Here is a 55,984-nt window from a genome sequence, read left to right as displayed (position 1 = left end):
GGCGCCGGTCCGCTCGTGGGTGACCTCCCAGCCCAGCTCGCCCTTGCCGCCGCCGATCGGGCGCAGGTCGACGACCTCGCGGCGGGCCTCGATCCGGGCGCCGCGCTTCTTGGCGAACCAGAGGTAGTTCTTGGTCGTCGAGTTCTTCGAGCCGTGCTGGCAGCCGAGCATGCAGCGGCCCTCGCGGACGCAGCCCTTGCGGTCCGGTCCCTCGCCGCCGAAGTAGGGATCGGCGACCGTCTGGCCCGGCGTGTCGAGGTAGGTCCCGACGCGGGTCTTGCGGTAGGTCGCACCGACGCCGGTCTCCTCGCCGTACTCCCTCAGCCACTGGTCGGCGCGGTCGTCCTCCTCGACGTCGGTCACGCCGAGCATCCGCTGCGCGGTCTCGTAGTGCGGGGCGAGCTCGGTCCGCCAGTCGCCCAGATCCCGCCACTGCGGGTCCTCGAAGAAGGCCTTCGGCGGCACGTAGAGCGTCATCGCGTAGACCAGGCTGCCGCCGCCGACGCCGGCCCCGGAGGCCACGAAGACGTCGCGGAAGACCGTCAGCTTGAAGAGCCCGCGGAGCCCGAGCTTGGGGGCGTAGAAGTAGCGCCGGAGGTCGAAGCTGGACTTCGGCATCGTGCCGTCGTCGAAGTGCTCGCCGCGCTCCAGCACGAGCACCGAGTAGCCCTTCTCGGCCAGGCGCAGCGCGCTGACGCTGCCGCCGAAGCCCGATCCGACGACGACCCAGTCGACGTCGAACTGCCCATCACCGTTGCTGAGGCTCATGCTCTTCTCCGCTCCGTCCACCGGCGCCCGCACAAACGTGACGCCTGCGTCACCTTAGCGGGTCGCCGGGTGCCCCGTGCGGGCCGGGCGCCGGCTCAGTCCTTCAGCAGCCGCGACAGCCGGCGGTCCTTGTAGGGCTTGCCGCCGGTCTGGCAGGTCGGGCAGTAGGTCATCTCGTCGTCCTCGTAGTGGACGGCGAGCAGCGTGGTGCCGTCGCGCGGGCAGGGATCGCCGGTCCGGCGGTGGACCTGGAGCGGCAGCGGCAGCTTGTCGGGCAGCGGCAGCCGCAGCGGCTTGCGGTCCTTGCCGTCGGGCCCGGGACCGCCCTCCTCGTAGAGCCGCAGGGCGCCGCCGAGGACGTCGATCATCGCCTGCCGCAGCCGCGCCCGCTCCTCGTCGTCGAGGTCGCCGCAGCGGCGCAGCGGGGCCAGCCGGGCGGTCCAGAGGATCTCGTCCGACCAGGTGCGGCCGATCCCGGCGATCACCCGCTGGTCGCGGATCGCGCCGCGCAGCGTCCGCCGCGGCGGCAGGTCGCTCAGGTCCGGCGGGTCGGGCCACGCCTCCGGCCCCAGGTGCGCGACGGTCTCGTCCTCGTCGACCTGCTCGCGCGGGAGCAGCTTGCCCCAGGCCGCTTGCTTGGTGCCGAACTCGCGCAGCCGCAGCTCGCGCTCGTCGTCGAAGCCGTCGGCGCCGCCCACCAGCCGGATCACGATCCGGACGGTCCGGTCGCGGGGACCGGCGCGCTTCTCCCACAGCTGCAGCCGGCCGGCGCTCATCAGGTGGACGACCAGCGTCGCCGGCCCCTCCAGCGCTCCGCCCTCGACGTCGACCAGCAGCAGCTTGCCGCGCCGCCGGAGGCCGCCGACGACGCCGCCGGCGAGCGCGTCGAGCGGCGGCGCGAAGGTCCGCATCGTCGCCAGCCCCGGCGCGCGGGCGCTGTCGATCGTGGCCCCGCGGACCGCCGCGTCCAGCAGCCGGACGGTCGCCTCGATCTCGGGCAGCTCGGGCATGTCGCGAGTCTAGGCGCCGGCGATCCGCAGCAGGTCGCGTGGTCGCAGCAGCGCCTGCAGCTCGCCGCGGCTGCCCTCCAGCTCGACGATCGCCAGCCCGCCCTTGCGCATCCGGCAGCGAGCGCCGGTCAGGTCGTGGACCACCTGCGAGAGGTCGGGCTCGTGGCCGACCAGCATCACCCGCTGGCCGAGACCGGCGGCCAGCAGCGCCTCGTCGCGGTCGAGGCCGACGATCGCGCCGTGCTCGACCGGCTCCAGCCCCAGCTCCGCCCCGGCCAGCGCCGCGGTCCGCCAGGCTCGCACCTTGGGCGACGCCAGCACCAGGTCGGGGACCAGCTCCAGCCGTGCCAGCGCGCGGCCGGCGGCGGTCGCCTGGCGCTCGCCGCGGGCGACCAGGTCGCGTTCGGCGTCGGGCCGCACGCCGTGGTCCTCGGCCGTGCCGTGGCGCAGCAGCAGCAGCTCGCGGGGGGCGCTCATCGGCCCTCGGCCAGCGGTCGGGCGGGCCGTCGGCGGCCGCGCCAGCGCGGTCCGCGGACGGCGGCGAAGAGCCGGCCGACGGTGGCCAGCCAGAGCGACCAGAGCAGCGCCGCCAGCGCCCCGGCCACCACCACGCCGGCCCCGACCGCGCGGGCGGTCCGGGAGCGCGTCGGTCGTGCGTCGGTCACGGTCCCGAGTCTAGCCCCGCCCGTCGCCGGCCCCGACCGCCCGCCCGGCTGGCCGTCCAGCCAATCACCCGCCACCGGTCGCCGCGAGTCCCTAGCATCGGCCCATGAGCGTCAGCCCGTCGATCGTCGACACGCCCGAGGAGGCCGCCGCCCTGGAGCGTCCGCCGCTGCTCGTGCGCGAGCCGCTGGCGGCGCTGCTCGACGCCGCCGGGATCGGCAGCGGCCCGATCGAGGCCGATCCGATCGGCGACGGCCACAGCAACATCACCTACCTGGTCCGCCGTGGCGCGACCGAGGTGGTGCTGCGACGTCCGCCGCGGCCGCCGCTGCCGCCCAGCGCCCACGACGTGATCCGCGAGGCGCGGCTGCTGCGGGCGCTGGAGGACCAGCCGGTGCGGACCCCGCGGGTGCTGCTGATCCACGAGGACGAGACGACGATCGGCGGCCCCTTCTACGTGATGGAGCGGGTGGCCGGGGACGTGATCTCGACCACGCTGCCCGAGCGGTTCGTCCCCGAGGCCACCCACGGGCCGCTGATCGACGAGCTGGTCGACGCGCTGGTCGAGCTGCACGCGGTCGACTGGCGGGCCGCCGGCCTCGACTGGTTCGGCAAGGGCGACGACCGCTACCTGGAGCGGCAGCTGCGGCGGTTCGGCGGGCTCTGGGAGCTGAACGCCACCCGCGAGCTGCCGGAGGTGGTCGAGACCGCCGCCTGGCTGGCCGAGCACCGCCCCGACCAGCGCGAGTCGACGCTGGTCCACGGCGACTACCGGCTCGGCAACGTGATGTTCGGGCCCGGCGGCACCCGCCTGAACGCGATCTTCGACTGGGAGCTGTCGACGATCGGCGATCCGCTGGCCGACGTCGGCTACCTGACCGCGACCTACAACGAGGGCGGCGGCGCCTCCGGCCCGATGGCCGCGCTGACGCCGATCACCGCCGAGCCCGGCTTCCCCAAGCGGGCCGACATCCTCGCCCGCTACGCCGACGCCTCCGGCCGCGACCTCGGCGCGATCGGCTGGTACCAGGCGCTGGCGATCTGGAAGTCGGCCGTCTTCCTGGAGGGCTCGTACAAGCGCCACCGGGCCGGCTCGACCGACGACCCGTTCTTCGCCGCGCTCGAGGAGGGCGTGCCGCTGCTGGCCCGCCACGCGCTCGAGCTGGCCCACGGGTCGGCCGCGTGAGCGCCGCGCCCGACCCCGCGGCGCCGCCGGTCCGTGGCCTGCTGATCGACTACGGCGGCGTCCTCACCAGCAACGTCTTCGCCGCCTTCCGGGCCTTCTCCGCCGCCGAGGGCCTCGACGCCGACGCGGTCACCGACCGCTTCCGCCACGACCGCGCCGCCCGCGACCTGCTGAAGGGGCTGGAGCAGGGCGACCTCGGCGACGAGGCGTTCGGCCGCCGCTTCGCCGCCCTGCTCGGGCTGGAGACCGCCCGCGCCGACGGGCTGGTGGCGCGGCTGTTCTCCGCCCTGCGCCCGGACGAGGCGATGGTCGCCGCGGTCCGGCGGGCCCACGACGCGGGGCTGCGGACCGGGCTGATCTCGAACTCGTGGGGCGACGGGCTGCGCTACGACGAGACGCTGCTGACCGAGGCCTTCGACGCCGTCGTGCTCAGCCACGAGGAGCGGATCCGCAAGCCCGACCCTGAGATCTTCCGGATCGGCCTGCGGCGGCTGGGGGTCGAGCCGCGGGCCTGCGTCTTCGTCGACGACCTGCCCTTCAACCTGCCGCCGGCCGAGGCGCTGGGGATGCGGACGCTGCTCCACCGCAGCGCCGACGAGACGATCCCGCAGCTGGAGGCGCTGCTCGGGATCGGGCTCGCCTGACCGCCGTCCGACCGCCCGCCGCTCAGTCGCCGTCGGGCCCGGGGCGGTAGGTGCCGAAGCTCCAGAGGTTGCCCTCGGGATCCCGCAGCGTGCACTCGCGGGAGCCGTAGTCGGTGTCCTCGGGGCCGCGGAGGACGGTCGCGCCGGCGGCCTGCGCGCGGGCGGCGAGGGCGTCGACGTCGTCGATCGCGACGTAGACCCGGCCCTCCCCCGCGTGGCCGCTCCAGGTCGGGCCGTCCTTGACCGTCGAGACCATCACCACCGCCCCGGCCAGCACCAGCTCGCCGTGGGCGACGCTGCCGTCCTCGCCCGGGGTCACGAACAGCCGCTCGCAGCCGTAGGCCTCGACCAGCCAGTCGATCGCGGCCGCGGCGTCGCGGTAGTGGAAGGTCGGGTAGAGCACCTGGGTCGTCGGCATCGGAACTCCTCGCGGTCGGGCCGGACCGGGCGCCGGCCATGCCCACCACCGTAGGCCGTGCGCCGACCGCCGTCTTGGACGAACCGGCAGCGCGGCGGTAGCGTGGCCGCCGATGACCACCGCCGTCGCGACCCCGGCCCCGCTCGACGCCGCCGCCGACCTGCTGCGGAGCGCGCTCGACGACGACGCGATCAGCGCCAGCGCCGCGGTCCGGTCGTCGGTCGCGGTCGCGGGCAGCGCCGGCGTCCTCGGCTCGACCGCGGTCGCGGGCAGCGCCGGCGTGCTGGGATCAGCGGCCGTCGCCGGCAGCGCGCTGGTGGCGGGCTCGACGACGGTCGCGGGCAGCGCCGCGATTGCCGGCTCGGCGCTGGTCGCCGGCAGCAGCGCGGTCGCCGCCTCGGTCGGCGTGGTCGGCTCGGCCGCGGTCCTGCTCAGCGCCTGGTGCGCCGGCTCGACCGGGCTGCTGCTCTGCCTCGGCTGCCGCGACTGCAGCCGCTGCCTGGGCTGCGTCAACTGCCGCGACTGCAGCGGTTGCGTGGGCTGCGTCGACTGCGAGGGCTGCGTCGGGCTGCGGAACGCCGTCGGCGTCCGCGGGGTCCGGGCCGACGACTGAGCGCCGGCCCGGAGCGCCGAGCGATCAGTCGCGGGTGCCGCGACCGTAGAAGAACTTCACGATCCGCCCGACCAGCTTGTAGTTGCGGCCGGTGTACGGGTACTCGTGCGGGTCCTTCTTGAGGTTGAAGCGCGAGATCACGATCGACTGCGTCTTCGTGTACTTGCGGATCCCGCCGGCGCCGTGGCGCGAGCCGATGCCCGACGTCTTCCAGCCGCCCATCGGCAGCTCCAGCGCCGTGTAGCCCATCAGCGCGTCGTTGACGTGGACCATCCCCGCCTCGAGCCGGCGCGCGACCTGCTCGCCCTTCTCCAGGTCCTTGGTGAAGACCGTCGCCATCAGGCCGTAGGGCGAGTCGTTGGCCTTCTCGATCGCCTCCTCGACGTCGGCGACCTTCATGATCGGCAGCGTCGGACCGAAGGTCTCCTCGGTCATCGCCTCCATCGTGTGGTCGACGCCGGTCAGCACCGTCGGCGGGTAGAAGAGGCCCTTTGCGTTCGGGTCGGGGTTGCCGCCGACCGGCACCTGGGCGCCCTTCGCGCGGGCGTCGTCGACGTGGGTCCGGACCGTCTCCAGCTGCGGCGGGAAGGTCAGCGAGCCGACCTCGATCGAGCCGGGGCCGTTGGGCACGCCCTGGCGCAGCGCCTTCGCCTTCTCGACCACCTTGGCCACGAACTCGTCGTAGATCGGCGCCTCGACGTAGACCCGCTCGACCGAGACGCAGGTCTGGCCGCCGTTGAACATCGCGTAGAAGACCGCGTGGTTGGCCGCGCGCTCGACGTCGGCGTCGGCGAGGACGACGAACGGGTCCTTGCCGCCCAGCTCCAGCGAGCAGGGGATCAGCCGCTCGGCGGCGGTCTTGGCCACCAGCTTGCCGGTCCGGGTCGAGCCGGTGAACATGATCATGTCGACCACGTCGATCAGCGCCGCGCCGGTCGCGCCGCGGCCGGTGATCGTCTGGAAGACGCCCTCCGGCATGCCGCACTCGCGCAGCGCCCGCTCCATCATGATCGAGGTCAGCGGCGTCTCCTCGGAGGGCTTGAGGATCACGCTGTTGCCGGCGGCGAGGGCCGGGATCGCGTCGCCGACGCTGTTGGTGAAGGGGTAGTTCCAGGGGCCGATCACGCCGACCAGGCCGATCGGCGCGTGGCGGACGATCAGCTTCTTGCCCTTCAGCAGCGGCGCGACCGTCTTGACCTTCTCGTCGGCCAGGTACTTCTCGGCGTTGTCGGCCCAGAAGCCGAACGCGGCGGCGCCGTAGGACACCTCGGCGACCTGGGCGTCCTCCCAGGCCTTGCCGGTCTCGGACACGATCGTCCGGATGAACTCGTCCTTGTTGTCGACGATCCACTTCTGGGCCCGGCGCAGGACCCGCGCGCGGCCCGCGAAGCCGAGCGCCGCCCACGCCGGCTGCACCGCCCGGCCGCGCTCGGCGGCGCGGCGGACCTCGTCGGGACCGCTGTCGGGGACGTGCGCGATCACCTCGCCGGTGGCCGGGTTGACGACCGGGATGTCGGTCGTCGCGCCGCCTGTCGAAGCGCCGTTGCCGTTCGCGGCCGCGGCGTCCGCGACCGTCTCCTCCGTCGTGCTCACCGGTCGTCTCCCGTCAGTGGACCTGGGTGTGGCGCGAGCGTACTCGCGCCCCCTCCCAGCATACATGTGAAGATGACACCGGCGTCAGGTTTCGTGCGGTGTCCAGCGCACCGCACGACCCCGACGGCGACGAACCCTAGTCGCGGTTGCCGCGACCGTACAGCAGCTTCACGCCGCGGCCCAGCAGCCGGAAGATGCGGCCGTTGTACGGGTAGGTGTGCGGGTCCTTGTGGAGGTGGAAGCGCGAGACGACCAGGGTCTGGGTCGCGCAGTACTTCTTGATCCCGGCCGCGCCGTGGCGGGCGCCGAGGCCGGAGTCCTTCCAGCCGCCCATCGGGGCCTCGAGCGCGGCGTAGCCGACCAGGGCCTCGTTGACGTGGACCGTGCCGGCCTGGATCCGGCGCGCGACCTGCTCGCCCTTGGCGATGTCGCGGGTGAAGACCGACGCCATCAGCCCGTAGGGCGAGTCGTTGGCCAGCCGGATCGCCTCCTCGACGTCGGCGACCTTCATGATCGGCAGCGTCGGACCGAAGGTCTCCTCGGTCATGCACTCCATCGAGTGGTCGACGTCGGTCATCACCGTCGGCGGGTACCACCAGCCCTTGCGGCTGGGGTCGAAGTCGCCGCCGGCGACGATCTTCGCGCCCTTCTTGCGGGCGTCCTCGACGTGCTCGCGGACCGTGTCGACCTGGCTGGCGATCGTCAGCGCGCCGACGTCGGTGGCGCCGGGGCCGGTCGGCTGGTCGTTGCGCAGCGCGCGGGCCTTCTCCGTCACCTTGGCCACGAACTCGTCGTAGACCGGGGCCTCGACGTAGACCCGCTCGACCGAGACGCAGGTCTGGCCGCCGTTGAACATGCCGTAGTAGAGGGCGTGGTTGGCGGCCCGCTCCAGGTCGGCGTCGGCGAGCACGATGAACGGGTCCTTGCCGCCCAGCTCCAGCGAGCAGGGGATCAGCCGCTCGCCGGCGCGGCGGCCGATCTGGCGGCCGACCTCGGTCGAGCCGGTGAACATGATCATGTCGACGACGTCGAGGATCGCCTCGCCGAGCACCGAGCCGCGGCCGGTGAGGACCTGCATCACGCCGTCCGGCAGCCCCGACTCACGCAGCCCGCGGGCCAGCAGCAGCGAGGTCAGCGGGGTCTTCTCGGCCGGCTTCAGCAGCACGCTGTTGCCCGCCATCAGCGCCGGGATGCAGTCGCCGAAGCCGTTGGTGAAGGGGTAGTTCCAGGGCGCGATCACGCCGACCAGGCCGAGCGGGGCGTGGCGGACCACGACCTTCTTGCCCTTCAGCATCGGCGACGAGGTGCGGACCTTCTCGTCGGCCAGCAGCTTCTCGGCGTTGTCGGCCCAGTAGCCGAAGGCCGAGGCGGCGTAGAAGATCTCCGCGATGAAAGCGTCCTCCCAGGCCTTGCCGGTCTCGGAGACGATCGTGCGGACGATCTCGTCGGAGTTGTCGGTCACCCACTTCTGGGCCCGGCGCATCACGCGGGCGCGGCCCTCGAAGCCGAGCGCCTCCCAGGCGGGCTGGACGGCGCGACCGCGGACGGCCGCCTCCGCCGCCGCCTCGGGACCGAGGTCGTCGACCCAGGCGACGGTCTCGCCGGTCGCGGGATCGATGACGGCCTTCTGGCCGGCGTGCTCGTCGGAGGTGGCGCTCGGCGCCTGCTGCTGCGTGCTCATGCTGCCCCTTCGGGTGGTTGCTCCCCCGTAGGCAGCCTAGCGCGGCCCTACGCTTGCGTAGCGCAAGGGTGACGGCGGCGTCAGGTTTCGGGGGCGCAGCCGCGGCGCGCCCCCGAACCGCCGGCTCAGCCTGGATCCACCGGTGGTCGGTTGAGCCTCGGCGTGGAGGACCAAGACGGTGGCCGGGCCACAGGTGATGACGGTCGGTGACCATCAGATCCTGTGGCGTGGACACCGTCGCCGGTCATCCGCGGCGAGGCGACCCGAGAATCGGTGGATCCAGGCTCAGTCCTGGACCGCGATCGAGCGGATCTCGATCGGGGTGACCGGGCGGTCCTGCGGGCCGGTCGGGGTGGTGCCGATCCGCTGCACGACGTCCTCGCCGCCGACGACGCGGCCGAAGTTGGTGTGCTTGCCGTCGAGCCACGGGGTGGCCTCGGTGGTGACGATGAAGAACTGCGAGCCGTTGGTGTTCGGCCCCGCGTTGGCCATCGCCAGCGTGCCGCGGACGATCTTGTGGTCGTTGATCTCGTCCTCGAACTCGTAGCCCGGGCCGCCGGTGCCGGTGCCGTTCGGGCACCCGCCCTGGATCATGAAGTCGGCGATCACCCGGTGGAAGATCAGGCCGTCGTAGAAGCCCTCGCGCGCCAGCTTCTTGAAGTTCTCGACCGTCTTCGGCGCGTCGGCGTCGAAGAGCTCGAAGACGACGTCGCCCTCGCTGGTGGTCATGGTGGCCGTGCTCACGGCGTCTCCCTGGTTCGGATCACGGATGGAAGGCCGACCATAACGGCCCGCCCCGGCGGACGGCCCGGCGGCGATCAGCGGTAGGCGTAGATCTCGTTGATCCGCGCGGCGGCCGGGGTGCCCGGCACGTCGGTGAACCAGACCAGCACGTGCTTGTACTTGCGGTTGCGGCCGCCGACCTCGCGCAGGGTCAGCCGCTTGCCGCCGCTGGCGCCCTTCAGCGTCGTCTCGCCGGCGAGCGTGTCCCAGCCCAGGTCGAGCGCGTCCGGCGGCAGGCTGGTCTTCGTGGTCCCCAGGACCTTGACCACCAGGCCGTCGGTCGGCGTGTAGATCCGCAGCGACTTGAGCGCGGTCGCCTGGTCGAAGTCGAGCACGTAGCCGAAGCCGCCGCTCTGGCCCTCGGTCAGGGTGACGCTCCAGGCCTTGGCGCGGTTGTCGTCGATCGCCTGCGACTCCTCGCCGCGGTCCGCAACCACGCCGTCGGGGTCGTAGAGCGAGCCCTGCCCGCGGGCGAAGGTCACCCGGCTCGGCGTCGACGGCTGCTCGTTGGTGGTCGTGTTGCCACCGCCGGTGCTCGTCTGGGTGGTGGTCGTCGTGTTGGTGGTCGTGTCGCCGCCGCCGTTGCCGGTGTCGGTGTCGTCGCCGCCGGTGTCGGTGGTGTCGACCTTCGACGTGTCGTCGGTGCTGGGCGTGGTCGGCGTGGTCACCGACGGCAGCGCCGTCGACGAGGTGGTGCCGGGATCGGTGACCGACGGCGGTGCCTGCGCGACCGGCGCGCCGGACGGCGGCGTCGGCGTGTTGGCCGTCTTGCGCGCGTCGCCGCGGAGCGCGGCGTAGGAGGCGGCCGCGGCGCCGCCGGCCAGCAGCACGCCGAGCACGACCGCGGTCGCCGCGGCCCGCAGGCCGGGCAGCCGCTGCGACATCTCGGTCAGCCGGACGCCGCAGTTCAGGCACCACTCCTGGTCGACGCCGCAGACGGCGCCGCAGCGCTCGCAGGCGCGGACCGCCCCACCCTCGGGCGCGGTCGGATCGGCCTGCGCCGCCGCGACCGTCGCCTCGGGCGTGGCCGAGGAGGACCCGTGGTCACCGGAAGTGCTCACCCCCGGGATGCTAGCGAGGCTTCCGGGCCGCGTGCGGCAGACGGCAGCGGTCGCCCGCCGCGGCCGCGGCGGCCGCGAGGCGCTCGCCGCTCAGGCGCCGCGCAGCAGCTCGGCGCCGAGCGTCAGCGCGCCGGCCCGGTGGCCGTCGATCGCGTCGACCGCGTCCTCGACGCTCGCCGCCGGCAGCGTGGCCAGCGCGAACTGCTCGTGGACGCGGACCTCGCGGATCGCCTCGCCGTCGAGCCCGGTCGCCTCGGCGATCGCCTCGACCACGTCGCGGATCTGGAGCCCGTCGCCGGCGCCCGGGACCAGCACGATCCGGGTGCCCGGCTCGTCGGCCGGGTGGTTCAGCTGCGGCTTGCGGCCGCGACGGCGCTCGCGCACGCGCTTCGGGCCGTCGCCGTTGGCCTCCGCCTCGACCTCGTTGCCGGCCGCGGCGTCGGCCCGGCGGGCGGCGGCCGCCGGCGTCGTCGCCCCCTTCGACCAGGGGGTGATCTCCATCCCGATGTGCTCCTCGATCGCCTCGCGCTCGCGCTGCTGCTTCGGCTCGACGAAGGTGATCGCGCGGCCGGAGGCGCCGGCCCGGCCGGTGCGGCCGATCCGGTGGACGTAGGTGTCGGGGGAACGCGGGACGTCGTAGTTGACGACGTGGGTGACGGTCGAGATGTCGAGGCCGCGGGCGGCGACGTCGGTCGCCACCAGCAGCGGCACCCGGCCGCCCTTGAAGGCCAGCATCACGCCGTCGCGCTGGCCCTGCGAGAGGTCGCCGTGGAGCGCGCGGACGTTGTTGCCGCGGTCCTTCAGCAGCCGGAAGAGGCGGTCGGTGCCGATCTTCGTGCGGCAGAAGACGATCGCCTGGCGCGGCCGCTCGGCCTCGATCACCTCGGCCAGCTTGGCCGGCTTGTCCTTGGTCGCGACCTCGACCCGGAACTGCTCGACCGTGTCGACGGTCAGCGTGTCGGCCTTGACCTTCACGTGGACCGGGTCGTAGAGGAAGGTGTCGGCGAGCTTGCGGATCGGCGGCGCCATCGTCGCCGAGAAGAGCGCGGTCTGGCGGCCGTTTGGCGTCCGCCGGAGGATCTTCTCGACGTCCTCCAGGAACCCGAGGTCGAGCATCTCGTCGGCCTCGTCGAGGACCACGAAGCGGCACGAGGCGAGCTGCAGCGCGCCGCGATCGATCAGGTCGAGGACCCGGCCGACGGTGCCGACGACGACGTGGGCCTCCTTGCGCAGGCGCGAGATCTGGTCGCGGATCGGCGCGCCGCCGAAGGTCGCCACCACCTCGACGCCCTTGCGGGCCCCGAACGAGCGGATCGCCTGGGTGACCTGGATGCACAGCTCGCGGGTCGGGGTCAGGACCAGCGCCTGGGTCTCGGAGTTCGCCGGGTCGACGTACTCGATGATCGGGATCCCGAAGGCGGCGGTCTTGCCGGAGCCGGTCTGGGCCTGGCCGATCACGTCCCGGCCCTCGAGCATCGGCGGGATGCCCTGCTCCTGGATCGGGCTCGGCCGCTCGTAGCCGATGTCGCGCAGCGCCTCGAGGACGGGCTCGGACAGACGGAGGTCGGCGAACGCGGTCATCGCCGGTGATGCTAGAGCGTACGTCGAGCGACGGCCGCGCCGTACCCGCGCGCGAGAGCGAACGGCCGGCCCCGGCGCCGCCCGCGCCCGCTCGTGAGGACGCGATGAGCATCGCTGGCGTCGCCGCGCCGGCCCGACCTAGGGTGAGGGCATGGCTTCCCCCCGCCTCCCCCTCTCCGCGCGCCGCCGGATGCTGCTCGCCACGGCCGGCGCGACCCTGCTCGCGACCGCCGCCGCCGCTCCCGCGGGCGCGGCCAGCCTGCCCGGGGTCGCCGGTCCGCCCGCCTTCACGCTGACCCCGCAGGGCGGCAAGACCGGCATCCTCCGCGACCTCGGAAAGCGCCTGCCGCGGGCCTCCGTCGGCGCCGTGCTCGCCAGCGCCAACCGCGCCACCGGCCCGGTCGGCGGCGCGCTCTCGCCGCGGCCGGCCGGCTTCCAGAACGGCTTCCGCTTCAACCGCGGCGACGACGGCACCAGCAAGTGGTTCCCGCAGGGGATCTCCGGCACCGGCGACGCGACGCCGAGCGGCCTGGTCGACGGCCGCCGCGCGCTGCTGGTCAGCTGGTACGCCCGCAACCCGGTGACCAAGAGCGGCACCGTCGCCCCCGGCGTCCGCGTCACCTTCGCGACCGCCGAGAAGCTGGCCGCGTCCCGCTACCGCCACGTGCTGCTGGTGGTGCCGAAGCGGGTCGGCGGCCGCGCCTCGTTCACCTGGACCCCGAGCCACGCCGGCGGCATCGCCTGGGTCGGCAACCGGCTCTACGTGGCCGAGACCAACGGTGGCCTGAGCGTCTACGGCACCCGCCGGATCTGGCGCGTGAAGACCGGCGACAAGGCGCGGATCGGCTGCGACGCCGGCGCCTGCCAGGCCGCCGACTACCAGTACGTGATGCCGAAGGTCGCCGCCTACCGCAACAACACCAGCGGGCTGCGGTTCTCGTCGGTGGCCTACGACCGCGCCAGCAACAACCTCGTCACCGGCGAGTACCGCAAGGCCGACGAGGGCAACGCGCGGATCGTCCGCTGGCCGCTGAACGCCAACGGCACGCTGCAGGCGATCGGGCCGAAGGGCAAGCGGCTGGTCCGGGCCAGCGGCGTCTGGGTCGCCCAGGGCGTGCCGAAGATCCAGGGCGTGCTCACGATCGGCACCACCGCCTACCTGTCGACCAGCGGCGACGGCCACGGGCTCTACGTCGGCCCGCTCGGCGGCGCGCTGGCCAAGCGGACCTGGCCGACCGGCGCCGAGGACCTGACCTACGCGCCCGCCAGCGGCCGGATCTACTCGCTGACCGAGCCCGAGGGCCGACGCGCGGTCTTCGGGGTCAGCCGCTAGGCCGGCGGCTCAAGCGTCGGGGTCGACGTCGAGCACGAGCTTGCCGGTCGTCCGCCGCTCGACCAGCGCGCGGTGCGCCTCGTGCGCCTCGGCGAGCGGCCAGCGGCCGCCGACGACCACCCGCACCTCGCCCCGCGCGGCGCGGGCGAAGAGGTCCCGCAGCGGCGCCACGAAGCGCCGCTCCGGGTCCTCCAGGCAGTGGAAGAGCCAGAAGCCGATCACCGACCGCGAGTGCTTCAGCAGATGGCCGGTGCGGATCTCGTTCTGCTGCTTGGTCGAGATCCCGCAGACCACGATCCGCCCGAAGGGACCGAGCGCCCGCAGCGAGCCGTCGAAGATCGCCCCGCCGGCCATGTCGACCACGACGTCGACCGGCCGGCCGCCGTTGGCCTCGACCAGCCGCTCGGTCAGCCCCTCCGGCTGCGGGTCGACGGCGACGTCGGCCCCCAGCTCCAGCGTCAGCGCCCGCTTCTCGGCGCTCGACGCGGTCGCGATCACGCGCCCGGCGCCCATCGGCTTGGCCAGCTGGACGGTCAGCGAGCCGGTGCCGCCGGCGGCGCTGTGGACGACGACCGTCTCGCCGCCCTCGAGCCGCCCGCAGGTCCGGTGCAGGTGCCAGGCGGTCAGGCCCTGGACCAGCAGCCCCAGCGCCTGGTCGTCGTCGAGCCCCTCGGGCACCGGCACGCAGAGCCCGGCCGGGACCACGACCTCCTCGGCGTAGGCGCCGCCGCCCCCGGTCAGGGCGACCACCCGCTCGCCCGTGTCCTCGCGGATCCCGATCACCTCCTGGCCCGGGATCAGCGGCAGGTGCGAGCGCTGGACGTACTTGTTCTCCCGCGCATGGGTGTCGGCGAAGTTGATCCCGACCGCGCGGACCCGGATCCGGACCTGGCCGGGACCGGGGATCGGGCGGGGAACGTGCTCGAACCGCAGCACCTCCGGTCCCCCGAACTCGTGCTGACGGACGGCGCGGATCGTGTCGGCCACGCGGGGACCGTATCGCGGCCCGCGATACGGTCCTGCCGTGGCCGCCGACGCCCCGATCCGCTCCCCCGACCTGGTCGAGCTGCGCGCGCTCGTGACGGCCGCCCGCCACGGCTCGATCGGCGCCGCCGCCCGCGAGCTGGGCGTCTCGCAGCCCGCGCTCAGCAAGCGGCTGCGGCAGCTGGAGGACGTGGTCGGGCTGCGGCTGCTGGACCGCTCGCCGCGCGGCGTGACCGCGACCGAGGCCGGCCGCCGGCTGCTGCTGTCCGCCCAGCGGGTGCTCGACGAGCTGGGCGACCTCGACCGGACGGTGCTGGAGCTGCGCGGCCGCCCGCGGCCGCTGCGGCTGGCTGCCAGCCCGGTCGTCGCCGAGTCGCTGCTGCCCTCGATCCTGACCGCCTTCCACCGCCAGCCGGGCCGCGAGCCGGTCGAGCTGATCGTCGGCAACTCCGACCTCGTGCGCGAGCTGGTGGCGTCGGGCCGGGCCGACGTCGGGATCGCCGGATCGGGCCCCGGCGGCGACGCCGGCCGGCCGGTGCTGGCCGAGGACGAGCTGGTGGTCGCCGTCCCCGCCGGCCACGCCTGGCTGACGCTCGACGCGGTCCCGCTGTCCGCGCTGGTGGCGACGCCGCTGGTGCTGCGCGACCCGGGCGCCAACCAGCGGCAGGTGCTCGACGCGCTGCTCGCCGCCCGCGGGCTGGAGCTGGCCCCGCCGCGGGTCGAGGTCGGCTCGACCCCCGCCGCGCTCGCCGCCAGCGCCGAGACCGGGGTCCCGGCGCTGCTCTCGCGGCTGTCGGTGCCGCCGGGATCGACGGTCGCGCTGCGGCCGATCGACGGCCCCCGCCTGGCGCGGCGGTTCGTCGTCCTGGTCTCGCCGGCGCGGGCCACGTCGGCCGCCGTCGAGCGGCTGGTGGCGGCCCTCCGCTCGCCGATCGAGCCATAACGCGGAGCTATGGGCTGAGGCGCGTTCCCGCTCTACCGGAGCGCGAACGGCGGGCGTAGCGTGGTGGACGTCGGTTCCCTCCCGACACCGCCACAGGCCGGGGCACCTCCTCCTCCCTCTCCTCCGCTCCGGCCCGCGGCGCTCTCTCCCAACGTCGCCCGCTCGGGGACCAGCGTCCTCGAGCGGTGACGTGGTTCCCCGACGACGGCCTTCCGCATGGAGCTCCTCGACCTCGCCCGCTGGCAGTTCGCCTTCACCACGCTGTTCCACTTCATCTTCGTCCCGCTGACGATCGGGCTGTCGGGCTACGTCGCGCTGATGCAGACCCGCTGGGTCCGCACCGGCGACGAGGTCTACCTGCGGATGACGAAGTTCTGGGGCAAGCTGCTGCTCGTCAACTTCGCGATCGGGATCGCGACCGGCATCGTCCAGGAGTTCCAGTTCGGGATGGCCTGGAGCGCCTACAGCCGCTACGTCGGCGACGTCTTCGGCGCGCCGCTGGCGATGGAGGGGCTGGTCGCCTTCTTCCTCGAGTCGACCTTCCTCGGGCTCTGGATCTTCGGCTGGACCCACCTGCCCAAGAAGCTCCACCTGGCCTCGATCTGGCTGGTCTTCATCGGGACCAACTTCTCGGCCTACTTCATCCTCGCCGCCAACGCCTGGATGCAGCACCCGGTCGGCTACCGGATCGATCCCGAGAGCGGCAACGCCGTCCTGACCTCGATCTGGGCGCTGCTGACCAACTCGACGGCGATCTTCGCCTACTTCCACACGATCCCCGCCGCGCTGACGACGGCCGCGGCGCTGATCACCGGGATCTCGATCTGGCAGCTCGGCAAGCGGCGCGAGGTCGAGTTCTACCGCCGCTCCGCCCGCTGGGGCCTGCGCGGGCTGCTCGTGTTCGCGATCAGCACCGTGCTCGTCGGCCACTTCTTCGGCCAGCTGATGGGCGAGCAGCAGCCGATGAAGATGGCCTCCGCCGAGGCGCTCTACGAGAGCCAGTCCGGCGCCCCGCTGTCGCTGATGGCGATCGGGCCGTTCGAGAAGAAGCCGAAGCGGCTGAGCTTCCGGATCGAGATCCCGAAGCTCTACTCGTTCATGGACACCAACTCGTTCAACGGGCGGGTCGAGGGGATCGACGACCTCCAGCGCAAGGACGCCGCCAAGTACGCCCAGTACGAGCGCGACCACGGCCGCGACCCGGCCAAGGCCGAGTACTACCCGATCATCGGCCTCACCTACTGGACCTTCCGGATCATGGTCGGCGTCGGGATCTTCCTGGCCCTGCTGGCCGCCGCCGGGCTGATCCTGGAGCGCCGCTGGCGCCACGGCCTGGCCGGGCTGGCCACCACCCGCGCCTTCCGCTGGGCGGCGATCGGCGGGCTCTTCGCCGGCTTCCTCGCCCACGCCGCCGGCTGGATCTTCACCGAGCAGGGCCGCCAGCCGTGGGTGGTGACCGGGCTGCTGAAGACCGAGGACGCGGTCTCGCAGCTCGGGCCCTCGACGGTGGCGATCTCGCTCGGCGTCTTCATCGTCCTCTACTGCGTGATCGGCGCGATCGAGTTCTGGCTCTTCCGCCGGCTCGCCGACGCCGGCCCCGAGCCGCTGGAGCCCGACGGCGGCACTGGCGACCCGTCCTCCGCCCCCTCCCTCGCCTACTGATCGCCATGGACCTCCCCACCGTCTGGTTCCTCCTGATCGCGCTCCTCTGGACCGGCTACCTGGTGCTCGAGGGCTTCGACTTCGGCGTCGGGATGCTGCTGCCGTTCGTCGCCCGCGACGCCGACGACCGGCGGCTGGCGATCCGCACCTTCGGCCCCGTCTGGGACGCCAACGAGGTCTGGCTGATCGTCGCCGGCGGGGCGATGTTCGCCGCCTTCCCCGACTGGTACGCCTCGATGTTCAGCGCCATGTACCTGCCGCTGCTGCTGTTGCTGGTGGCGCTGATCGTGCGGGTGTTGGCGATCGAGTACCGGGTCAAGCACCAGGACGACCGCTGGACGCGGGCCTGGGACCGGGCGCTGGTGGTCTGCTCGTTCGTCGCCCCGGCGGCGGTCGCGCTGGCGCTGGCGAACGTCGTCCGCGGGATCCCGCTCAACGGCGACCACGACTTCACCGGCGATCTGCTCGACCTGCTGAACCCCTACGCGCTGCTGGCCGCGGCGGCGGTGCTGGCGCTGTTCGCGCTCCACGGCGCCTGCTTCCTGGCGCTGCGCTGCGACGGACCGGTGCGGCTGCGGGCCCGGCGGGTCGCGCTGGTGGCCTGGCCGCTGGCGGTCGTGCTCGGCGGCGGCTTCGGGCTCTGGTCGCTGCTCGACGCGTCGCCCGACGGCTCGGTGTCGCCGGTCGCGGTCGTCGGGCTGGTGGTGGCCGCGGGCGCGCTGGTCGGCGCCGGGCTGGCGATCCGGCGCGGCCGCGAGGGAGGGGCGTTCGCGCTGACCGCCGCCGCCGTGATCGGCGTCGCGGTGCTGCTCTTCGCGCAGCTGTGGCCGAACGTGCTGCCCTCGACCGGCGACCCGGCGGGGACGCTGACGATCGCCGACGCCGCCTCGACCCCCTACACGCTGAAGGTGATGACGATCGTCGGCGCGGTGATGACGCCGATCGTCCTCCTGTACCAGGGCTGGACGTACTGGATCTTCCGCCACCGGGTGCTGCCGGACGGCTTCGAGCAGGCGCAGAACCCGCTCCAGGCGCTGGCCGAGCGGCGCGCCGCGGAGAGCTGAGCGGTGCGCCCGCCCGGTCGCGAGCTGCTGGACGCCGTCCCCGGGCTGCGCGGGCAGCTGCGGCGGACGGTCGCGCTCGGGATCGGCGAGGCGGCGGCGACGGTCGCCCAGGGGCTGCTGCTGGCCCACCTGATCGCGATCGGCGTCGACCAGCGCGGCAGCGCGATCGGGCCGGCGCTGGCCGGACTGGTCGCCGCGGTGCTGCTGCGGGCGGCGCTGCAGGCCTGGGCGGAGACGTCGGGGCGAGCGACGGGCCGGCGGGCGGTGGCGATCCTCCGCGAGCGGGCCGTCGGGCGGGCGCTGGCGCGGGCCGCGCGGACCGCCGACGAGCGGCCCGGGGCGGTCGCCGCGGCCTGGGTCCACGGCGCCGACGCGGTCGCCGCCTACGCCGGCCGCTACCTGCCGGCGTCGGTGGTCGCCGCCGTCACGCCGCTGATCGTGCTGGTGGCGGTCGCGGCGGTCGACCCGCTGAGCGCCGGGCTGCTGGCCGTCGCCGCGCCGCTGGTGGTCGTCTTCCTGATCCTCGTCGGCCACCGCGCCCAGGCCGCCGCCGACCGCCGCCACGCCGCGCTGGCGCTGCTCGGCGGCCACCTGCTCGACGTGTTGCGGGGGTTGCCGGTGCTCCAGGCCCACGACCGCGACCGGGCCCAGGCGGCCCAGGTTCGGCGGGCCGGCGAGCACTACCGCGAGGGGACGATGGCGACCCTCCGCGAGGCGTTCCTCTCGGGGCTGGTGCTGGAGTTCATGGCGATGCTGGGGACCGCGCTGGTGGCGGTCGCCTGCGGGATCCGGCTGGCCGAGGGGATGATGGACTTCGGTCCCGCGATCGCGGCGCTGGTGCTGGCGCCCGAGGTCTTCCTGCCGCTGCGGCGGCTGGGGTCCGAGTACCACGCGGCCGCCGACGCCGAGCCGCTGCTGCGGGAGCTGGCGACGGCGGCGGGCGACGAGGCGGGCCCGGCGGCCGCGACCGGCACCGAGCCGGCACCCGATCCGCGCCACGCCCCGATCGTGCTGGAGGCGGTCAGCGTCCGCCACGAGGACCGGCGGACGCCGGCCCTCGACCGGCTCGACGCGACCCTGATGCCCGGCGCGACGACGATCCTCCACGGGCCCTCCGGCTCGGGCAAGACCACGCTGCTGCGGGTGCTGCTGGGCCTGACCGCCGTCGACGCGGGCAGCGTCCGCTGCGGCGACGTCGACCTGGCCGCGGTCGACCCGGAGGCCTGGCGGCGGCGGATCGCGTGGATCCCCCAGCACCCGGTGCTGCTGCCGGCGTCGCTGGCCGACAACGTCCGCTTCGGCGGCGAGGCCGACGACGACGCGGTCCGGCAGGCGCTGGCCGCGGTCGGGCTCGACGGGCTCGAGACCGCGCTCGACGCCGGCCTGGCGACCGCGCTCGGCGACGGCGGCCAGCCGCTCTCGGCCGGCGAGCGGCGGCGGCTGGCGATCGCCCGCGCGCTGCTGCGCGACCCGGCGCTGGTGCTGGTCGACGAGCCGACGGCGAACCTCGACCAGCGCAGCGCCGAGCAGGTGGTCGACGCGCTGGCCGGGCTGCTGCGCGGACGGACCGCCGTGGTCGCCACCCACGACCCGCTGCCGTGGCGGCTGGGCGACCGGGCGCTGGCGCTGCGGGCGGGGACGGTCGCGACCGAGGACGCCGACCCGGTCGCCCCGGTCGCCGTCGCGGGGGCCGGGCGATGATCGCGCTGGCCGTCCGCGCCCTCCGGCTGACGAACCGGGACGAGCGCCGCGGGCTGCTGCTGGCGACCGTCGCCGGGGTCGTCGCGGCCGCCGCCGGGACCGCGCTGCTGGCCCTCTCCGGCTACCTGATCGCGCGCGCCTCGCAGGCCCCGCCGGTGCTCTCGCTGACGGTCGCGATCGTCGCCGTCCGCGGCTTCGGCGTGCTGCGCGCGATCGCCCGCTACGGCGAGCGGCTGAGCGGCCACGACGCGACGCTGCGGATCCTCGCGCGGCTGCGGGCGGCCGGCTTCGCCGCGATCGCCAGCGGCCGCAGCGACGGGCCGCTGCCGGCCGGGACCGCCGCCGGCGACCGGCTGGTGGCCGACGTCGACGGGGTCCAGGACGCCTACCTGCGGTCGCTGGCCCCGATCGCCGTCGCCGCGGTCGTCGGCCTGGCCGCGCTCGCCGCCGCCGCGCTGGTGCTGCCGGCGGCGGCCGCGGTGCTGGCCGGGGTGCTGCTGGCCGGGGCGGTGGCGCTGCCGGTGCTGGCGGCGCGGCTGGCCCGCGACGCCGCATCCTCCCGGGCCGGCGCCCGCGCGACGCTGGTGCAGGACGTGGCGACCGCGCTCGACGCCGCCCCCGAGCTGGTGGTGGCCGGGATCGCCGACGCGCAGCTGGGCCGGGTGCGGCGGAGCGGGGCCGCGCTGGCCGCGCTCGAGCGGCGGGCGGCGCGGGCCACGGCCCTGACCACGGCCGCGGCCGGGGCGGTCGGCGGGCTCGGCGCGGCGGCGGTGCTGCTGGTGGCGCTGCCGGCCGCCCGTGACGGCGCCGTCGACCCGGTGCTGGTGGGGATGCTGGCGCTGCTGGCGATGGGGGTCGGCGAGGCGATCGCCCCGCTGCCCGCGGCCGCCCGCGAGCTGCGCGCGACCGCCGACGCGGTCGCGCGGGTCGACGCGCTGCTCGCGGCGGCGCCCGCCGAGCCCGCGGAGGCGGAGCCGGCCCCGGCCGTGCCGCTGGCCGCGGGCGGCGTGCGACTGGAGCGCGTGAGCGTCCGCCGCGGCCCGCGGACGGTCCTGCGCGACCTGACGCTGGGGATCGGCGACGGTGAGCGGGTGGCGCTGACCGGACCCAGCGGCTGCGGCAAGAGCACGCTCGGCGAGCTGCTGACCGGGCTGCTGCCGGCCGTGGCGGCCTCCGGTCAGGTCACCGTCGGCGGGCGGGCCCTGGCCGCGATCGACCCCCACGTCCTCCGCCGCACGATCCTCCACGTCCCCCAGGATCCGTACCTGTTCGACGCCGACGTGCGGGCCAACCTGCTGCTGGCGCGGCCGGAGGCGAGCGACGGCGAGCTGCGCGCCGCGCTCGAGGCGGCCGGCGCCGGACCGTGGCTGGCCGGTCTGCGGGACGGGCTCGGGACCGCGGTCGGCGAGCACGGCGGCCGGCTCTCCGGCGGCGAGCGGCAGCGGCTGGGGATCGCCCGCGCGCTGCTGGCCGGGGCCGGCGGGGCGCGGCTGCTGGTGCTCGACGAGCCGGTCAGCCACCTGCCGCCCGAGGAGGGCGTGGCGCTGCTGCGGCGGCTGCTCGACGCCGTCCCGGGCCGCGGGGCGCTGCTGATCGCGCACCGCGACGCCGAGGCCGCCCTCTGCGAGCGGCGGATCGCGCTCGACGCCGCCGCCTAGGAGTCGGGGGCCGCGCTACCGTCCCGCGTCATGCGTCGCCGGCTCCCGCTGCTGCTGCTCGCCCTGCTCCTCGCGCTGGTGCCCGCGGTGCCGGCGGCCGCGCTCGACAAGGGCCTGCAGGACGACGCGATGCTGCACTCGCCCGACCCGAAGGTGCGCGAGGCGTTCTGGCGCGACGTGCGGGCGGCCGGCGTCCGCTCGGTGCGGACGCTGGTGCGCTGGGAGGGCGCCCACCGGCGGGTCGACCCGGCGGTGCTGGCGGTGCTGCGCCAGGCCGGGCAGGACGCGCGCCAGGCGGGGGCGCGGCTGATGGTCGGCGTCTACGCCCCTCTCGCGCGCCACCACCCCGTGAGCTGGCGGATGAGCGCCGGCGGCTACCGCCGCTACCGCGACTTCATGCGCTCGCTGGCGGCCGGCCTGCGCGAGGGCGAGGTCCCGCTGGCGGCGGTGATGACCTTCAACGAGCCGAACTTCCGCTCGATGTGGCCGCAGCGGCGGGCGAGCGACTGGGTGCGGCTGTCGAACCTGGGCTACGCGGCGCTCAAGCGCGAGCTGCCCGACGTGCCGGTGCTGGTCGGCGACACCTCCTCCCAGGCCAGCGCCGGCGGCGGCTCGACGATGCCGGGGGCGTTCCTGCGGCGGGCGCTGTGCGTCGACGCCGGCGGCCGCTCGCTGCGGCCGACGGCCAGCTGCCGGACGCGGCTGCGGGCCGACGGCTTCGCGATCCACGCCTACGACTTCCTGCGGCCCGACCCGCGGACCCCGGTCGCCGACCGCGACGAGTGGACGATCGGCAACCTGGCCGCGGTCGGCCGCCAGCTGCGTGCCCTAGCCCGCGCCGGCCGGATCACCCCGGCCGCCGCCCGCAACCTGCACGTGACCGAGTACGCGCTGCGGACCTCCGGCGCCCGCGACATCCCCCGCGCCGCCGCGGCCCGCTACCTGCGCTCGGCCTGGGCCGCCGCCCGCCGCGCCGGCGTCCGGACCTTCGTCTGGTACCAGCTGCGCGATCCCGCCGGCGACCACCGCTGGACCTCGGGCCTGCGCGGCACCCACGGCACCGCCCGCCCGGCCTGGGACGCCTTCCGCCGGCTGCGCTGAGGCCCGGTCAGGCGGCGACCGGCACCGCCCGCGAGGCCAGCCAGGCCTGGAAGTCGGCGATCGCCGCGTGCAGGTCGGGCGTGTCGCCGTGCTCCAGCCACTCCAGCACCAGGCCCTGGAGGGCGGCCACGATCAGGACGGTCAGCGGGCCGGCTGCGGTCCGCAGCCGCAGGCCGCGGGCCTCGGCCGAGCGGCCGGCGTCGAGCACCAGGTCGCGCAGGCGGTCGTCGAGGAAGCCGGCCGAGGCCCGCAGCCGGCGGTCGGTGATCGCCTCCGCCCGCAGGCCGAGCCAGGCCACCAGCAGCGCGCGGTCGGTGGTCAGGCTGCGCCAGAGGCGGTCGAAGCCGACCTGCAGGGTCAGCTCCGGGTCGTCGATCCCCGCGGTCGCCGCCTGGACGCTCGCCACCAGCCGATCGCCGACCCGGGCCACCACCCGCTCGATCAGCTGCTCGCGGGTCTCGTGGTAGTAGAGGACCAGCCGCTTGTCGACCCCCGCCTCGCGGGCGACGCTGGCGATCGAGGTCGCGGCGAAGCCGTCGCGGGCCAGGCAGCGCAGGCACGCCTCGACGATCTGGTCCGCCTTCTCCGCCCGCCGGTCGCTGGCCGTGCGCTCCACCATCGGCTCAGCATAGGGCGAGCCTTTCACCGATCGGGGAAACATGTTGTACGGTCCCGGCATGACCCTGGCCGCCCCCCGCTCCTTCGCCCACCAGCGGGCGGGCCACTGCGGCTCGGGCGCGATCCGCGACCTGCTCGAGTTCCACGGCCTCGACCACGGCCACGGCCCGGTCAGCGAGGAGCTGGTCTTCGGTCTCTCGGGCGCGCTCGGCTTCCTCTACCTGGACGCGGTCCCGGCCCCGGCGCCGCCGGTCTACCTGGTCGGCCGCACCGCCGACCTCGAGCGCGACATCGCGCCCCAGCTCGGCGCGACGCTCGACATCCGCCGGACCGACGACCCGGCGCTCGGCTGGGCCTGGGTGCGGGACGAGGTCGACGCCGGCCGGCCGCCGATGATCTGGGCCGACATCGGCCACCTGGAGTACCTGCGGGTGCGGATGCACAACACCCGCCACGACATCGTCGTCGTCGACCACGACGAGGCGGCCGGGATCGCCTGGATCGCCGACAACGACCGCGACGAGCTGCAGCCCTGCTCGCTGGAGAGCCTGGCCCGCGCCCGCCGCTCGGACGCCTTCCCCGGGCCCGCCGAGCACACCACCTTCGTCTACGGCTGGCCGACCGCGCTGCCGCCGCTCGGACCCGCCGTCCGCGCCGCCGCCGCGATCGCCGTCGCCAACATGCGCGGCGCCGGGCCGCCGCTGGCCGGGTTGCCGGGCCGGACCGGGCTCGAGGGGATCGCCGCGCTGGCCGACGACTACGGCCGCTGGCCGCAGCGGTTCGGCGACCAGCTGCCGGAGGCGCTGCGGGCGCTGTGGGCGTTCATCGTCAAGGCTGGCACCGGCGGGGCGATGTTCCGCTCGCTCCAGGCCGGCTTCCTGGAGCAGGCCGGCGAGCAGCTGACCGACCCGACGGTCGCCGCCGCTAGCCGCCGCTACCGGCAGCTGGCCGAGGCCTGGGCCGCGCTCGCCGTCGCCGCCGAGGCCGACGACCACGCGGCCGGGGTCGATCCGCTCGCCGCCGTCGCCCGGCTCGAGGTCGAAGCCCTCGACGGCCTGGAGGCCTGCGCATGATCCGTCCCGACGGCTCGCTCGAGCACCACCCCCACTGCCTCGGCTGCGGCAGCGAGAACCCGGCCGGGATGGGCCTGCGGATCCGCGCCGAGGGCGACCGGATCCGGGGCGAGGTCCGCTTCGACCGCCGCCAGGAGGGCGCGCCCGGGATCGCCCACGGCGGGGCGGTCGCGACCGTCCTCGACGACGCCCTCGGCAGCGTGCTGATGCTGCTGCGGCGGCCGGCGGTGACGGCCAACCTGAACATCGACTACCGGGCCCCGGCCTTCCTCGACCGCGACCTGCGGCTGGAGGCCTGGAGCAGCGGCGTCGAGGGCCGCAAGATCCAGCTCCACGGCGTGCTGCGCGACGGCGAGACCACGATCGCCGAGGCCCGCGCGCTCTTCCTCGAGGTCGATCTGGAGCACTTCCGGCGCAGCGGCCAGCCGCTGCCGGACGCCTGGGAGGGGTGGCCGCAGGCGCCGGAGACCCCGATCGCCCCCTAGCGCGGGCGATCGGCGCGGGCCGGCCGGCGCCCCTCGCCGGTCCGCGGCTCGCTAGGGTCGCCGACCATGACCGTCACCGTCGTTGGGTCGATCGCGTTCGACGCCGTATCGACCCCCACCGACAGCCGCGACCGCATGCTCGGCGGCGCCGCCTTCCACTTCGCCCAGGCCGCCTCGTTCTTCACGGACGTCCGCGTCGTCGGCCCGGTCGGCGACGACTACTCCGACGACGACATGGCCGTGCTCGCCACCCGCGGGACGAACACCGACGATGTCGAGCGGGTCGCCGGGGGCAAGACCTTCTTCTGGAAGGGCCATTACCACGAGGACCTCAACACCCGCGACACGATCACCACCGAGCTGGGCGTCTTCGAGACGTTCGAGCCGAAGCTGTCGGCCGCCAGCGCCGACGCCGACGTGCTCTTCCTGGCCAACATCGTGCCGGCGATCCAGCGGGCGGTCCGGGCCCAGGCCTCGAAGGCCAAGTGGGTCGCGCTCGACTCGATGAACCTCTGGATCGACATCGCCCGCGACGACCTGGTGGCGGCGATCGGCGAGGTCGACTGCCTGATCCTCAACGACGAGGAGCTGGGCCAGCTGACCGGCGCCCGCACCACCTACAGCGCCGCCCGCGCGATCTTCGGCTGGGACCAGGCCCCCAGCGCGATCATCGCCAAGCAGGGCAGCTACGGCGCCCAGCTGTTCACCGCCGACGGCGGCGGCTTCACCGTCCCGGTCTTCCCGCTCGAGGACGTCGTCGACCCGACCGGCGCCGGCGACAGCTTCGCCGGCGGCGTCACCGGCTACGTCGCGGCCCGACTGGCGGCCGACCCGGCGCTGACCGTCGACCGCGACGTGCTCGCCGCGGCGCTCGTCTACGGCACCGCGACCGCCTCGCACAACGTCGAGGGCTTCGGAGCCGAGAAGCTGCTCGACCTGCCCGGCGACGCCCTCCTGCAGCGGGTCGACAAGCTCGGCGCGCTCATCGGCTTCGACGACGTCCGGGTCCCGCTCCGCGGCTAGACGCCGTCCGGCGCGCGGCCGTCCGCCGCGCGCCTCCTCGCCCGTCGCGGCGTCGACGGCGTGACGGGGCCGCTCCCCCGACCGCCCCCGCTCCGCGCGGATCGCCGCGCGATGCGGCTCAGCGGCCGGGCAGCGTGGGCTTGATCAGCTGGATGTGCGGGTACTGGCCCTTGGTCCCGCCCTCGGGCGAGTACGGGCCCTGCTGGACGCACGGCTGGTTGCCGGTCGGGGCCAGCAGCAGGGTCAGCAGCCCGCCGCCGTTGCCGGCGTTGCGGCAGGTGAAGGACGGGGCCCGGCCGGTGCCGTGCAGGCTCAGCTGGCCCGGCAGCGGGTAGGCGTTCGAGCGGTTGGTGCCGAGCGGCTTGCCGTTGCCCAGCAGCAGCTCGTCGTTGATCGGCAGCGTCTGGCGCAGCACGCTGCGCGGCTTGCCCTGCAGGTCCGGCGGCTGATATTGGGTCGCCGCCGAGCTGTTGGCGAAGACGACCGGGATCTCGCGCCGGTAGGCCTTCAGGTACTGCGCGACCGGCAGCAGGTCCTGGGTGATCGGGTCGAGCACGTCCATCAACGGCCCGGTCGTGTCGAGGATCCGCCGCAGCGCCGGCAGCCCGGTCTTGACCTGCGAGAGCACCGGCCGGATCTCGATCAGCGTCCGCTCCAGCTGCGGCGCCACGACCGCGAGGTCCTGGAGCGCCGGCCGGATCAGCGGTGCCACCGGCCGCAGCGCGGCCAGCGCCGGCCGGCCGTCCTTGGCCGCGGCCCGCGCGACGACCAGCGTCTTGCGGGTCTCGTCGAGGAAGGTCGGCAGGATCCGCGTGGTCTCGCGCAGCGGGCCGGTGATCTGCGACGTGGTGTCGACGATCGCGCGGCCGGAGCGGGTCAGCTCCTGGACGGCGCCGGCCTGGCGCCCGACCGCCTGGAACGTCTGCCCCAGGTCGCGGGTGCCGGACTGGATCTCCGCCGACTGCCGGTTGAGCAGGCTGAAGAGGCTGTCGGCCGCCTCGAGCGCCGGCCCGAAGCTGGCGTTGGCGGCGTTGAGGTCCTGGCCGCGGCCGTCGAGGCCCTTGGCCAGCGAGGTCAGCAGGCCGCGCAGGTCCTTGCGGGTGCGGTCGTCGAAGGCGTCGAGGATCTGGTCGAGCTCGGCCGTCGGCTGGACCTGGCTGGCCGGCAGCGAGCCGCCCTCCTGGACGTACGACCCCGGCTTGCGCTGGGCGGCCGCCCGGCGCGAGCCGAACGAGAGGTCGACGAAGGTCTCGCCGAGCAGCGTCTTCGTCCGCAGCGTCGCCCGGGTGTCGGTCGGCAGCGGCGCGAACTTCGGCTCGATCTGCATCGTGACCTTGGCCGAGCCGGCGCGCTTCTCGATCTTCACGACCTTGCCGACGGTCACGCCGCTGACGCGCACGTCGGCGTAGCTGGCCAGCTGCGAGCCGCTCTGGAACTCGGTGCTCACCTGATAGGCCTTCGGCCGCACCGGCACCGGTCCGCCGAAGCTGGTCCAGAGGAACAGCAGCAGGCCGAAGCAGGAGAGCGCGAACGCCACCATCACGACGATCTGCCCGAAGGTCGGTCCCTGCTTGTTCACTTGCAGAGCCCCAGTCCGTTGAGGAGATCCGCGATCGGCGCCAAGGCGTGGTCGGACGAGAACGAGCTGCAGCTGAGGATCAGCTGGCCGCGCCAGCCGACGCCGTGCGCGTCCTGCGTGGAGAAGATCGAGTTCGCGTTGTGGGCGAACCAGGCCAGGTAGTACGAGTACGGCTTCGGCGCGCCCGGCGCGTCGTAGCCGAGCACGTTGACCACGTGCTGGAGCACCTTGGCGCTGTCGTCCAGGTCCTTCAGCTGCGGCTGCAGCGCCTCGACCGTGCTCCGCAGGCTGCGGATCGCGGGCAGGCCCTCGGTCGCCAGCGTCCGCACCGGCTTGAGGTCGCCCGGCAGCTCGCGCAGCAGCGGCTCGATGTTCGGCAGCGCCTTGGTCGTGTCGCGGATCGCGGGACGCAGCGCCTTCGAGGTCGGCCCCAGCTCGTCGGCGAAGCGGCCGGCGTCGTCGAGCGTGTCGCCGGTCAGGCGCAGCGTGCTCGGGAAGAGCGCCAGCGCCTGCCGCAGCTCGCGGTCGCGGCCGGCGAAGGTGTTGAGCGTCGTCGCGGCCCGGTCGAGGGTCGCGCCGACCGCCTGGTCGTGGTCGACGAGCGCGTCGGAGAGTCGCCGCAGACGGGTGATCACGCCCTTCAGCGCGGTCCGCCGCTCGGCGATCACGCTCAGCACGGCGTGGGTCTGCTTGGCGGTCGGGGTGCCGACCCGCAGCAGCTCGCGGAGGACCTTGGCGTTGCCGTCGAAGCCCTTCGCGCCGGCGTCGAGCAGCTGCTGGAAGTAGGCCCGCGAGTCGGAGTCGAGCGAGGCCAGCGCCTCGTCGAGCTGGACCTGCGAGATCGCCCGCTGCTGGGCGAGCAGCTCACCGTCGCGCAGCTTGCCGGCCTTCTCGCTGCCCGGGTCGAGCTCGATCGTCATGTCCTGCAGGCCGGTCCGCGGACGCAGCATCACCGTCGCGTCGCGCTGGACGCTCGGCAGCTTGTCGCGCTCGATCCGCAGCGTCACGACCGCGCGGCCGTTCTTCAGCTGGACGTCGCTGATCTCGCCGACGGTGACGCCGGCGACCGCGACCGCCTGGCCCTGGCCCGGCGTGACCGCCTGGCCGGAGGCGAAGTCGGCCTTGACCTCGTAGACGTTGTCCCACGGCAGCGGCAGCCGCTGCTTGTCCAGCAGGTAGGCGGCGACGACCAGCGACGCGACCATCGCCACGACGATCACCGCGACCGCCCACCAGTACTGGCGGAGCGCCATCTTGATCGTCTTCATCGCCCGACCCCCTGGGCCGCGGCGTTGGCGGCCTGCTGCTGGTCGGCGCCGGCGCTGCCGGTCCCGCTGCCGTCGGCCGCGCCGTCACCCGGCTGGCCGAGCATCGACTCGAGCTGGCGCTGCAGCTGCTGCGCCTTGCCCGGGGTCATCGTCTTCGCGCTCCGCAGCAGGTTCTCGGTCGCGTCGGCCAGCTTGCCGCGGTCGACCGGGTCGTCGACCTGCTTGCCGACGTAGGCGTGCGGCTTCGCGCGGAGGCTCGGGACCTCCTGCGTCTCGCAGGGGACGTCGCCGCGGAAGGGCGGCGGCGAGGTCGGCGTCGGGCTCGACCCGACCACCGGCTGGTCGGCGCGCGCCTGGAGGTCGCGGGAGCCGCCGCCGAACGACAGCAGCTGGTTGCCGAAGCCGACGATGTAGCGGGTCCACGGGCCGTTGGCGTCGAAGTTCGAGGTCGACGAGGCGAGCCCGATCAGCGACGAGACCAGCTCGCGGTAGACCGGCATGTTGGTCGAGAGCGCCCCGTCCGGCACGCGGGCGTTGAGCACCGGCAGCGCGTTCTTCCAGAGGCAGACCGAGACCGGGCGCAGGTTGTCCATCACCGTGCCGAGCGGGTCGGCGGTCGCGCTCAGGGTCCGCAGCGTCGGCCGCAGCTCGGCCAGCAGGCCCTGGACCTTGCCGGAGCGGGCCAGCGAGAGCAGCGAGTTGAGCGCCGGGTTGGCCAGGTCGAGCGTGGCCGGCAGCCGCCGGACCAGCGGCCGGGCGTCGCGGACCAGCGCGCGGGCCTCGGGGATCACCGCGTTGAGCTTGGCCAGCGCCGGCATCGCGCGGGCGGTGGTCCGGTCGAGCTCGGCGAAGGTCGCCCGCAGGTCGCCCTGGCTGGCGGCGAAGGTCTGGAAGGTGCGGCGGCCGTCGCGGAGCGTGCCGCGGAGGCCGGCCTCGTGCTGCTCCAGGACCTGCATCAGGCCGCCGGTCGAGCGGATCAGCCGTCGCAGGTCGCCGGGCCGCGCGCCGCGCAGCGCCTGGTTGACCACGGCCAGGTCGCCGAAGGCCGGCGGGCTGGCGCGGATCAACTCGCCCAGCGCCTCGCCGCCGCCGCTGTCGAGCGACTGGCCGAAGCCCTTGAGGGCCTTCTTGAAGTTGTCGCGGGCGTTGCCGTCGAAGGCGCTGAAGACCTCGTCGAAGGCGACGTGGATCGTGGTCGCCGCCGGCGGGATCACGTTGTCGCCGAGCGGCGGCGCCGCCGGCGTGCCGGGGTTGATGTCGAGGAAGAAGTTGCCCTCGAGGAACAGCCGCGGCCGGATCTTGATCGTCGCGTCGCGGCGGATCACCGGCGCGTCGTCCTTCAGCTCGACGGTGATCTCCGACAGGCCGGGCTTGCCGTCGACGGCCTTGATGTCGCTGACGCTGCCGACGTCGACGCCGCCGATCCGGACCTTGGTCGCCGGGCCGACGCGGAGCGCGCCGGCGTCGCGGGTGACGACGTGCAGCTCGCGCGAGCCACCGCCGGGCAGCGGGCCGCCGAAGACCAGGTAGACCACGGCGACCGCGAAGAGCACCGTCAGCAGGCCCCAGCGGACGTTCGACCGCACGACCTGGCCGACGGTCTGCTGGTGGACCGGCTTGCGTCCGCGGCGGCTCATCGGGGCCCCTTCGCGGCGCCGGCCGGGGCCGACGTCTTCGGGTTGGTGGTCGGCGCGCCGCCGACCGGGCCCAGGTGGCGGCCGGGCAGGTAGCGCTCGTTGCCGATCTCGCAGGTGCCCTTGTCGGAGTCCGGGTAGATGTTGTAGTGCAGCTCCGACTCGGGGGTCGAGGCCTTGCCCAGCATCTGCGGGAACGAGAGCAGCAGGATCAGGCGGAACCAGTTGCCGTTGCGATCGCCCTCGCCGACCACGCTGCCGGCGTTGCGGGCGAAGAGGCCGGCGTAGTTGCAGCGGACCTGCGACGGCACGACCGTCTGGAGGGTCGGCAGCAGGTTCTCGGCGATCGGCTTCAGCATCACCAGGCTGGCGGTGGTCGACGGCTGCTGCAGGTTCTTGTCGAGCGTCGTCAGCGTCTTGCGCAGCTCCTGGCCGAGCACCGGGGCCCGCTTCAGGACCGGGACGCCGTGGACGGTGACCCCGTGCAGGGCCTTGATCGTGGCCGGCAGCTGCTCGGTGCCGGGGCGCAGCTCGCGGGCCAGCAGCGCGGCGTCGCGCAGGAACGGCGTCAGCTCGCGCGAGGCACGGCGGGCCTCGGTCAGGGTGCCGGGCGTGCGCTGCAGGATCAGGCCCAGCGACGGGCTCTCGGCGGCCAGCGCCTCGAAGGTCACGCGGGCGCCGGTGATCAGGCGGCCGAGGTCGCTGGTGACCGGCAGCACCGCCTGGGTGGTGGCGTCGGCGCCGCGGATCAGGCCGCCGAGGTCGGTGCGGGGATCGGAGACGGTCCGCAGCAGGCGGGTCGCCTCGTCGAGCACGTCCGGCAGCACCGCCAGCGCCTGGTTGAACTCCGCCCCGCGGCCGGCGACGCCGTTCGACGCCTCCTTGATCACGCTGCGGAACGACTGCCGGAGGCCGGCGTCGAAGAGCCCGGTGACCTCGTCGAGGTCGACCGAGGCGCTGGTGTGGTCCTCCTGGATCACGCCGCCGATCGGGATCGTCTTGCGGCTGGTTCCGGGGACCAGCTCGACGTACTTGGCGCCGATCACGCTCTTCGGCCGGATCCGCAGCGTGGTGTCCACGGGCAGCTCGGCGACGGTCTGGTCGAGCTTCAGGTCGAGCTCGGCGTAGAAGCTGCGGTGGTCCTTGGTCGCCTCGGCGCGGATGCCGTTGATCTGGCCGACGCGCTTGCCGCCGATCCGGACGTCGACGCCGGTGGTCAGCTTCTTCGCGTCCGCGACCCGCGCCGTGATGTCGTAGGTCTGGATGAACGGCAGGCCGGAGTTGGCGTTGTAGGACAGCAGGATCGCGACCAGCGCGATCAGCACCGTCGCCGCGCCGACCAGGACCGGGCTGCCGGCCAGGGAGGTCCGCCGCCGGTTCATCGACCCGCCCCCGCCGCCGCGGCGGCCTGCTCGGCCGCGCTGGTGTCACGACCGCCGGTCGCGCGGCCGGCCGGCGGACGCGCGTCGCGGGTCCTCGCCCGGTCGGTCGTGGTGCCGCGGGCGCGGTTCGCCGCCGCGGGCCGCTGGGCCGTCCGCGCGCTCGCGCTCGGCGGCGTGCTCGACAGCCGGTTGGTCGCGTGGCTGGTGGCGGCGGGGGTCTTGCCCTCGTCGCTGAACTTCGCCGAGCAGTCCGCGGCCGGCGTCGAGCTGATCGTCAGGCAGGTGCCGCCCAGGTTCACGTGCGCGGGCAGGATGTGCGAGACGTTGTCGAAGCGGGCGGTCGCCATCGCCGTGTTGAAGACGAACTGGACCAGCAGCTCCGGCACGCCGTTGTCGCTGAGGCTGCGGTTGAGGTCGGCGGCCAGCGGCGTGATCGGCGCCAGCGACGCGACCGCGGCCCGCAGCCGCTCCAGCTGCGGGGTCGCGCGGCGCAGGACCGGCACACCGACCCGGGCCGCGCGGGCCAGGCTGCGGAGCGCCGGCCGGGCCGCGTCCGAGAGCGGCTTGAGGTCGCCGGCCAGCTGCCGCAGCGACGGCGAGGCGCGGCGCAGCGAGGCCAGCGTCGGCGTCGCGTCGCGGGTCAGGTCGCGCAGCGACTGCAGTGCCGGGCGCAGGTCGCGGAGGGTCGGCGGCAGCTCGCGCAGCGCGCGGTCGAGCGCCTCGCGGTAGTCGGAGGAGACCTTCAGCACCTGGGCGCTGGCCTCGAAGGTGCCGGCCAGGTCGTCCTTGCGGCGGTCCAGCTCGCCGAGGATCTCGTCGGTCGCCTCGATCACGCGCCCGAGCGCGGCCTTGTCGGCGCCGAGCACGTCGAGCGTCTGGCGGGCGTACTTGAGCGTCGGGTTGGCGCGCCGGATCGCGGCCGAGAGGTCGGGGCCGCGGGCGGCCAGGCCGGCGCCGAACTCGTTGGTCAGGAGCTGGAAGCGGACGTTGGTCGGCTGGCCCAGCATCGCCACGACCAGGTCCAGGTCGACCGGGCTCGAGTTGTTGTCGAGCGGGATCGTCGGCGCCGGCTGGTCGCCCTTCTCCAGCTGCGGCTGGTCGGGGCGGCCGGGGTCGCACTCGACGAACTTCTCGCCGATCAGCGACTGCGGCAGGATCGTGCAGGTCGCGTTCGCCCGGAAGGGGGTGAACTTGCGGTCGACGTTCATCGAGATCCGCGCGCGACGGTCGCGGGTCAGGGTGACGTCCGAGACCTTGCCGACGTTGGCGCCGGCGACGCGCACGTCCTGGCCCTTGCCGACGAACGAGGCGTTGTCGAAGATCGCGTCGATCCGGACGCTCTCGCCGCTGCCGCCGCTCGAGCCGCCGCAGGCGCTCAGGGCGGGCACCAGCGCGACCGTCGCCGCCACCATCACGACCCGGCGAGCGATCACGGGGTCCCCCCGAGCGGGTTGATCTGCTTCGGGTCGCAGGTTCCGGAGAAGCCGGCGCGCCACGGGTTGGAGCCGTCGGTCGCCGGCAGCGCGGCCGAGCCGGGGCAGCGGTTGACGACGTGGGTCTGGACCGCGCTGAGGCCGGAGCCGAGCAGCGGGGCCAGGGTGTCGACGAGCCCGCCGAGCAGCGGCCGCAGCAGCTCGGGCAGCGACTCGCCGTCGAGCGTCAGGCCGATCCGGCCGTAGTGGCCGTTGGCGTCGTAGTAGCCGGCGGACTTGCCGCCGAAGCTCGTCGAGAGGCCGGTGACGATGTCCGGCGCGTAGGGCCGCAGCTCGGAGACGATCGGCTTCGCCCCGACCAGCGCGCGGGTCAGCTCGGTGATCGAGGGCACGGTCTGGTCGGCCAGCTTCGGCGTCCGGCGGAGGACGTCGGAGAGGTCGGGGATGCTGCGGCGGACGTCGCGCAGCAGCGGCTTCGTCTCGGCCGCCAGCGGGCGCATGATCCGCAGCGTCGTCGCCAGCTTCGGCGCCAGCGGGCGGGTCTCGCGCAGCAGCGGCCGGGCCTCGTTCAGCAGCGTCCGGCTGTTCACGAAGGTCGAGTTGGCGCGGCGCAGGAAGTCGGGGCCGCGCTCGATCGTCCGCCGCAGCGCCTCGCGCTCGTCGGCGGTCGCGCGCAGCGTCGCGGCCGCGGCCACCAGGCCCTGCTCGAGGTCGTCGCGGCTGGAGGCGAAGACCGAGGAGACGGCGGCACTGCTGGAGATCAGCCGCTGCAGTGCCGGTTCGTCGCTGGTCAGCTCCTCCAGCGTCAGGCGGGTCTGGCCGAGCGCCGGCGAGAGCCGCTCGAGCAGCTGGTTGGTGGCGGCCTCGGAGCCGACGAAGGCGGTCGCGCCGCCGTGGACCACGTCCTGCAGGTACTGGCGGCCCTTGCTGTCGATCGCGTTCAGCACCTGGTCGACGTCGGTCGCCGAGCGGGTGTCGATCGCGGGGATGACGTCGTCGTCCTTCAGCTCCGGAGCGCTGTTCGGCCCCGGCTCGAGGACCACGACGCGGCCGGCGACGCTCGACAGCGAGCTGTTGCGGAGGACGGCGCGGGTGCCCTTGTGGAGCGGCTGGAACTGGTCGTCCTTGATGTCGAGGACGATCTCGGCCTGGCCGTTGTCGCCCAGCCGGACGTCGCCGACGGTGCCGATGGTGGCGCCGCCGACCTTCACCAGGTTGCCCTTGACCAGCTGGCCGGCGTCCTGGAACTGGGCCACGACCGCGTACGAGCTGCCGCCGGTCAGGACGACCACGGCAACGATCGCCGCGGCGATGACCACGGCGGCAGCGACGACGATCCGGGTGATTTGCGCTCCCACAGAAACCCCAACGAGCGAACGACGGACACCGGCCGCCACTGTTCGCTCTCCTCGGCGCGGCATCCTACGATCGCGGAGGGATGTCACGCAAGCCGGTACCAGAGGGCGGACGAGCGCTTGCGGCGCGATTTCCGACCCGCGGTACGGCCGCTGGCCGCGTGGGACGCGGTTTCCGGGCCATCGGTTGAGCTTTGGTTACGTCGTTCGCGGGCGGCGGCCGGGGACGTCCGCTGCGTCTACGGCGCACACTCGGAGCGACCAACTAGGCTTTCGCCATGCCCGTCATGTCGGATGCGTCGATCCGCCAGCTGATCGTCGACGAGCGCCTGAAGATCAGCCCGTGGAGCGACGACATGGTGCAGCCGGCCTCGGTCGATCTGCGGCTCGGACGTTCGTTCCGCGTCTTCCACAACCACCGCGTGACCTCGATCGACCTGGCCGACCCGCCGGAGAACCTGACCGAGCAGGTCGTGGTCGACGACGACGAGCCGTTCGTGATCCACCCCGGCGAGTTCGTCCTCGGCCGGACCGAGGAGTGGGTCGAGCTGGCTGACGACCTCGTCGCCCGGATCGAGGGCAAGAGCTCGCTCGGCCGCCTGGGCCTGATCGTCCACGCGACGGCCGGCTTCTGCGACCCGGGCTGGAAGGGCACGCTGACCCTCGAGCTGGCCAACCTGACGCGGGTGCCGATCCTGCTCCGCCCCGGGCTCCCGATCGCCCAGCTGTCGATCATGACGCTCGACCGCCCGGCCGAGCTGCCCTACGGCCATCCCGACCTGGGCAGCCACTACCACGGCCAGATCGAGGCGACCGAGAGCCGTTACGAGGGCGGTCCGGCCGCCAGCCGCCGCCGCTGACGGGCGGGCTCAGCGCCCGCGCAGGCCGGTCGGCTCCGGCTGCAGGCGCGGGAACCGCTCGCTGCGCCCGCGGAAGGCGAGCGGTCCCTGGACCCGGCAGGGCGGTCCGCCCTGGACGTCGGGCAGCGCGAACAGCGGCGCGGGGTTCGCGACGTTGTCGCAGGTCGACGCCGCGTAGCCGCCGCGGGCCTGGTCCTCCAGCGTGCCCGGCAGCGGGTAGGCGTTGACGCGGCTGTCGGGGTTGACGCGGGTGGCGGCGGCGATCGACTCGGAGTTGAGCGGGACGTAGACCCGCAGGTAGTGGGAGCGCCCGCCCTTGGCGTTCTCCGTCGTCGCCCCGGTCGCGCTGGCGAGGTTGAAGAAGTTGACGAACAGCTCGCGGCGGTAGAGGTCCAGGTACTGGGCGACCGGCACCGCGTCGGTCAGCACCGGCAGCAGCGCGTCGACCGCCGGACCGCCCTCGTCGGCGATCGCCCGCAGCGCCCGCAGGCCGCCGGGAGCCAGCGCCAGCGTCGGCCGCAGCCGCCGCAGCAGCCGCTCCAGCCGCGGGGCGATCGCGTGCAGGTCGTCGAGCGTCGGCCGGATCAGCGGCGTCACCGGCCGCAGCGCGCGCAGCGTCGGGGCGGCGTCGGCGGCGGTCGCGCGCGCCGTCCGCAGCGTCGCGCGGGCGTCGTCGAGCAGGCCCGGCATCGCGCGGGCGGTGCGGCGCAGCGGCGCGGCGCTGGCGGCGGTCGCCTCCAGCACCCGCCGGCCGCCGACGATCAGCCGCCGGACCGCGCCGTCCTCGTCGCCGAGGGCGGCGAAGGTGCGGCTGAGGTCGGCGATCCCACCGCGCAGGTCGCCGCGCTGGCGGTCGAGCTGGCGCAGGATCCCGGTGGTCGACGCCGTCGCGGCGGGCAGCTCGCCGAGCGCGCGGTTGAGGGCCGGGCCGCGACCGGCGCTGCCGGCGGCCCCGGCCCGCAGCAGCCGCCGCAGGTCGCGGCGGGTGGTGCGGTCGAAGACGCCGAGGATCTGGTCGATCTCGACCGTCGCGTCGACCTGCCGCGCGGGGATCCGTCCGCCGTCGGCGATCGTCGCGCCGGCCCGCCGCCGCGACCCGAACGAGAGCGCGACGAAGGTCTCCCCCAGCAGCGTCTTCGTCCGCAGCGTCGCCCGCACGTCGCGCGGCAGCGGCGCGAACTCGGGCTCGATCGCCAGCGTCACGTCGGCCGCCCCGCCGTCGCGGACGATCCGGGTCGCCTTGCCGACCGTCACGCCGCTGATCCGGACGTCGGCGTAGCTGGCCAGCTGCGCTCCCTGGCGGAACGCCACCTGGACCTCGTAGGGCTTCGGCCGCAGCGGCACCGGACCGCCGAAGCTCGACCAGAGGAACAGCAGCAGACCGAACGAGGAGAGCGCGAAGGCCACCATCAGCGCGATCGAGGCCCCGTGCGGACGCCGCTTGCTCATCGGCAGACCCCCAGTCCCTGGAGCAGCTCGACGACCGGCCGCAGCGGCTCGCCGGCGAGGCTGTTGCAGCTGACGATCACCTGGCCGCGGTTGATCGTCCGGTTGGCGTCCTGGGTCGAGAAGGCCGACCCGACGTTGTGGAAGGTCCAGGCGAACCAGAAGAGGAAGCCCTCCTCCGACCCGGGCGGGTTGTAGGCGAGCAGGTTCGCCAGCCGCTGCGTCACCCCGAGCACGTCGCCGAGGTCGCCCAGCACCGGCCGCAGCCGGTCGACCGTCGCCCGCAGGTCGGCCAGCGGCGGCAGCGCCAGCCGCGCGGCCCGGCGCACGGGCCGCAGCTGCCCGGGCAGGTCGGCCAGCAGCGGATCGAGCGCCGGCAGCGCGGCCCGCAGGTCGCGGACGACGGGCCGCAGCGCCCGCGACGCCGGCCGCAGCTCGTCGGCCAGCGCGCCGGCCCCGGCCAGCGCCGTGCGGGCCCGGCCGAGCGTGCCCGGCAGCAGCCGCAGCGTCGCCCGCAGGTCGCCGTCGCGGCCGCCGATCGTGGTCAGGGTGGTGGCCGCGCGGTCGATCGTCGCCCCCAGTGCCCGGTCGCGGGCGGCGACCGCGGTCGCGAGCCGCCGCAGCGCGCCGACCAGCGACCGCAGCTCGCGTCGCCGGCCCTCCATCTCGGCCAGGATCCGGTCGGCGCCGTGGGCGACCGGCGTGCCGAGGCCGATCAGCTCGCGGAGCGCGGCCGGGTCGCGGCCGAGCCCGCCGGCGGTCGCGTCGACCAGCTGCTGGAAGGCGGCCCGCGCGTCGCTGTCGAGCGACGAGAGGACCTCGTCCAACTGCACCTGCGGGGTCGCCTGGGCGGCCGGCAGCCGGGCGCCGTCGGCCAGCGCCGGCCGCCGCGGATCGCCCGGGTCCAGCTCCAGGTTCATGTCCTGGAGCCCGGTCCGCGGCCGCACGCTGACCCGCGCGTCGCGGTGGACGGTGGCGAGCTTGGCGCGCTCGATCCGCATCGTCACGACCGCCCGCCCGTCGTCGAGCCGGACGTCGGAGATCTCCCCCACCGGCACCCCGGAGACGAGCACCAGCTGGCCCTGGCCGGGGGTCAGCGCCTGGGCCGACGGCAGCTCGACCTCGATCGCGTAGACGTCGTCCCACGGCAGCGGCAGCCGCTGCTGGACCAGGATGTAGCCACCGCCGACGGCGGCCAGCACCACCATCAGGGCGATCACCGCCGAGGCCCACCAGTGCTGGCGGATCGAGCGCCAGGTGCGGTTCATCGCCCGGCCTCCCCGTCGGTCGCGCCGAGCAGGTCGCGCAGCGTCCGCCGCAGCCGCGCGGCGACGTCGTCCTCGCCGCGGGCCGGCGCCCGCAGCGCCCGCCGGACCGCGGCCGGGTCGACGGTCGCCGTCCGGACCGTCCCCCGGAGCGGGACCGCGCGCGCCCGCAGCACCGGCGTCCGCTGCTGGTCGCAGGCGACGTCGGTCCGCATCGGCGGGGCCTGGGCCGGCCGCGGCGGGCTCGATCCGCCGCCGCCGACGGCCAGCGAGGGGCGGCCGTCGCCGCTGCCGGCGGTCAGCAGCTGCCCGCCGAGACCGGCCAGCAGGTTGGTGTAGCCGCCGGCGCCGTCGAAGAGGCTGGCGGCCGAGGTCCCGCCCGGCAGCCCGGCCAGGAACTCGCGGTAGTACGGCATCCCGCTGGTGAAGCGGCCGTCCTCGAGCCGCTGGTTCAGCATCCCCAGCACCGGTCCCCGGACGCAGCGGGCGATCGGCGTCAGCGCCGCCAGGTCGGCGCCGAGCTGGGGCGCCGCGGCGGTGGTGGTCGCCAGCGTCGGACGCAACGCGGCCAGCAGCGCCTGCAGGCGGCCGCCGCGGATCGTGGCCAGCAGCGCGGCCAGCGCCGGCTCGGCCCGGTCGAGCGTCCGCGGCAGCCGCCGGACGAGCGGTCGCGCGTCGCCGATCAGCGCCCGCGCGCCCGGCACCGCACGGTCGATCCGGGCCAGGTCGGCGGGCGCGGCCGCGGTCAGCCGGTCGAGCTCGGTCAGGGTCTCGCGCAGCCCGGGGGCCTCGGCGGCGAGCGCGGCGAAGGTCCGGCGGCCGCCGCGCAGCGCCGCCCGCAGGCCGGCCTCGTGGCGAGCCGTCGTGTCGAGCACCGCGCCGGCCCGGCGGACCAGCGCCCGCAGCTCGGAGGGGTCGCCGCCGCTGAACGCGTCGGCGACCACCGTCCCGCGCGCGAACGGCGCGGGCAGCGCCCGCAGCAGCCGGCCGAAGCGGGCGGCGCCGCCGTCCGCGAAGGTTCCGCCGAGGCCGCTCAGGCCGGTCCGGATCCGCTCGCGGGTGGCACGGTCGAAGGGCCGGAAGAGCTCGTCGCTGGCGACGTGGATCGTCGTCGCCGAGGCCGGCAAGGCGCCGTCGCCGAGCGGCGGCGCGCCCGGCGTCCCGGGGGCGATGTCGAGGAAGAAGTTGCCCTCCAGGAACAGCCGCGGGCGAATCTCGACCGTCGCGTCGCGGCGGATCACCGGCGCGTCGTCGTCCAGGCGGACGGTGATCTCGGTCGTGCCGTCGGCGCCGCGCGGCTCGATCGCCGCGATGTAGCCGACGTTGACCCCCGCGACGCGGGCCATGATCGCCCGCCCGACCCGCAGCGATCCGGCGTCGCGGGTCAGCACCCGCAGCTCGCGCGGGGACGATCCCGGCAGCGGGCCCTGGAAGATCACGTAGCCGGCCAGCAGCGCCAGCAGCACGACGGCGGCGCCCCAGCGGACGTGGGAGCGGACCCGCTCGGCGGTGGTCGCGCGGGCGGCGGAGCGGCGGCGGCCGGTCACCGTCCCCCCTCGTCGCCGTAGCGGGTGGCGGACAACCGCTCGACCCGGGTGGCGGGACGATCGCCGATCCGGGTGCCCGGCCGCCAGCGCTCGCTGCCGACCGCGCAGCCGTCGCGCTCGTAGTCGACGTAGCTGCGGAACTGCATCCCCTCGGGGACCCGCTCGTTGCGCAGGAAGTACGGCAGGTCGACGACCGGCGAGAGGTTGTACCAGTTGCCGTTCACGTCGCCGTCGCCGAAGGTGCTCGACGCGTTGCGCAGGAACAGCCCCAGGTAGTTGCAGCGGGTCTGGAGCGGCGTGACCTCGCGCAGGACCGAGGTCAGCGCGTCGCCGCCGCGGGTCAGCGCGCCCAGCGCCGGGGCGGTCGCCGGCCGCGCCAGCAGCCGGTCGAGCGCCGACTGGGCGCGGTCGAGGTCGCGGGCCAGGGCCGGCGTCCGCCGCAGCACCGGGCGGCTGGCGACCAGCGCCCGGTGGAGGCTGCGGGCGGTTCGCGGGGCGGCGGCGACGCCCGGCCGCAGCTCGCGCAGCAGCGCGCGGGCGTCGCGCAGCAGCGGCCGGATCGCGACCGCGGTCGTGCGGGCCTCGACCAGCGTCGGCGGCAGCCGCTCCAGCGTCGCCTCCAGGGCCGGCCGCTCGGCCGCCAGCGCGGCGACCGTCGTCCGCAGCGCCCCGATCAGCGGGCCGAGGTCGCCGACGACGGGCACGATCGCCGCGGTCAGCCGGTCGCCGTGGCGCAGCAGGCCGGGCAGGTCGGTGGCCGGATCGGCCAGCGTCCGCAGCACGACGGTGGCGTGGCGGGTCAGCGCCGGCATCCGCGACAGCGCCTCGTTGAGCCCGATCCCGCGGCCGGCGACGCCGTCGGCGAGCGCCGTCGTCAGGCCGCGGAAGCTGGCGCGGGTGCGGCGGTCGAAGGTCGAGGTCAGCTCGTCCAGGTCGACGCTGCCGGCGGTCTGGGCGACGGGGATCGTGCCCCCGGCCGCGATCCGCCGGCGGGCGTGGCCGGGCACCAGCTCGACGTACTTCGAGCCGATCACGCCGCGCGGGCGGATCACGATCCGGCTGTCGACCGGCAGCTCGGCGACCGCGCGGTCCAGCTGCAGGCCGATCCGGGCGTAGGGCCGGCCGCGGTCGGGCGCGACCGGCACGACGGCCTGGACCTGGCCGACCCGCTTGCCGCCGATCCGCACGTCCGACCCGGTGGTCAGCCGGTCGGCGTCGCGGACCCGTGCCTGGAGGTCGTAGGTCTCGACGAACGGCAGCCCCGAGTTGGCGTTGTAGGCCAGCAGCGACGCGATCAGCGCGATCAGCACCGTCGCGGCGCCGATCAGGACCGGCGAGCCGGCCAGCGAGCTGCGGCGGCGGGTCACCGGCGGCCCCCGGCGCGGCCGAACGAGGGCGGCGCGGCGCGCAGCGACCGGTTCCAGCGGGCACGGGTCGCGTCGCCGGTGGCGGGGCCGCGGTCGAGCCGGGCGGAGCAGCCCTCGACCTCCTGCTGGGCCGGCAGCACGCAGGGAGTCAGGGTCACGTGCGCGGGCAGGTAGTGGGAGACCTCGTCGAAGCGGGCGCCGGCCATCGCGCCGTAGAAGAGGAAGCGGGCGGCGAACTCGGGCACGTCGTTGGCCTCGAGGCTGCGGCCGAGCGCGGCGGCCAGCGGCACGCCGGGAGCGAGGGCCTGGACCGCCTGCCGCAGCCGCGCCACCTGCGGCGTGGCGCGGCGCAGGATCGGCAGCGCCCGCCGCGCGGTCGTCGCCAGCCGTCGCAGCGCCGGCCGCGCCAGCCGCGCGACCGGGGCGACGTCGGCGGCCAGCCGTCGGACGTCCGGCGCGGCCCGCCGCAGCGAGGCGAGCGTCGGCCGGGCGTCGCGGGCGACGGCGGTCAGGTCGTCGAGCGCCGGGGCGAGCGCCCGCAGGGCCGGCGGCAGCGCGGCCAGGCCACGGTCCAGCTCGGCCCGCCGGTCGCTGGTCGCCCGCAGCAGCTCGGCGCCATCGTCGAAGGTCGCGGCGAGCTGGCCGCGACGGCGGTCGAGGGTGCCGACGATCGCGTCGCTGGCCGCGATCATCCGCCCGATCGAGGCCCGGTCGGCCCGCAGCCGGTCGAGGGTGATGCGGGCGTAGCCGAGCGCCGGCACGGCCCGCCGGATCGCGGCCGACAGGTCCGGTCCGCGGGCGGCGGTGCCGGCCCCGAGCTCGTTCAGCAGCAGCTGGACGCGGACGTCGACCGGCTTGCCGAGCATCGCCACCACCGCGTCGAGGTCGACCGGGCTCTCGTTCTGGGCCAGCGGGATCGTGGCCGGGCGGCCGTCGCGGCCGAGCAGCGCGCGACCGCCGGGCGTGCCGGGATCGCAGGCCACGAACTTCTCGCCGATCAGCGACTGCGGCTCGATCGTGCAGCTGGCGTCGACCCGGAAGGGCGCGAACCGCGGCTCGACCGCCATCGCCACCCGCGCCCGCCGGTCGCGGGTCAGGGTCACCGTGGTCACCGTCCCCGCCCGTGCGCCGGCGATCCGCACCTCCTGGCCGGCGCCGACGAAGGCGGCGTTGTCGAAGAGCGCGTCGATCCGGTCCTCGGCGGCGCCCTGGCCCCCGCAGCCGACCAGGGCCAGGGCCGCCGTCGCCGCCAGCGCGAGCGCTCCCGCCCGTCCGCGGCACGACGCCAGGGTCACCGTCTGCCTCCCGGCGATCCGTCCGCGGCCGGCAGCACCTGGCGGGGGTCGCAGCCGCCGGCGAGCCCGGCCGGCCACGGGTTCGAGCCGTCGGCCAGCGGCCGCACGCCGGCGCCGGGGCAGCGGCGGCCGAGGCCGCGCTGGAACGTGTTCAGGCCCGCCCCCAGCGCCGGCGCCAGGCCGTCGGTCAGCGCCGGCAGCAGCTCGCGCAGGCCGGCCGGCAGCGCCGAGGCGTTGACCAGCGCCTGGACCCGGGCGATGTGGCCGTTGCCGTCGTAGTAGCCGGCGATCCGGCCGGCGTAGCCGATCGGCGAGCCGGCCAGCAGGTCGGGCACGTAGGGCCGCGCCTCGGCCACGATCGGCCGCAGCTCGCGCAGCCCCGGGGCCGTCTCGCGCAGCGCCGGCAGCGCCTGGTCGCGCAGGCCCGGCAGCACCCGCAGCGCGTCGTCGAGCAGCGGCAGCGTCGCCCGCACGTCCTCCAGCAGCGGCCGCGCGCGGGCCACCAGCGGCCGCGTCACCCGCAGCGTCCGCGCCAGCCGCGGGGCGACCGGCGCCGTCTCGCGCAGCAGCGGCCGGGCGTCGGCCAGCAGCGCGCGGGTCCGGCGCAGCGTGGTGCGGGCGCGGGCGATCGTGGTCGGCGCCCGCGCGACCGTCCGCCGCAGCGCGGTCCGGCGGGCGGCGACCGCGTCGACCGTCGCCGCCGTCGCCCGGACCCCCGCCCGCAGGTCGGCGCGGCCGTCGGCCAGCGCCGCCGCCGTCCCCGCGGTCCCGGCCAGCAGCCGCGAGAACGCCCGCTGGTCGGCGGCCAGCCCGTCGCTGACGATCCGGAAGCGGCCGAGCGCCGGGGCCAGCCGCTCGAGCGTCGCCGCCAGCGCCGCCTGCTGGCCGTCGAGCGCGGCCGCTCCGCCGCGGATCAGGCTCCGCAACGCGTCGCGCCCGCGCTGGTCGAGCAGGTTGAGGACGATGTCGATGTCGGTCGCCGAGCGGGTGTCGACGGCGGCGATCGTCGACCCGCTCGGCAGCTCCGGGGCGTCGTTGCGGCCCGGTTCGAGCGAGACGTAGCGGCCGGCGACGCTCGACAGCGAGGCGTTGCGGACGATCGCGCGGGTCCCGCGGTGGAGCGGCGCCAGCCCGTCGGCGTCGATCTCCAGCTCGACGATCGCCCGTCCGCGGTCGGAGAGCCGGATCGACCGCACCAGCCCGACGGTCGCGCCGCCGACCTTCACCAGGTTGCCCTTGACCAGCTGGCCGGCGTCGGTCAGCTCGACCGCCACCCGGTAGGCCGGCCCGCCGCCGCGTAGCACCACGGTCGCCGCCACCGCGACGGCGACGACCGCGAGCGCCGCCAGCAGGCGGGCGACGGGGCTGTGCGGGGCCGGCACGGGCGGTCGCTCAGCGGACGGCGGTCTCGGCGACGCAGGCCCTCAGCTCGCGCTTGAGGACCTTGCCCGACGCGTTGCGGGGGATCGCCCCGACCACCAGCGCGTGCGGCAGCTTGTAGCCGGCGATCCGCTCGCCGCAGAAGGCCCGCAGCCCGTCGAGGTCGAGGCTGGCGCCGGGCCGCAGCCCGACGACCGCCACGATGCTCTCGCCGTAGGTCTCGTGCGGCCGCCCGACGACCGCGCACTCGGCCACGTCGGGGTGGGCGGCGATCGCGTTCTCGACCTCGAGCGAGTAGACGTTGCGGCCGCCGGTGATGACCATGTCCTTCAGCCGGTCGACCAGCGTCACGAAGCCGTCGGCGTCGCGGCGCGCCAGGTCGCCGGTGTGGAGCCAGCCGTCGCGGATCGTCTCGGCGGTCGCCTCGGGGTTGCGCCAGTAGCCCTTCATCACCGTCTCGCCGCGCAGCAGCAGCTCGCCGACGCCGCCGTCCTCGACCTCGTGGCCGTCGCCGTCGACCACCCGCGCCTCGCCGTTCAGCAGCGGCCAGCGACCGCTCGCCTCGGGCCGCGCGCGGACGTCGTCGAAGGTCGAGTAGATCCCGCCGGGGCCGGCCTCGGTCTGGCCGCAGAACTGCAGCAGCCGCATGCCCGGCAGCGCGGACAGCAGCCGCTCGACGGTCGCGCCCGGCATCGGCGCCGCGCCGAACATCGCCATCCGCATCGCGCTCAGGTCGCGGTCGCCGAGGTCGGGCTGGCGCAGCAGCAGCTCGAACATCGTCGGCACGCCGAAGAACGACGTGATCCGGTGACGCTCGAGCGCGTCGAGCACCCGCGGCGGGTCGAACCCGGGCAGCACCACGTGGGTGGCGCAGACCATCGTGCCGCTGATCAGCATCAGCGCCAGCTGGGCGGCGTGGTAGAGCGGCGCCACGTGCAGCAGCCGGTCGCCGTCGCGCAGCTCGCCGAGGGCGATCGCGCCGACGCCGACCCAGATCAGCCGGTGGTGGTCCATCAGGACCCCCTTCGGCAGGCCGGTGGTGCCCGAGGTGTAGAGGATCAGCGCGTCGTCGTCCTCGGCCAGCGCGACCGCGGTCGGCGGACCGGCGTCGGCGCTCAGCAGGTCGGGCAGCCCGGCGACGGTCCCGAGCGCCAGCGTCGCGACCGGCGCCTCCAGCTCGGCGATCGCCGCCGCGACCCCGTCGGCGGTCTCGGGCGCGGTCACCACCGCCCGGGCGCCGGCGTCGCGGAGCACGTGGACCAGCTCCGGGCGGGCCAGCGCCGGGTTGATCGGGACCACGATCGCCCCCGCCCGCAGCGCGGCGTAGAAGGCGACCACGAAGCCGTCGGAGTTCGGGGCCATCAGGCCGACGCGGTCGCCCTTCGTCACCCCCCGCGCCTGCAGCACCGCGACCGCGCGGTCGACGTCGGCGTCCAGCTCGCGGTAGCGGCGGACGCGCTCGCCGCAGCGCAGCGCGTCGCGCTCCGGCGTGCGGCCCGCGGCCGCCCGCAGCGTTCCCGGGATCGTCGGCATTGCTCCTCCTGCTCTCCTCCGGACGGCGGCGCCGCCCGCGTCTCCCCCGCGGTCGGCTCGACCGCGGGGCGGCAGACTAACATACGTTCACGCTGGTTTGTTTTTGTCATAGATCGACGTCGCCGCAAACCGATTCCCTCTGCCACAGGGATTCGGCGATGACAATTACGAACGGCATGGTTCGCATATGACAGAATTCGCGTCGTGGCCACCCGCACCGACGACCCCCTGCCCGCGACCGCCGTCGAGCCGAACGGCCGCCGCCAGCGCGGCCGCCGGACGCAGGAGGAGCGCAGCGCCGAGACCCGCGGCAAGCTGCTCGACGCGACGATCGCCTGCCTCGTCGAGGAGGGCTACGCGGCGACCACCGGCCGCCGCGTGGCCGAGCGGGCCGGCGTCACCCGCGGGGCCCAGACCCACCACTTCCCCCACCGCCTGGACCTGATCGTCGAGGCGGTCGAGCGGCTCGGCGACCGTCGCGCGGCCGACCTCCGCCACCGCGCCCGGCGGCTGCCGACCGGCGACGGCCGGGCCGCCGCGGTCGTCGACCTGGTGATCGAGGACTTCGCCAGCGACCTCTTCCGGGCGACCGTCGAGATCTGGGTCGCCGCGGCCCACGACCGCGACCTCCACGACCGGCTGGTGCCCTTCGACCGCCGGCTGCGGGTGACGCTGCGGGCGCTCTTCAGCGAGCTGCTGAGCGACGAGCAGGTCGCCCCCGCGGCGATCGAGCGGCTGGACCTGGCCGTCAGCGCGATCCGCGGCCTGGCGCTGGCGCAGGCCTTCGAGCCGCGCGACCACGACCGCCGGGTCCACCGCTGGACGACCTTCCGGCCGCTGCTGGTCGACCTCGTCTCCGGCGCGCTGCCCTAGCCGGCGGCGCCGCCGGGCCTCCCCGGGCCCGGCGGCGACGCCGACGAATCAACCGGCGACCGGCTCCGCGACCGGCAGCCGGGCGGCGATGTCGTCGATCGCCCAGGGACCGTCGGTCTCGATCTCCTTCGCGACCTGCCAGCCGACCAGCTCCTGGATCGATCCGCCCTGGACCGCGAAGACCTTGCCGGTGACGGTCGAGTCGGCGGTCGCCAGGTAGGCCACCAGCGGCGAGATGTTCTCGGGCGCGAACAGGTCGTGCTCGCCCTCCTCGACCTCCTGGGCGAAGATCGCGCCCATCCCCGGAGTCGCCAGCGTCAGCCGGGTGCGGGCGATCGGGGCGATCGCGTTGACCCGCACCCCGTAGCGCTCCAGCTCGTCGGCGGCGACCAGCGTCATCGCCGCGATCCCCGCCTTCGCCGCGCCGTAGTTCGCCTGGCCGGCGTTGGGCATCGTCGTGCCCGAGGCCGAGGCGGTGTTGATCACCGAGGCGTTCGGCTGGTTGCCCGCCTTCGACTGGGCCTTCCAGTACTCGGCAGCGTGGCGGAGGACCGCGAAGTGCCCCTTCAGGTGGACCGCGATCACCGCGTCCCACTCCGCCTCGCCGAGCGACGCGACGAAGCCGTCGCGCAGGATCCCGGCGTTGTTGACCACGATGTCGAGGCCGCCGAACTCGCGCACGGCCTGGTCGATCAGGCCCTTGGCCCCGTCCCAGCTGGCGATGTCGTCGGTGTTGGCGACCGCCCGCCCGCCGGCGGCGACGATCTCGTTCGCCACCTCCTGGGCCGGGCCGGCGTCGCTGCCCGAGCCGTCGTTGGCCCCGCCGAGGTCGTTGACCACGACGCTGGCGCCCTCGCGGGCGAACAGCAGCGCGTGCTCACGGCCGATGCCGCGGCCCGCGCCGGTGATGACCGCCACGCGGCCGTCGAGTGCTCCCATGTCCTTCGTGCTCCTGTCAGGTTCGGTGTGCGGAACCCGCCCGCCGGCGGCGCCGGCGGGCGGGGCGGCCCGGTGGGCTCAGTCCGCGATCTCGGCCAGCCCCGCGCGGACCACCAGGTCGTCGCCGACGCTGGTCTCGTAGCGGTAGGTGGTCACGCCGTCGGCCGATCCGGCGCGCCAGATCCGGGTCCGCAGGTCCTGCCCCGGCAGCACCGGCTTCGAGAACCGGACCGCGAGCCGCTTCAGCCGGCCGACGTCCGAGTCCGCCAGCTCGGTCAGGACGGCCCACGAGGTGAAGGCCATCGTGCAGAGGCCGTGGGCGATGATCCCCGGCAGCCCGGAGTCGCGCGCGACCTCCTCGTCGAGGTGGATCGGCATCGGGTCGCCGGCGGCCGGCCCGTAGCGGAACGTCTGGTCGTCGTCGACGTGCTGGTCGACCTCCGCCACCGGCGGCTGCTCGCGCAGCGCGTCGTCGAACGGGTGCGTCGGACCGAGCACCCCGGCCGTCTCCCCCGCGTCGACTCCGCGCAGGAAGAGCGTCACGTACTGCTCGTTGACCAGCTCGCCGGCCTCGTCCCGCGTCTCCAGGTAGACCGTGCCGCGGGTGCCGTTGGGCAGCGCCTCGTAGCCCGTCATCTTGGCCCGCGAGACGAGCGTCTCCCCCGGCACGATCGGCCGGTGGAAGAGGAAGTCCTGCTCGCCGTGGACGACCCGCCCGAAGGTGCTCAGCGGGACGACCTCGAGCGCCGGCTCGGTCAGCGCCTCGAAGACCGGCACCACCGCGAACACGGGGCTCGCGACGTCGCCGGCCAGGTGCGCCGGGATCGGGTCGTTGGTCGCCTTCGCGTACTCGATCAGGCGCTCGCGGGTGACCTCGAACCGCTTCTCCTCGGTCCAGACGTCGAGGCCCTCGGCGTTGAACTGCTCGACCTGCGTCGACATCGCGGCAGCTCCGTCCGCGCTCAGGCGACCAGCGCCGAGAGCTTCTCGAGCGACTGGTTGAGGTTCTTCTCGCCGTCCTTCTCGACCGCCTTGCCGAGCGCGCCGGTGATCATCGCGCCGACGAACTCGGCGTTGATCGTGGCGTTCGAGCCGCCGTTGCCGTCGGACTCGAGGGCGAACCCGAACGTCACCTTGACACCGGCCATCCCCTCGCCGGAGATCGTCAGGGCCTTGCCCTCCTCCAGCTCGTCGACGGTCCAGGTGATCGTGTTCGGCATCCCCAGCATCGTCACGACCTCGGACGCGGTGGCGCCCTTGGTGTAGCGAGCCGGCACGTCGCCCTTCCACTTGGTGTGGATGGTCAGCCAGTTCTCGTAGCTGCTCGGATCGACGATCTGCTCCCAGACCTTGTCCGGGGTGGCGGGGATCGTGACGTTGGCGCTGATCTTGCCCATGGTGCTGCTCCTCGTGGTTCGGTGCTTCGGGAAGTCGGTGACGGGCGCGCTCAGCGCTCCGCCCGCTGGTACGCGGTGACCACGGCGCTGCCGCCGAGGCCGATGTTGTGCTGCAGCGCGGCCTCGACGCCGTCGACCTGCCGCTTGTCGGCGGTCCCGCGCAGCTGCCAGGTCAGCTCGGCGCACTGGGCCAGGCCGGTGGCGCCGAGCGGGTGGCCCTTCGAGATCAGGCCGCCGGAGGGGTTGACGACCCACTGGCCGCCGTAGGTGGTCTGGCCGTCGTCGATCAGCCGCGGCGCCTCGCCCTCCTCGCAGAGCCCGAGCGCCTCGTAGAGCAGCAGCTCGTTGGCCGAGAAGCAGTCGTGCAGCTCGATCACCTGGAAGTCCTCCGGCCCCAGGCCCGACTGCTCGTAGACCTGGCGCGCGGCCTGGACGTTCATGTCGTAGCCGATCACGTCGCGGGCCTTGCGGGTGCTGAACGACGACTCGTAGTCGGTGGTCAGCGCCTGGCCGACGATCTCGACGGCCTGGCCGGCCAGTCCGTGCTTGGCGACGAAGTCCTCGCTGGCCAGGATCGCCGCGCCCGAGCCGTCCGAGGTCGGCGAGCACTGCAGCTTGGTCAGCGGCGAGTAGATCTCCGGCGCGTCCAGGATGTCGTCCAGCGAGTACTGATCCTGGAACTGCGCGTAGGGGTTGTTGACCGAGTGGCGGTGGTTCTTCTCGCCGATCTTGGCGAAGTGGATCGGCTCCGACCCGAACTCCTCCATGTGCTCGCGGCCGGCGGCGCCGAACATCCACGGCGCGGGCGGGAACTTGACCTCGGAGATCTGCGCCAGCAGATCGATGTGGCGGTCCATCGGCTGCGTCCGGTCGTTGAACGTCGAGCCGAGCGAGCCGGGCTGCATCTTCTCGAAGCCGAGCGCGAGGGTGCACTCGGCGAGCCCGCCGCGGATCGCCTGCGCGGCCAGGAACAGCGCGCTCGACCCGGTCGAGCAGTTGCTGTTGACGTTGAAGACCGGGATCCCCGTCAGGCCGAGGCCGTAGACGGCGCGGTGGCCGGAGGTCGACTCGCCGTAGACGTAGCCGACGTAGGCCTGCTCGACCTCGCCGTACGGGATCCCCGCGTCCTCCAGCGCCTTCGTCCCCGACTCCAGCGCCATCTGCGGGTAGTCCCACCCCTCGCGACGCCCGGGCTTCTCGAACTTCGTCATCCCGACGCCGACGACGTAGACCTTCTTGCTCGCCACCTGGTCGCTCCTTCTCGCTCGCGGTTCCGTCCCGCGCGGCGCGGCCGGAGGGCCGGCCGCCACGGGCCGAGATGAAAGATACAGACCTGCTGGTTTTTTTGAACAGGCGGGACGGTTTCTTTTTCTCCGACCCGCGCGCCACCCGCGAATCTCCAGCGTTGATCGCGGTTCCCGGCCCGTGGCGTGATCGATCAACCCGCTGTCCGGTCCGGTCATTCCCGCGCAGGCTCCGCGCGGCGTACGGTCGCGACGTGCAGCCCCACCGCTCCCCGACCGTCGCGATCATCGGCGCCGGCATGTCCGGCCTCTGCATGGCGGCCACCCTCGACCGGGCCGGGATCGAGGACGTGACCCTCTTCGAGCGCGCCGACCGCGTCGGCGGCACCTGGCGCGACAACACCTACCCCGGGCTCTCGTGCGACGTGCCGTCGCGCTTCTACCAGTTCACCTTCGCGCCCAACCCGGACTGGTCGCGGTTCTTCTCCCCCGGGCCCGAGATCCACCGCTACTTCGACGAGGTCGCGGACCGGCTGCGGCTGCGGCGGCGGATCGCCTTCGGGACCGAGCTCGTCTCGGCCCGCTTCGAGGACGAGCGCTGGCGGCTGCGGACGGCGGCCGGCGACGAGCACCAGGCCGACTTCCTGATCTCGTGCTGCGGCATCCTCCGCGACCCGCGCGTGCCGGCGATCCCCGGGCTCGACGACTTCGCCGGGGCCCGCTTCCACTCCGCCCGCTGGGACCACGACGTGCCCGTCGAAGGGCGGCGGGTGGCGGTGATCGGGACCGGCTCGACCGGGGTCCAGATCGTCTGCGGGCTGGCCGGCGTGGCTGGGAGGGTCTCGCTCTTCCAGCGCACCCCGCAGTGGATCCTGCCGCTGCCGAACCCCGGCTACTCGCGGATCACCCGCGCGCTCCACGGGCGGCTGCCGCTGCTCGACCGGGTCGGCTACGGCGTCACCCGCGCCAGCTTCGAGTACTTCGCGCGGGCGCTGACCCAGCCCGGCTGGCGGCGGCGGGTGGTCGGCGAGCTCTGCCGGCTGAACCTGCGGTCGGTCCGCGACCCCGCGCTGCGGCGCAAGCTGACCCCCGACTACGAGCCGATGTGCAAGCGGCTGGTGGTCTCGTCCGGCTTCTACCCCGCGGTCCAGCGCGACGACGTCGAGCTGGTCACCGACGCGATCGAGCGGATCGAGCCGAGCGGGATCCGGACCCGCGACGGCCGCCTGCACGAGGTCGACGTGCTGGTGCTGGCGACCGGCTTCGACGCCCACGCCTACATGCGGCCGATGGAGCTGGTCGGCGAGGACGGCCTGACGATCGAGCAGGCCTGGAGCGACGGCCCGCGCGCCTACCGGACCGTCTCGCTGCCCGGGTTCCCCAACTTCTTCATGCTGATGGGCCCCCACAGCCCGGTCGGCAACTACTCGCTGACCGCGATCGCCGAGACCCAGGCGACCTACGTGCTGCGGTGGATCGACCGCTGGCGGGCCGGGCGGCTGGCGACCGTCCAGCCGACGCCCGAGGCGACCGACCGCTTCAACGCCTCGATGCGCGCGGCGATGCCCGGGACGGTCTGGACCACCGGCTGCGACAGCTGGTACCTGGGCGCCGACGGCCTGCCCGAGCTGTGGCCGTGGACCCCCGACCACCACCGCCGGCTGTTGTCGCGGATCGAGGAGGCCGACCACGTGACGACCCCGGTGCGGGTCCCGGCCACGACCGGGGGCGCGGCCTGATGCGCCGCCGCCTGCGCCTGGCGGGCGCCGTGGTCGTGATCACCGGCGGCGCCCAGGGGATCGGCCGCGCGACCGCCGCGGCGGTGGCCGCCCGCGGCGCGACGGTCGCGATCCTCGACCGCGACGGCGAGGCCGCGGCGCTCGCCGCCCGCGAGCTGGGTGGCGACGCGCTCGGGCTGACCGCCGACGTCACCGACCCGGCCGCGCTCGCGGACGCGATCGCGACGGTCGTCGAGCGGCGCGGGCGGATCGACGTGCTGATCGCCAACGCCGGCATCGGCCCGCGCTCGATCACCGTCGACGAGGGCGACCCGGACCACGCCCGCCAGGTGCTCGACGTCAACCTGACCGGGGTCTGGAGCACGCTGCGGGCCGGGGTCGGGCCGGTCGCCGCCCAGCGCGGCCACGTGCTGGTGATCTCGTCAGCGGCGGCCTTCGTCGTGACCCCGACCTGGGCCGCCTACGGGGTCAGCAAGGCCGGGGTCGAGATGCTCGCGCGGTCGCTGCGGATCGAGCTGGCGCCGAGCGGCACGACCGTCGGCGTCGCTCACTTCGGGCTGGTCGACACCGGGCTCGTCGACCGCTTCGCCGCCGATCCGCTCTACGCCCACGCCGAGCGGCTGATCCCCGGCTTCGTGGCCACCCGGGTCGCGCCGCGGACGGTCGCCGAGCGGGTCGCCGACGGGATCGAGCGGCGGGCGGCGCGCACGATCGTCCCCGGCTGGCTCGGGCCGGTCTACGCCCTGCGCGGGCTGCTCGGGCCGCTGAGCGACGCGTTGCTCGTCCGCAGCCGCCGCGCCCACTCCTACGTCGACGCGGTCCGCGAGCGCGACCGCGAGCAGGCCGCTCAGGCGCGGACGTCGCCGATCAGCTCCTCCAGCAGCGGCCGGTAGATCGCCCAGCGGCCGACCTTCGAGGGGGTCTCGCGGGGCTCGAACGACTCGGCCAGCGCCAGCCCGCGGACGGTGCTGATGCAGAGGTCGACCTTCGCCATCAGGACCGCGTCCTCGGCCAGCCCGCCGACCAGCCCGGCGATCGTCTCGCGGATCATCCGCCGCAGCCGCCGCTCGACCGGCAGCAGCCGCTCACGCAGCTCGGCGTCGTCGGCGGCGGCGATCCAGATCTTGGTGCCGGCCTCGAAGAGGTCGCTGGAGAAGTCGGCCCAGACCACGTCGAGCAGCCCGCCGACGCCGGCGCCGGCGTCGCGGCGACCGACGACCTCCTCGGCCATCGCCTGGATCCGCTCGTTGGCCAGGTGCTCGTAGGCCTCGGCGATCAGGTCCAGCCGGTGCGGGAAGTGGTGGGTCTGGGCCCCGCGCGAGACGCCCGCCAGCTCGGCCACGTAGCGGCTGGTGGTGCCGGCGTAGCCGACCTCCACCAGGCTCCGGATGGTGGCGTCGAGCAGTTTGCCGCGGGTCTCGGCGCGGCGCTCCTCCTGGGTCCGGCGGGCGCCGTCCGCGGCTGGCCCACCGCCGCCGCGGCCACCCGCGACGGCGCGGCGGACCGCCTTCTGGGCGGCCTTGCCGGCCTGGCCGGCGGCCTTGGTCGCCTGGCGGGGAAGGGGGCGGCTCATGCGGGGACGTCCTCCAGCTCGCGCTTCAGCACCTTGCCGGTCGGGTTGCGGGGCAGCTCGTCGAGGAACCGCACCTCGCGCGGGACCTTGTACCGCGCCAGGTTCTCCCGCACCAGCTGCTGCACGCCCTGCTCGTCCAGCCGCGCGCCCTCGCGGAGCACGACGTAGGCCCGCAGCCGCTTGCCGAACTGCTCGTCGTCGACCCCGACGACGGCCGCCTCGGCGATCAGGTCGTGGCCGGCCAGCAGCTCCTCGACCTCGCCCGGGAAGACGTTCTCCCCGCCCGAGACGATCATGTCGTCGTCGCGGCCGTCGATCGTCAGCAGCCCGTGCTCGTCGAAGTGACCGACGTCGCCGGAGGAAAGCAGCCCGCCGACGTTCTCCTTGCCCCCGCCGCCGGTGTAGCCCTCGAAGGGGATCCCGTTGCCGACGAAGACCCGGCCGGTGACGCCGGTGGGGACGTCGCGGCCGTCGTCGTCGAGGATCCGCACCCGCGCCCCGCGCACCACCGGCCCGACCGCGTCGGGCGCGATCCGCAGGTGGTGCGGCTCGGCGATCGTGGCGTAGGCGACCTCGGTCGAGCCGTAGAGGTTGTAGACCACCTCGCCGAGGGTGTCGAGCGCGCGGGTGGCCAGCGAGCCGCCGAGCTGGGAGCCCGCGACGAAGACCACCCGCAGCGACGAGAGGTCGGCCGTTCGCCCGGCCTCGTCGTGGGCGTCGAGGAAGCGGCGGAGCATGATCGGGACCACGATCAGGCCGCTGGCGCGGTGGCGGGCGACGTCCTCGACGGCGAGCGCCGGATCGAACCGCCGGCGCAGCACCAGCGTCGAGCCGAGGCCGACGGCGAGGATCGCGTGGGCCAGGCCGAGCGCGTGGAACATCGGCGTCGCGATCACCGTCGCCTGCTCACTCCGCAGCGGCACGCTGGTCAGCAGCCCGCCGAGGGTCGAGAGGCTCTTCGGCTGCTGGCGGCGGGCGCCCTTCGGCGTCCCGGTGGTGCCGCTGGTGAGGATGATCAGCGACGCGTGCTCGCCCGGCGCCGGCGGCCGAGTGGCCGGCGCGCTCGCGATCAGCTCGTCGAGGGTGCCGTCGGCCCCGGGCACGTCGCCCTCGCGCTCGACCCAGGCCCGGAAGCGGCCGAGCGGCGCGTCGACGCCGGTCACGTGGTCGGCGAACTCGTCGTCGAAGGCCAAGAGCCGGACGCCCTCGCGGGCCGCGACCTCGGCCAGCTGCGGGCCGGCGAAGTCGGTGTTCATCAGGATCGCGCGGCCGCCGAGCTTCGAGACCGCGAACAGCGCCTCGACGAAGCCGGCGTGGTTGCGGATCATCAGGCCGACCCCGTCGCCGGGCCGGGCTCCGCGGGCCCGCCAGGCGTTGGCCAGCGCGTTGGTCCGGCGGTCGAGCTCGGCGAAGGTGGTGGCGCCGCGCTCGTCGACGATCGCCGTTCGCTGCGGGTGGCGGGCGACCGGCAGCGCGAGGGCGGCGCCGAGCGGTCCCTCGGCGCGGATCGCCCGCAGCGCGGCGGCCACCGTCGCCGGGCGATCGGCCCGCACGAAGCCGGCGTCGACGAGCGCGCGGAGGTAGGCGATCTCGTCGCCCGCGCGGGCGACGACCGTGGTCGCGGCGGCGGGCGCGGCGCGGACGATCCGGCTGAGCATGGCGAGCAGCGTACCCGATGAAAAAAACCGTCGGGTTGGTATCTTTCAGCGCGACGCACCTCCGGGCCCCGTCCGGGCGACCCGCCGACCAAGGACGCCGACATGAGCAGCACCCTCGAGCCCCGCGCCGGCTCGGCCCCCACGATCGACCACGACAGCGCCGCCTGGAAGCTGGTCGGCGGCGAGATGGAGCGGCCGATCTTCGACGACGACCACCAGGCGTTCCGCGAGAGCGCGCGCCGCTTCCTCGAGAACGAGATCGCCCCCCACGAGGCGCACTGGGAGGAGCAGCGGATCGTCGATCGCGACGCGTTTCTGAAGGCCGGCGCCAACGGCTTCCTCGGGCTCGCGGTGCCAGAGGAGTACGGCGGCGCCGGGATCGACGACTTCCGCTTCAACGCCGTCTTCGGCGAGGAGGTCGTGCGCGCCGACTGCCGCAGCTTCGGCGCCGGGGCGATGCTCCACAACGACGTCGTGCTGCCCTACCTGATCTCGTTCTGCAACGAGGAGCAGAAGCAGCGCTGGCTGCCGAAGTGCGTCTCGGGCGAGACGATCCTGGCCGTCGCGATGACCGAGCCGGGGACCGGGTCCGACCTGCAGGCGATCGCCACCACCGCGGTCCGCGACGGCGACCACTACGTCGTCAACGGCGCCAAGACCTTCATCACCAACGGCATCAACGCCGACCTGGTGGTGACCGCGGTCAAGACCGAGGGCGGCCTGAGCCTGCTCGGGATCGAGCGCGACACCCCCGGCTTCGAGCGCGGCCGCAAGCTCGACAAGCTCGGGATGCACGGCCAGGACACGGCCGAGCTGTTCTTCAACGACGCCCGGGTGCCGGTCGACAACCTGATCGGCGACGAGGGCATGGCCTTCATGTACCTGGTCCAGAAGCTGGCCCAGGAGCGGCTGACCCTGACCCTCAACGCGACCGCCGGCGCCGAGGCCGCGCTCGGCCTGACGATCGACTACGTCCGCGAGCGCAAGGCCTTCGGCCGCTCGATCGGCCAGTTCCAGAACACCCGCTTCATCCTCGCCGAGCTGAAGACCGAGTGCGTCAAGGCGCGGCTGTTCGCCGACTGGCAGCTGGGCCAGCACGTCGAGGGCAAGCTCTCGATCGAGCACGCCGCGATGGGCAAGTACTCCTCGACCGACCTCCTCTGCCGGGTGGTCGACGACGGCGTCCAGCTCCACGGCGGCTACGGCTACATGACCGAGTACCCGATCGCCAAGGCCTACGCCGACGCCCGGATCACCAAGATCTTCGCCGGCACCAACGAGATCATGAAGGAGATCATCGGCCGCGGGATGGACCTGGGGTAGACCCGCGGGGCCGCGACGCGGACGGCCGATCGCCGTCCGCTACGCCAACCCCGCCCGGACCGCGCCGTAGAACGCGGTCAGCCGGGCGAGCAGCGCCGTGGCGCCCTGCTCGTCGTCCGGGTCGAGGTCGAGGACCCAGTCGGCGACGATGTCGAAGAGCCCGCCGATCAGCCCGGTCGCGACGCCGGGCGGCAGCTCGCCCTGCGGGTGGTAGCGGCGCCAGATCTCGCTCACGAAGGCGGCGGCCC

Annotated in this window: 50 protein-coding genes (2 of these 50 running past the window's edge); 18 read left to right on the top strand and 32 right to left on the bottom strand. The window is 74.8% G+C overall.

All coding sequences use genetic code 11. From position 1 onward, the window contains the following. The 4 genes from SH587_RS03670 to SH587_RS03655 all read right to left on the bottom strand — a co-directional run. Positions 1-768: the 5' end (the start) of an FAD-dependent oxidoreductase gene (locus tag SH587_RS03670; protein ID WP_320669209.1), read on the bottom strand. It extends 945 nt beyond the left edge of the window; 768 of the gene's 1,713 nt are visible here — the first part of the coding sequence; it begins with the start codon at positions 766-768; its stop codon lies beyond the left edge, outside the window. A 95-nt stretch (positions 769-863) separates the two neighbouring features. Next, complete coding sequence (locus SH587_RS03665) at positions 864-1,778, bottom strand: DNA-formamidopyrimidine glycosylase family protein (protein WP_320669208.1); 915 nt, start codon at positions 1,776-1,778, stop codon at positions 864-866. Positions 1,779-1,787: 9 nt separating this feature from the next. Next, entirely contained in the window at positions 1,788-2,255 is a 468-nt protein-coding gene (locus tag SH587_RS03660; RefSeq protein WP_320669207.1) for a SixA phosphatase family protein, read from the bottom strand. Continuing rightward, positions 2,252-2,443, bottom strand: a complete 192-nt coding sequence (locus SH587_RS03655) for a hypothetical protein (RefSeq protein WP_320669206.1) — start codon at positions 2,441-2,443, stop codon at positions 2,252-2,254. Before SH587_RS03655 ends, SH587_RS03660 begins: the two co-directional genes overlap by 4 nt. A gap of 104 nt (positions 2,444-2,547) precedes the next feature. On the opposite strand from SH587_RS03655, the gene SH587_RS03650 reads away from it, so the two are divergent. Both SH587_RS03650 and SH587_RS03645 read left to right on the top strand, forming a co-directional pair. Further along, positions 2,548-3,627: a phosphotransferase family protein gene (locus SH587_RS03650; protein WP_320669205.1), complete on the top strand. Its 1,080-nt coding sequence runs from the start codon at positions 2,548-2,550 to the stop codon at positions 3,625-3,627. After that, positions 3,624-4,271, top strand: coding sequence for an HAD-IA family hydrolase (locus tag SH587_RS03645; protein ID WP_320669204.1), 648 nt, complete (start codon positions 3,624-3,626; stop codon positions 4,269-4,271). Before SH587_RS03650 ends, SH587_RS03645 begins: the two co-directional genes overlap by 4 nt. A 22-nt stretch (positions 4,272-4,293) precedes the next feature. Here the strand turns inward: SH587_RS03645 and SH587_RS03640 are convergent, their stop codons facing one another. After that, positions 4,294-4,689, bottom strand: a complete 396-nt coding sequence (locus SH587_RS03640) for a VOC family protein (RefSeq protein WP_320669203.1) — start codon at positions 4,687-4,689, stop codon at positions 4,294-4,296. Between the two features lie 112 nt (positions 4,690-4,801). On the opposite strand from SH587_RS03640, the gene SH587_RS03635 reads away from it, so the two are divergent. Next, complete coding sequence (locus tag SH587_RS03635) at positions 4,802-5,302, top strand: hypothetical protein (protein ID WP_320669202.1); 501 nt, start codon at positions 4,802-4,804, stop codon at positions 5,300-5,302. Positions 5,303-5,326: 24 nt separating this feature from the next. Here the strand turns inward: SH587_RS03635 and SH587_RS03630 are convergent, their stop codons facing one another. The 5 genes from SH587_RS03630 to SH587_RS03610 form a co-directional block, all read right to left on the bottom strand. Continuing rightward, positions 5,327-6,895, bottom strand: coding sequence for a succinic semialdehyde dehydrogenase (locus SH587_RS03630; RefSeq protein WP_320669201.1), 1,569 nt, complete (start codon positions 6,893-6,895; stop codon positions 5,327-5,329). A 136-nt stretch (positions 6,896-7,031) separates the two neighbouring features. Further along, positions 7,032-8,576, bottom strand: coding sequence for a succinic semialdehyde dehydrogenase (locus tag SH587_RS03625; RefSeq protein ID WP_320669200.1), 1,545 nt, complete (start codon positions 8,574-8,576; stop codon positions 7,032-7,034). 285 nt (positions 8,577-8,861) lie between these two features. Then, entirely contained in the window at positions 8,862-9,305 is a 444-nt protein-coding gene (locus SH587_RS03620; RefSeq protein WP_375341728.1) for a peptidylprolyl isomerase, read from the bottom strand. Positions 9,306-9,394: 89 nt separating this feature from the next. After that, on the bottom strand, positions 9,395-10,420 hold the full coding sequence (locus tag SH587_RS03615) for a hypothetical protein (RefSeq protein WP_320669198.1): 1,026 nt from the start codon (positions 10,418-10,420) through the stop codon (positions 9,395-9,397). A gap of 90 nt (positions 10,421-10,510) precedes the next feature. Continuing rightward, complete coding sequence (locus SH587_RS03610; protein ID WP_320669197.1) at positions 10,511-12,001, bottom strand: DEAD/DEAH box helicase; 1,491 nt, start codon at positions 11,999-12,001, stop codon at positions 10,511-10,513. Positions 12,002-12,152: 151 nt separating this feature from the next. Between SH587_RS03610 and SH587_RS03605 the strand changes: the two genes are divergently transcribed. Continuing rightward, a complete protein-coding gene (locus tag SH587_RS03605) occupies positions 12,153-13,334 on the top strand; it encodes a hypothetical protein (protein ID WP_320669196.1) in 1,182 nt (393 codons plus the stop codon). Positions 13,335-13,343: 9 nt separating this feature from the next. Here the strand turns inward: SH587_RS03605 and SH587_RS03600 are convergent, their stop codons facing one another. Then, positions 13,344-14,321: a quinone oxidoreductase family protein gene (locus SH587_RS03600; RefSeq protein WP_320669195.1), complete on the bottom strand. Its 978-nt coding sequence runs from the start codon at positions 14,319-14,321 to the stop codon at positions 13,344-13,346. A gap of 37 nt (positions 14,322-14,358) precedes the next feature. Here SH587_RS03600 and SH587_RS03595 point away from each other — a divergent pair, with 37 nt between their 5' ends. The 6 genes from SH587_RS03595 to SH587_RS03570 all read left to right on the top strand — a co-directional run bounded on the left by SH587_RS03595 (position 14,359) and on the right by SH587_RS03570 (position 22,447). Beyond that, positions 14,359-15,261 carry a LysR family transcriptional regulator gene (locus SH587_RS03595; protein ID WP_320669194.1) on the top strand — a complete coding sequence of 301 codons (903 nt, stop codon included), beginning with the start codon at positions 14,359-14,361 and terminating at the stop codon, positions 15,259-15,261. A gap of 216 nt (positions 15,262-15,477) precedes the next feature. Next, entirely contained in the window at positions 15,478-16,923 is a 1,446-nt protein-coding gene (locus SH587_RS03590) for a cytochrome ubiquinol oxidase subunit I (protein WP_320669193.1), read from the top strand. A gap of 5 nt (positions 16,924-16,928) precedes the next feature. Then, entirely contained in the window at positions 16,929-17,987 is a 1,059-nt protein-coding gene (gene cydB / locus SH587_RS03585; RefSeq protein WP_320669192.1) for a cytochrome d ubiquinol oxidase subunit II, read from the top strand. 3 nt (positions 17,988-17,990) lie between these two features. Next, a complete protein-coding gene (cydD, locus tag SH587_RS03580; protein ID WP_320669191.1) occupies positions 17,991-19,688 on the top strand; it encodes a thiol reductant ABC exporter subunit CydD in 1,698 nt (565 codons plus the stop codon). Beyond that, positions 19,685-21,346 (top strand): thiol reductant ABC exporter subunit CydC, encoded by a 1,662-nt coding sequence (gene cydC, locus SH587_RS03575; RefSeq protein WP_320669190.1) that lies wholly within the window; start codon positions 19,685-19,687, stop codon positions 21,344-21,346. The genes cydD and cydC overlap by 4 nt, the downstream gene beginning before the upstream one ends. 30 nt (positions 21,347-21,376) lie before the next feature. Then, positions 21,377-22,447, top strand: coding sequence for a hypothetical protein (locus SH587_RS03570; RefSeq protein WP_320669189.1), 1,071 nt, complete (start codon positions 21,377-21,379; stop codon positions 22,445-22,447). A 7-nt stretch (positions 22,448-22,454) separates the two neighbouring features. Here the strand turns inward: SH587_RS03570 and SH587_RS03565 are convergent, their stop codons facing one another. After that, positions 22,455-23,066, bottom strand: coding sequence for a TetR/AcrR family transcriptional regulator (locus SH587_RS03565; RefSeq protein WP_320669188.1), 612 nt, complete (start codon positions 23,064-23,066; stop codon positions 22,455-22,457). A gap of 58 nt (positions 23,067-23,124) precedes the next feature. On the opposite strand from SH587_RS03565, the gene SH587_RS03560 reads away from it, so the two are divergent. From SH587_RS03560 to SH587_RS03550, 3 genes are all read left to right on the top strand, one after another. Next, a complete protein-coding gene (locus tag SH587_RS03560) occupies positions 23,125-24,138 on the top strand; it encodes a BtrH N-terminal domain-containing protein (RefSeq protein WP_320669187.1) in 1,014 nt (337 codons plus the stop codon). Beyond that, positions 24,135-24,623, top strand: coding sequence for a PaaI family thioesterase (locus tag SH587_RS03555; protein WP_320669186.1), 489 nt, complete (start codon positions 24,135-24,137; stop codon positions 24,621-24,623). Before SH587_RS03560 ends, SH587_RS03555 begins: the two co-directional genes overlap by 4 nt. 66 nt (positions 24,624-24,689) lie before the next feature. Then, on the top strand, positions 24,690-25,646 hold the full coding sequence (locus SH587_RS03550; protein WP_320669185.1) for a PfkB family carbohydrate kinase: 957 nt from the start codon (positions 24,690-24,692) through the stop codon (positions 25,644-25,646). A gap of 118 nt (positions 25,647-25,764) precedes the next feature. On the opposite strand, the gene SH587_RS03545 is transcribed toward SH587_RS03550, so the two are convergent. From SH587_RS03545 to SH587_RS03520, 6 genes are read right to left on the bottom strand one after another with little or no spacing between them, the layout of a single operon-like run. Continuing rightward, the gene (locus SH587_RS03545; RefSeq protein WP_320669184.1) at positions 25,765-27,225 is read right to left on the bottom strand and encodes an MlaD family protein; all 1,461 of its coding nucleotides are present in this window, start codon (positions 27,223-27,225) and stop codon (positions 25,765-25,767) included. Then, a complete protein-coding gene (locus SH587_RS03540) occupies positions 27,222-28,493 on the bottom strand; it encodes an MlaD family protein (RefSeq protein WP_320669183.1) in 1,272 nt (423 codons plus the stop codon). Before SH587_RS03540 ends, SH587_RS03545 begins: the two co-directional genes overlap by 4 nt. Then, positions 28,490-30,130, bottom strand: a complete 1,641-nt coding sequence (locus tag SH587_RS03535) for an MlaD family protein (RefSeq protein ID WP_320669182.1) — start codon at positions 30,128-30,130, stop codon at positions 28,490-28,492. The genes SH587_RS03540 and SH587_RS03535 overlap by 4 nt, the downstream gene beginning before the upstream one ends. Then, positions 30,127-31,509, bottom strand: coding sequence for an MlaD family protein (locus SH587_RS03530; RefSeq protein WP_320669181.1), 1,383 nt, complete (start codon positions 31,507-31,509; stop codon positions 30,127-30,129). Before SH587_RS03530 ends, SH587_RS03535 begins: the two co-directional genes overlap by 4 nt. Beyond that, positions 31,506-32,942, bottom strand: coding sequence for an MlaD family protein (locus tag SH587_RS03525; RefSeq protein ID WP_320669180.1), 1,437 nt, complete (start codon positions 32,940-32,942; stop codon positions 31,506-31,508). Before SH587_RS03525 ends, SH587_RS03530 begins: the two co-directional genes overlap by 4 nt. Further along, positions 32,939-34,300, bottom strand: a complete 1,362-nt coding sequence (locus tag SH587_RS03520) for an MlaD family protein (protein WP_320669179.1) — start codon at positions 34,298-34,300, stop codon at positions 32,939-32,941. The genes SH587_RS03525 and SH587_RS03520 overlap by 4 nt, the downstream gene beginning before the upstream one ends. Before the next feature lie 275 nt (positions 34,301-34,575). Here SH587_RS03520 and dcd point away from each other — a divergent pair, with 275 nt between their 5' ends. Further along, the gene (gene dcd / locus SH587_RS03515) at positions 34,576-35,157 is read left to right on the top strand and encodes a dCTP deaminase (protein WP_320669178.1); all 582 of its coding nucleotides are present in this window, start codon (positions 34,576-34,578) and stop codon (positions 35,155-35,157) included. A 9-nt stretch (positions 35,158-35,166) separates the two neighbouring features. Here the strand turns inward: dcd and SH587_RS03510 are convergent, their stop codons facing one another. Genes SH587_RS03510 through SH587_RS03480 form a run of 7 tightly spaced genes read right to left on the bottom strand, consistent with a single transcriptional unit; the run spans position 35,167 to position 44,990 of the window. After that, entirely contained in the window at positions 35,167-36,606 is a 1,440-nt protein-coding gene (locus SH587_RS03510; RefSeq protein WP_320669177.1) for an MlaD family protein, read from the bottom strand. After that, positions 36,603-37,871: an MlaD family protein gene (locus SH587_RS03505; RefSeq protein WP_320669176.1), complete on the bottom strand. Its 1,269-nt coding sequence runs from the start codon at positions 37,869-37,871 to the stop codon at positions 36,603-36,605. The genes SH587_RS03510 and SH587_RS03505 overlap by 4 nt, the downstream gene beginning before the upstream one ends. Continuing rightward, entirely contained in the window at positions 37,868-39,415 is a 1,548-nt protein-coding gene (locus tag SH587_RS03500) for an MlaD family protein (RefSeq protein ID WP_320669175.1), read from the bottom strand. Before SH587_RS03500 ends, SH587_RS03505 begins: the two co-directional genes overlap by 4 nt. Next, a complete protein-coding gene (locus tag SH587_RS03495; protein WP_320669174.1) occupies positions 39,412-40,782 on the bottom strand; it encodes an MlaD family protein in 1,371 nt (456 codons plus the stop codon). The genes SH587_RS03500 and SH587_RS03495 overlap by 4 nt, the downstream gene beginning before the upstream one ends. Next, positions 40,779-42,077: an MlaD family protein gene (locus tag SH587_RS03490; RefSeq protein WP_320669173.1), complete on the bottom strand. Its 1,299-nt coding sequence runs from the start codon at positions 42,075-42,077 to the stop codon at positions 40,779-40,781. The genes SH587_RS03495 and SH587_RS03490 overlap by 4 nt, the downstream gene beginning before the upstream one ends. Further along, the gene (locus SH587_RS03485) at positions 42,074-43,459 is read right to left on the bottom strand and encodes an MlaD family protein (RefSeq protein ID WP_320669172.1); all 1,386 of its coding nucleotides are present in this window, start codon (positions 43,457-43,459) and stop codon (positions 42,074-42,076) included. The genes SH587_RS03490 and SH587_RS03485 overlap by 4 nt, the downstream gene beginning before the upstream one ends. Before the next feature lie 10 nt (positions 43,460-43,469). Continuing rightward, positions 43,470-44,990 carry a class I adenylate-forming enzyme family protein gene (locus tag SH587_RS03480; protein ID WP_320669171.1) on the bottom strand — a complete coding sequence of 507 codons (1,521 nt, stop codon included), beginning with the start codon at positions 44,988-44,990 and terminating at the stop codon, positions 43,470-43,472. A gap of 204 nt (positions 44,991-45,194) precedes the next feature. On the opposite strand from SH587_RS03480, the gene SH587_RS03475 reads away from it, so the two are divergent. Continuing rightward, the gene (locus SH587_RS03475) at positions 45,195-45,863 is read left to right on the top strand and encodes a TetR/AcrR family transcriptional regulator (RefSeq protein WP_320669170.1); all 669 of its coding nucleotides are present in this window, start codon (positions 45,195-45,197) and stop codon (positions 45,861-45,863) included. Between the two features lie 48 nt (positions 45,864-45,911). Here the strand turns inward: SH587_RS03475 and SH587_RS03470 are convergent, their stop codons facing one another. The 4 genes from SH587_RS03470 to SH587_RS03455 all read right to left on the bottom strand — a co-directional run bounded on the left by SH587_RS03470 (position 45,912) and on the right by SH587_RS03455 (position 49,446). After that, positions 45,912-46,802, bottom strand: a complete 891-nt coding sequence (locus tag SH587_RS03470; RefSeq protein WP_320669169.1) for an SDR family oxidoreductase — start codon at positions 46,800-46,802, stop codon at positions 45,912-45,914. 78 nt (positions 46,803-46,880) lie between these two features. Continuing rightward, positions 46,881-47,744 (bottom strand): MaoC/PaaZ C-terminal domain-containing protein, encoded by an 864-nt coding sequence (locus SH587_RS03465; protein ID WP_320669168.1) that lies wholly within the window; start codon positions 47,742-47,744, stop codon positions 46,881-46,883. A 20-nt stretch (positions 47,745-47,764) separates the two neighbouring features. After that, a complete protein-coding gene (locus tag SH587_RS03460) occupies positions 47,765-48,199 on the bottom strand; it encodes a type II toxin-antitoxin system Rv0910 family toxin (RefSeq protein WP_320669167.1) in 435 nt (144 codons plus the stop codon). A 50-nt stretch (positions 48,200-48,249) separates the two neighbouring features. Continuing rightward, positions 48,250-49,446, bottom strand: coding sequence for a lipid-transfer protein (locus SH587_RS03455; RefSeq protein ID WP_320669166.1), 1,197 nt, complete (start codon positions 49,444-49,446; stop codon positions 48,250-48,252). Between the two features lie 296 nt (positions 49,447-49,742). Between SH587_RS03455 and SH587_RS03450 the strand changes: the two genes are divergently transcribed. After that, positions 49,743-51,182 carry a flavin-containing monooxygenase gene (locus tag SH587_RS03450; protein ID WP_375341727.1) on the top strand — a complete coding sequence of 480 codons (1,440 nt, stop codon included), beginning with the start codon at positions 49,743-49,745 and terminating at the stop codon, positions 51,180-51,182. Then, entirely contained in the window at positions 51,182-52,075 is an 894-nt protein-coding gene (locus tag SH587_RS03445; protein WP_320669164.1) for an SDR family NAD(P)-dependent oxidoreductase, read from the top strand. Before SH587_RS03450 ends, SH587_RS03445 begins: the two co-directional genes overlap by 1 nt. On the opposite strand, the gene SH587_RS03440 is transcribed toward SH587_RS03445, so the two are convergent. After that, positions 52,030-52,755, bottom strand: coding sequence for a TetR/AcrR family transcriptional regulator (locus tag SH587_RS03440; protein WP_320669163.1), 726 nt, complete (start codon positions 52,753-52,755; stop codon positions 52,030-52,032). The two genes, SH587_RS03445 and SH587_RS03440, sit on opposite strands and share 46 nt — an antisense overlap. Further along, positions 52,752-54,413, bottom strand: coding sequence for an AMP-binding protein (locus tag SH587_RS03435; protein WP_320669162.1), 1,662 nt, complete (start codon positions 54,411-54,413; stop codon positions 52,752-52,754). Before SH587_RS03435 ends, SH587_RS03440 begins: the two co-directional genes overlap by 4 nt. A 186-nt stretch (positions 54,414-54,599) precedes the next feature. On the opposite strand from SH587_RS03435, the gene SH587_RS03430 reads away from it, so the two are divergent. Next, on the top strand, positions 54,600-55,736 hold the full coding sequence (locus SH587_RS03430) for an acyl-CoA dehydrogenase family protein (protein WP_375341726.1): 1,137 nt from the start codon (positions 54,600-54,602) through the stop codon (positions 55,734-55,736). Positions 55,737-55,775: 39 nt separating this feature from the next. Here SH587_RS03430 and SH587_RS03425 read toward each other — a convergent pair whose 3' ends face one another. Continuing rightward, positions 55,776-55,984 carry the 3' portion of a TetR/AcrR family transcriptional regulator gene (locus SH587_RS03425; protein ID WP_320669160.1) on the bottom strand. The gene runs 433 nt beyond the window's last position, so only the last 209 of its 642 coding nucleotides appear in the window; its start codon lies off the right edge, out of view; the stop codon is at positions 55,776-55,778.

It is taken from the genome of Patulibacter defluvii (assembly GCF_034096925.1).
Lineage (GTDB): Bacteria > Actinomycetota > Thermoleophilia > Solirubrobacterales > Solirubrobacteraceae > Patulibacter > Patulibacter defluvii.
This window is presented reverse-complemented; position numbering and strand designations above follow the sequence as displayed.

What these genes read in the sequence shown, in the direction of transcription:
- SH587_RS03665 (WP_320669208.1), bottom strand. Translation starts at nt 1,778, where the DNA reads ATGCCCGAGCTGCCCGAGATCGAGGCGACCGTCCGGCTGCTGGACGCG.
- SH587_RS03660 (WP_320669207.1), bottom strand. Translation starts at nt 2,255, where the DNA reads ATGAGCGCCCCCCGCGAGCTGCTGCTGCTGCGCCACGGCACGGCCGAG.
- SH587_RS03650 (WP_320669205.1), top strand. Translation starts at nt 2,548, where the DNA reads ATGAGCGTCAGCCCGTCGATCGTCGACACGCCCGAGGAGGCCGCCGCC.
- SH587_RS03640 (WP_320669203.1), bottom strand. Translation starts at nt 4,689, where the DNA reads ATGCCGACGACCCAGGTGCTCTACCCGACCTTCCACTACCGCGACGCC.
- SH587_RS03635 (WP_320669202.1), top strand. Translation starts at nt 4,802, where the DNA reads ATGACCACCGCCGTCGCGACCCCGGCCCCGCTCGACGCCGCCGCCGAC.
- SH587_RS03625 (WP_320669200.1), bottom strand. Translation starts at nt 8,576, where the DNA reads ATGAGCACGCAGCAGCAGGCGCCGAGCGCCACCTCCGACGAGCACGCC.
- SH587_RS03620 (WP_375341728.1), bottom strand. Translation starts at nt 9,305, where the DNA reads ATGACCACCAGCGAGGGCGACGTCGTCTTCGAGCTCTTCGACGCCGAC.
- SH587_RS03610 (WP_320669197.1), bottom strand. Translation starts at nt 12,001, where the DNA reads ATGACCGCGTTCGCCGACCTCCGTCTGTCCGAGCCCGTCCTCGAGGCG.
- SH587_RS03605 (WP_320669196.1), top strand. Translation starts at nt 12,153, where the DNA reads ATGGCTTCCCCCCGCCTCCCCCTCTCCGCGCGCCGCCGGATGCTGCTC.
- SH587_RS03590 (WP_320669193.1), top strand. Translation starts at nt 15,478, where the DNA reads ATGGAGCTCCTCGACCTCGCCCGCTGGCAGTTCGCCTTCACCACGCTG.
- cydB (WP_320669192.1), top strand. Translation starts at nt 16,929, where the DNA reads ATGGACCTCCCCACCGTCTGGTTCCTCCTGATCGCGCTCCTCTGGACC.
- cydC (WP_320669190.1), top strand. Translation starts at nt 19,685, where the DNA reads ATGATCGCGCTGGCCGTCCGCGCCCTCCGGCTGACGAACCGGGACGAG.
- SH587_RS03570 (WP_320669189.1), top strand. Translation starts at nt 21,377, where the DNA reads ATGCGTCGCCGGCTCCCGCTGCTGCTGCTCGCCCTGCTCCTCGCGCTG.
- SH587_RS03565 (WP_320669188.1), bottom strand. Translation starts at nt 23,066, where the DNA reads ATGGTGGAGCGCACGGCCAGCGACCGGCGGGCGGAGAAGGCGGACCAG.
- SH587_RS03560 (WP_320669187.1), top strand. Translation starts at nt 23,125, where the DNA reads ATGACCCTGGCCGCCCCCCGCTCCTTCGCCCACCAGCGGGCGGGCCAC.
- SH587_RS03555 (WP_320669186.1), top strand. Translation starts at nt 24,135, where the DNA reads ATGATCCGTCCCGACGGCTCGCTCGAGCACCACCCCCACTGCCTCGGC.
- SH587_RS03550 (WP_320669185.1), top strand. Translation starts at nt 24,690, where the DNA reads ATGACCGTCACCGTCGTTGGGTCGATCGCGTTCGACGCCGTATCGACC.
- SH587_RS03540 (WP_320669183.1), bottom strand. Translation starts at nt 28,493, where the DNA reads ATGAAGACGATCAAGATGGCGCTCCGCCAGTACTGGTGGGCGGTCGCG.
- SH587_RS03535 (WP_320669182.1), bottom strand. Translation starts at nt 30,130, where the DNA reads ATGAGCCGCCGCGGACGCAAGCCGGTCCACCAGCAGACCGTCGGCCAG.
- SH587_RS03530 (WP_320669181.1), bottom strand. Translation starts at nt 31,509, where the DNA reads ATGAACCGGCGGCGGACCTCCCTGGCCGGCAGCCCGGTCCTGGTCGGC.
- dcd (WP_320669178.1), top strand. Translation starts at nt 34,576, where the DNA reads ATGCCCGTCATGTCGGATGCGTCGATCCGCCAGCTGATCGTCGACGAG.
- SH587_RS03510 (WP_320669177.1), bottom strand. Translation starts at nt 36,606, where the DNA reads ATGAGCAAGCGGCGTCCGCACGGGGCCTCGATCGCGCTGATGGTGGCC.
- SH587_RS03505 (WP_320669176.1), bottom strand. Translation starts at nt 37,871, where the DNA reads ATGAACCGCACCTGGCGCTCGATCCGCCAGCACTGGTGGGCCTCGGCG.
- SH587_RS03480 (WP_320669171.1), bottom strand. Translation starts at nt 44,990, where the DNA reads ATGCCGACGATCCCGGGAACGCTGCGGGCGGCCGCGGGCCGCACGCCG.
- SH587_RS03470 (WP_320669169.1), bottom strand. Translation starts at nt 46,802, where the DNA reads ATGGGAGCACTCGACGGCCGCGTGGCGGTCATCACCGGCGCGGGCCGC.
- SH587_RS03465 (WP_320669168.1), bottom strand. Translation starts at nt 47,744, where the DNA reads ATGTCGACGCAGGTCGAGCAGTTCAACGCCGAGGGCCTCGACGTCTGG.
- SH587_RS03460 (WP_320669167.1), bottom strand. Translation starts at nt 48,199, where the DNA reads ATGGGCAAGATCAGCGCCAACGTCACGATCCCCGCCACCCCGGACAAG.
- SH587_RS03450 (WP_375341727.1), top strand. Translation starts at nt 49,743, where the DNA reads ATGTCCGGCCTCTGCATGGCGGCCACCCTCGACCGGGCCGGGATCGAG.
- SH587_RS03445 (WP_320669164.1), top strand. Translation starts at nt 51,182, where the DNA reads ATGCGCCGCCGCCTGCGCCTGGCGGGCGCCGTGGTCGTGATCACCGGC.
- SH587_RS03440 (WP_320669163.1), bottom strand. Translation starts at nt 52,755, where the DNA reads ATGAGCCGCCCCCTTCCCCGCCAGGCGACCAAGGCCGCCGGCCAGGCC.
- SH587_RS03435 (WP_320669162.1), bottom strand. Translation starts at nt 54,413, where the DNA reads ATGCTCAGCCGGATCGTCCGCGCCGCGCCCGCCGCCGCGACCACGGTC.
- SH587_RS03430 (WP_375341726.1), top strand. Translation starts at nt 54,600, where the DNA reads ATGGAGCGGCCGATCTTCGACGACGACCACCAGGCGTTCCGCGAGAGC.